Annotated in this window: 54 protein-coding genes (1 of these 54 running past the window's edge); 30 read left to right on the top strand and 24 right to left on the bottom strand. The window is 64.0% G+C overall.

Going from position 1 to position 56,450, the window contains the following annotated elements:
* A protein-coding gene (locus CR103_RS04325) for a GNAT family N-acetyltransferase (RefSeq protein WP_099914785.1) crosses the window boundary here: on the top strand, nt 1–882 show its 3' portion. Its footprint begins 258 nt before the window's first position; the window shows 882 of its 1,140 coding nt (coding positions 259–1,140); its start codon lies off the left edge, out of view; it ends in the stop codon at nt 880–882.
* 42 nt (nt 883–924) lie between these two features.
* Here CR103_RS04325 and CR103_RS23810 read toward each other — a convergent pair whose 3' ends face one another.
* Nucleotides 925–1,056, bottom strand: a complete 132-nt coding sequence (locus CR103_RS23810) for a hypothetical protein (RefSeq protein WP_267873968.1) — start codon at nt 1,054–1,056, stop codon at nt 925–927.
* Between the two features lie 602 nt (nt 1,057–1,658).
* On the opposite strand from CR103_RS23810, the gene CR103_RS04320 reads away from it, so the two are divergent.
* Nucleotides 1,659–3,839: a TonB-dependent receptor gene (locus CR103_RS04320; protein ID WP_180279268.1), complete on the top strand. Its 2,181-nt coding sequence runs from the start codon at nt 1,659–1,661 to the stop codon at nt 3,837–3,839.
* A gap of 92 nt (nt 3,840–3,931) precedes the next feature.
* Here the strand turns inward: CR103_RS04320 and CR103_RS04315 are convergent, their stop codons facing one another.
* Entirely contained in the window at nt 3,932–4,876 is a 945-nt protein-coding gene (locus CR103_RS04315) for a LysR family transcriptional regulator (RefSeq protein WP_099914783.1), read from the bottom strand.
* Between the two features lie 201 nt (nt 4,877–5,077).
* Here CR103_RS04315 and CR103_RS04310 point away from each other — a divergent pair, with 201 nt between their 5' ends.
* Genes CR103_RS04310 through CR103_RS04280 form a run of 7 tightly spaced genes read left to right on the top strand, consistent with a single transcriptional unit; the run spans nt 5,078 to nt 11,634 of the window.
* The gene (locus CR103_RS04310) at nt 5,078–5,962 is read left to right on the top strand and encodes an alpha/beta fold hydrolase (RefSeq protein ID WP_229442762.1); all 885 of its coding nucleotides are present in this window, start codon (nt 5,078–5,080) and stop codon (nt 5,960–5,962) included.
* A complete protein-coding gene (fabG, locus tag CR103_RS04305; protein ID WP_307719672.1) occupies nt 5,959–6,723 on the top strand; it encodes a 3-oxoacyl-ACP reductase FabG in 765 nt (254 codons plus the stop codon). The genes CR103_RS04310 and fabG overlap by 4 nt, the downstream gene beginning before the upstream one ends.
* Nucleotides 6,724–6,736: 13 nt before the next feature.
* A complete protein-coding gene (locus CR103_RS04300) occupies nt 6,737–7,924 on the top strand; it encodes a substrate-binding domain-containing protein (protein WP_099914780.1) in 1,188 nt (395 codons plus the stop codon).
* A gap of 31 nt (nt 7,925–7,955) precedes the next feature.
* A complete protein-coding gene (locus CR103_RS04295; RefSeq protein ID WP_099914879.1) occupies nt 7,956–8,732 on the top strand; it encodes an ABC transporter ATP-binding protein in 777 nt (258 codons plus the stop codon).
* Nucleotides 8,725–9,480, top strand: coding sequence for an ABC transporter ATP-binding protein (locus CR103_RS04290; RefSeq protein WP_099914779.1), 756 nt, complete (start codon nt 8,725–8,727; stop codon nt 9,478–9,480). The genes CR103_RS04295 and CR103_RS04290 overlap by 8 nt, the downstream gene beginning before the upstream one ends.
* 33 nt (nt 9,481–9,513) lie before the next feature.
* Entirely contained in the window at nt 9,514–10,545 is a 1,032-nt protein-coding gene (locus CR103_RS04285) for a branched-chain amino acid ABC transporter permease (RefSeq protein ID WP_099914778.1), read from the top strand.
* A 9-nt stretch (nt 10,546–10,554) separates the two neighbouring features.
* Nucleotides 10,555–11,634: a branched-chain amino acid ABC transporter permease gene (locus CR103_RS04280; RefSeq protein WP_099914777.1), complete on the top strand. Its 1,080-nt coding sequence runs from the start codon at nt 10,555–10,557 to the stop codon at nt 11,632–11,634.
* A 304-nt stretch (nt 11,635–11,938) separates the two neighbouring features.
* Here CR103_RS04280 and CR103_RS23805 read toward each other — a convergent pair whose 3' ends face one another.
* Nucleotides 11,939–12,469: a contractile injection system protein, VgrG/Pvc8 family gene (locus tag CR103_RS23805; protein WP_099914776.1), complete on the bottom strand. Its 531-nt coding sequence runs from the start codon at nt 12,467–12,469 to the stop codon at nt 11,939–11,941.
* Between the two features lie 205 nt (nt 12,470–12,674).
* Here CR103_RS23805 and CR103_RS04270 point away from each other — a divergent pair, with 205 nt between their 5' ends.
* The 3 genes from CR103_RS04270 to CR103_RS04260 are packed head-to-tail and all read left to right on the top strand — an operon-like array spanning nt 12,675 to nt 15,188.
* Nucleotides 12,675–13,334 (top strand): choice-of-anchor J family PEP-CTERM protein, encoded by a 660-nt coding sequence (locus CR103_RS04270; RefSeq protein WP_099914775.1) that lies wholly within the window; start codon nt 12,675–12,677, stop codon nt 13,332–13,334.
* Between the two features lie 26 nt (nt 13,335–13,360).
* On the top strand, nt 13,361–13,765 hold the full coding sequence (locus CR103_RS04265) for a post-PEP-CTERM-1 domain-containing protein (RefSeq protein ID WP_099914774.1): 405 nt from the start codon (nt 13,361–13,363) through the stop codon (nt 13,763–13,765).
* Nucleotides 13,752–15,188: a PA domain-containing protein gene (locus tag CR103_RS04260; protein WP_099914773.1), complete on the top strand. Its 1,437-nt coding sequence runs from the start codon at nt 13,752–13,754 to the stop codon at nt 15,186–15,188. Before CR103_RS04265 ends, CR103_RS04260 begins: the two co-directional genes overlap by 14 nt.
* A 109-nt stretch (nt 15,189–15,297) precedes the next feature.
* Here the strand turns inward: CR103_RS04260 and ppa are convergent, their stop codons facing one another.
* From ppa to hemC, 5 genes are all read right to left on the bottom strand, one after another.
* The gene (ppa, locus tag CR103_RS04255) at nt 15,298–15,834 is read right to left on the bottom strand and encodes an inorganic diphosphatase (protein WP_099914772.1); all 537 of its coding nucleotides are present in this window, start codon (nt 15,832–15,834) and stop codon (nt 15,298–15,300) included.
* 131 nt (nt 15,835–15,965) lie between these two features.
* Nucleotides 15,966–17,162: a heme biosynthesis protein HemY gene (locus CR103_RS04250; RefSeq protein ID WP_099914771.1), complete on the bottom strand. Its 1,197-nt coding sequence runs from the start codon at nt 17,160–17,162 to the stop codon at nt 15,966–15,968.
* A gap of 3 nt (nt 17,163–17,165) precedes the next feature.
* A complete protein-coding gene (locus CR103_RS04245; protein WP_099914770.1) occupies nt 17,166–18,311 on the bottom strand; it encodes a uroporphyrinogen-III C-methyltransferase in 1,146 nt (381 codons plus the stop codon).
* 2 nt (nt 18,312–18,313) lie between these two features.
* Complete coding sequence (locus tag CR103_RS04240) at nt 18,314–19,117, bottom strand: uroporphyrinogen-III synthase (protein ID WP_099914878.1); 804 nt, start codon at nt 19,115–19,117, stop codon at nt 18,314–18,316.
* Nucleotides 19,110–20,114, bottom strand: coding sequence for a hydroxymethylbilane synthase (gene hemC, locus CR103_RS04235; protein WP_267873967.1), 1,005 nt, complete (start codon nt 20,112–20,114; stop codon nt 19,110–19,112). Before hemC ends, CR103_RS04240 begins: the two co-directional genes overlap by 8 nt.
* Nucleotides 20,115–20,192: 78 nt before the next feature.
* On the opposite strand from hemC, the gene ppc reads away from it, so the two are divergent.
* From ppc to CR103_RS04215, 4 genes are all read left to right on the top strand, one after another.
* Nucleotides 20,193–23,066, top strand: coding sequence for a phosphoenolpyruvate carboxylase (ppc, locus tag CR103_RS04230; RefSeq protein ID WP_370659418.1), 2,874 nt, complete (start codon nt 20,193–20,195; stop codon nt 23,064–23,066).
* A gap of 170 nt (nt 23,067–23,236) precedes the next feature.
* Entirely contained in the window at nt 23,237–23,653 is a 417-nt protein-coding gene (locus CR103_RS04225) for a DUF2382 domain-containing protein (protein ID WP_099914768.1), read from the top strand.
* Nucleotides 23,654–23,683: 30 nt separating this feature from the next.
* Complete coding sequence (locus CR103_RS04220) at nt 23,684–24,937, top strand: YsnF/AvaK domain-containing protein (protein WP_099914767.1); 1,254 nt, start codon at nt 23,684–23,686, stop codon at nt 24,935–24,937.
* Between the two features lie 206 nt (nt 24,938–25,143).
* A complete protein-coding gene (locus tag CR103_RS04215) occupies nt 25,144–25,992 on the top strand; it encodes a DMT family transporter (RefSeq protein WP_099914766.1) in 849 nt (282 codons plus the stop codon).
* Here the strand turns inward: CR103_RS04215 and CR103_RS04210 are convergent.
* Nucleotides 25,961–26,146: a DUF2164 domain-containing protein gene (locus tag CR103_RS04210; RefSeq protein ID WP_099914765.1), complete on the bottom strand. Its 186-nt coding sequence runs from the start codon at nt 26,144–26,146 to the stop codon at nt 25,961–25,963. The genes CR103_RS04215 and CR103_RS04210 overlap by 32 nt on opposite strands.
* Nucleotides 26,147–26,256: 110 nt before the next feature.
* Nucleotides 26,257–28,824 carry an RNA polymerase sigma factor RpoD gene (rpoD, locus tag CR103_RS04205; protein ID WP_099914764.1) on the bottom strand — a complete coding sequence of 856 codons (2,568 nt, stop codon included), beginning with the start codon at nt 28,822–28,824 and terminating at the stop codon, nt 26,257–26,259.
* 572 nt (nt 28,825–29,396) lie between these two features.
* On the opposite strand from rpoD, the gene CR103_RS04200 reads away from it, so the two are divergent.
* The 4 genes from CR103_RS04200 to CR103_RS04185 all read left to right on the top strand — a co-directional run bounded on the left by CR103_RS04200 (nt 29,397) and on the right by CR103_RS04185 (nt 32,833).
* Nucleotides 29,397–29,984 (top strand): ProQ/FINO family protein, encoded by a 588-nt coding sequence (locus CR103_RS04200; RefSeq protein WP_099914763.1) that lies wholly within the window; start codon nt 29,397–29,399, stop codon nt 29,982–29,984.
* An 8-nt stretch (nt 29,985–29,992) separates the two neighbouring features.
* A complete protein-coding gene (locus CR103_RS04195; RefSeq protein WP_099914762.1) occupies nt 29,993–30,577 on the top strand; it encodes a 3'-5' exonuclease in 585 nt (194 codons plus the stop codon).
* A gap of 259 nt (nt 30,578–30,836) precedes the next feature.
* Entirely contained in the window at nt 30,837–31,562 is a 726-nt protein-coding gene (locus CR103_RS04190; RefSeq protein ID WP_099914761.1) for a c-type cytochrome, read from the top strand.
* Entirely contained in the window at nt 31,559–32,833 is a 1,275-nt protein-coding gene (locus CR103_RS04185; protein ID WP_099914760.1) for a cytochrome c, read from the top strand. Before CR103_RS04190 ends, CR103_RS04185 begins: the two co-directional genes overlap by 4 nt.
* A 138-nt stretch (nt 32,834–32,971) precedes the next feature.
* Here the strand turns inward: CR103_RS04185 and CR103_RS04180 are convergent, their stop codons facing one another.
* From CR103_RS04180 to purU, 8 genes are all read right to left on the bottom strand, one after another.
* Nucleotides 32,972–34,093 (bottom strand): type IV pilus twitching motility protein PilT, encoded by a 1,122-nt coding sequence (locus tag CR103_RS04180; protein ID WP_099914759.1) that lies wholly within the window; start codon nt 34,091–34,093, stop codon nt 32,972–32,974.
* A 102-nt stretch (nt 34,094–34,195) separates the two neighbouring features.
* Entirely contained in the window at nt 34,196–34,834 is a 639-nt protein-coding gene (locus tag CR103_RS04175) for a class I SAM-dependent rRNA methyltransferase (protein WP_099914758.1), read from the bottom strand.
* Between the two features lie 373 nt (nt 34,835–35,207).
* Nucleotides 35,208–37,523: a TonB-dependent receptor gene (locus tag CR103_RS04170; protein ID WP_370659417.1), complete on the bottom strand. Its 2,316-nt coding sequence runs from the start codon at nt 37,521–37,523 to the stop codon at nt 35,208–35,210.
* Between the two features lie 100 nt (nt 37,524–37,623).
* The gene (locus tag CR103_RS04165) at nt 37,624–38,136 is read right to left on the bottom strand and encodes a YcnI family copper-binding membrane protein (RefSeq protein WP_099914757.1); all 513 of its coding nucleotides are present in this window, start codon (nt 38,134–38,136) and stop codon (nt 37,624–37,626) included.
* A 12-nt stretch (nt 38,137–38,148) separates the two neighbouring features.
* Nucleotides 38,149–38,619, bottom strand: coding sequence for a copper chaperone PCu(A)C (locus CR103_RS04160; RefSeq protein WP_099914756.1), 471 nt, complete (start codon nt 38,617–38,619; stop codon nt 38,149–38,151).
* Between the two features lie 103 nt (nt 38,620–38,722).
* On the bottom strand, nt 38,723–39,154 hold the full coding sequence (locus CR103_RS04155) for a DUF2946 domain-containing protein (protein ID WP_099914755.1): 432 nt from the start codon (nt 39,152–39,154) through the stop codon (nt 38,723–38,725).
* Between the two features lie 116 nt (nt 39,155–39,270).
* Nucleotides 39,271–39,813 carry a YaeQ family protein gene (locus tag CR103_RS04150; RefSeq protein ID WP_099914754.1) on the bottom strand — a complete coding sequence of 181 codons (543 nt, stop codon included), beginning with the start codon at nt 39,811–39,813 and terminating at the stop codon, nt 39,271–39,273.
* A gap of 45 nt (nt 39,814–39,858) precedes the next feature.
* Nucleotides 39,859–40,728, bottom strand: a complete 870-nt coding sequence (gene purU, locus CR103_RS04145) for a formyltetrahydrofolate deformylase (protein ID WP_099914753.1) — start codon at nt 40,726–40,728, stop codon at nt 39,859–39,861.
* Nucleotides 40,729–40,879: 151 nt separating this feature from the next.
* Here purU and CR103_RS04140 point away from each other — a divergent pair, with 151 nt between their 5' ends.
* The 8 genes from CR103_RS04140 to CR103_RS04105 all read left to right on the top strand — a co-directional run bounded on the left by CR103_RS04140 (nt 40,880) and on the right by CR103_RS04105 (nt 49,186).
* On the top strand, nt 40,880–41,911 hold the full coding sequence (locus CR103_RS04140) for an NADP-dependent oxidoreductase (protein WP_099914752.1): 1,032 nt from the start codon (nt 40,880–40,882) through the stop codon (nt 41,909–41,911).
* A 226-nt stretch (nt 41,912–42,137) separates the two neighbouring features.
* Nucleotides 42,138–42,569 carry a hypothetical protein gene (locus CR103_RS04135; RefSeq protein ID WP_143752512.1) on the top strand — a complete coding sequence of 144 codons (432 nt, stop codon included), beginning with the start codon at nt 42,138–42,140 and terminating at the stop codon, nt 42,567–42,569.
* A gap of 29 nt (nt 42,570–42,598) precedes the next feature.
* A complete protein-coding gene (locus CR103_RS04130) occupies nt 42,599–43,150 on the top strand; it encodes a hemerythrin domain-containing protein (RefSeq protein WP_099914750.1) in 552 nt (183 codons plus the stop codon).
* A gap of 112 nt (nt 43,151–43,262) precedes the next feature.
* Nucleotides 43,263–43,673 (top strand): KGG domain-containing protein, encoded by a 411-nt coding sequence (locus CR103_RS23000; RefSeq protein ID WP_099914749.1) that lies wholly within the window; start codon nt 43,263–43,265, stop codon nt 43,671–43,673.
* 218 nt (nt 43,674–43,891) lie between these two features.
* Nucleotides 43,892–44,401 (top strand): YgjP-like metallopeptidase domain-containing protein, encoded by a 510-nt coding sequence (locus CR103_RS04120; protein ID WP_099914748.1) that lies wholly within the window; start codon nt 43,892–43,894, stop codon nt 44,399–44,401.
* Between the two features lie 263 nt (nt 44,402–44,664).
* Complete coding sequence (locus CR103_RS04115) at nt 44,665–45,969, top strand: hypothetical protein (RefSeq protein ID WP_143752511.1); 1,305 nt, start codon at nt 44,665–44,667, stop codon at nt 45,967–45,969.
* Between the two features lie 88 nt (nt 45,970–46,057).
* Entirely contained in the window at nt 46,058–46,435 is a 378-nt protein-coding gene (locus CR103_RS04110) for a type 2 periplasmic-binding domain-containing protein (protein ID WP_099914746.1), read from the top strand.
* A gap of 9 nt (nt 46,436–46,444) precedes the next feature.
* Entirely contained in the window at nt 46,445–49,186 is a 2,742-nt protein-coding gene (locus CR103_RS04105; protein WP_099914745.1) for a bifunctional diguanylate cyclase/phosphodiesterase, read from the top strand.
* A 43-nt stretch (nt 49,187–49,229) separates the two neighbouring features.
* On the opposite strand, the gene CR103_RS04100 is transcribed toward CR103_RS04105, so the two are convergent.
* The 6 genes from CR103_RS04100 to CR103_RS04070 form a co-directional block, all read right to left on the bottom strand.
* Complete coding sequence (locus tag CR103_RS04100) at nt 49,230–49,781, bottom strand: LOG family protein (protein ID WP_099914744.1); 552 nt, start codon at nt 49,779–49,781, stop codon at nt 49,230–49,232.
* A complete protein-coding gene (locus tag CR103_RS04095; RefSeq protein ID WP_099914743.1) occupies nt 49,778–50,569 on the bottom strand; it encodes a tetratricopeptide repeat protein in 792 nt (263 codons plus the stop codon). The genes CR103_RS04100 and CR103_RS04095 overlap by 4 nt, the downstream gene beginning before the upstream one ends.
* Before the next feature lie 12 nt (nt 50,570–50,581).
* On the bottom strand, nt 50,582–51,247 hold the full coding sequence (locus CR103_RS04090; RefSeq protein WP_099914742.1) for a TetR/AcrR family transcriptional regulator: 666 nt from the start codon (nt 51,245–51,247) through the stop codon (nt 50,582–50,584).
* Nucleotides 51,248–51,327: 80 nt separating this feature from the next.
* Complete coding sequence (locus CR103_RS04085; protein ID WP_099914741.1) at nt 51,328–51,846, bottom strand: phasin family protein; 519 nt, start codon at nt 51,844–51,846, stop codon at nt 51,328–51,330.
* Nucleotides 51,847–52,120: 274 nt separating this feature from the next.
* A complete protein-coding gene (locus CR103_RS04075) occupies nt 52,121–53,086 on the bottom strand; it encodes an alpha/beta fold hydrolase (protein WP_099914740.1) in 966 nt (321 codons plus the stop codon).
* 76 nt (nt 53,087–53,162) lie between these two features.
* Complete coding sequence (locus CR103_RS04070; RefSeq protein WP_099914739.1) at nt 53,163–53,972, bottom strand: RNA methyltransferase; 810 nt, start codon at nt 53,970–53,972, stop codon at nt 53,163–53,165.
* A 209-nt stretch (nt 53,973–54,181) separates the two neighbouring features.
* Between CR103_RS04070 and CR103_RS04065 the strand changes: the two genes are divergently transcribed.
* Together CR103_RS04065 and CR103_RS04060 are read left to right on the top strand one after the other, a co-directional pair.
* The gene (locus CR103_RS04065) at nt 54,182–54,961 is read left to right on the top strand and encodes an inositol monophosphatase family protein (RefSeq protein ID WP_099914738.1); all 780 of its coding nucleotides are present in this window, start codon (nt 54,182–54,184) and stop codon (nt 54,959–54,961) included.
* A 205-nt stretch (nt 54,962–55,166) separates the two neighbouring features.
* On the top strand, nt 55,167–56,450 hold a 1,284-nt coding region (locus CR103_RS04060; RefSeq protein ID WP_099914737.1), incomplete at its 3' end, for a DEAD/DEAH box helicase.

Here is a 56,450-nt window from a genome sequence, read left to right as displayed (position 1 = left end):
GCTTGGGCCGACGCCTACCAGCGCAACGGCCTCGACTACTACCCGAAGCTGCTGTCGGCGATCCCGTTCACCCCCGTCACCGGTCCGCGCCTGATGGCAGTCGACGCCAGGGCGCGCGCCGCGCTGATCGAAGTGGTGCGCGCCACCCAGCAGGCATCAAGGATGTCGTCGACCCACATCCTGTACCCGTCCGAGGAAGAGGCGCGTCAGCTGGCCGAGGCCGGATTCATGCTGCGCAGCGGCGTGCAATTTCATTGGCTCAACGCCGGCTACCTTGATTTCGAGGCGTTTCTGGCGACGCTCGAACCAAAGAAGCGCAAGAACATCCGCGCCGAGCGGCGCAAGGTGCGCGAGGCCGGCGTCACCATGCGGCGGGTGCGCGGTATCGACGCCACCGACGCGGACTGGCGGCTGTTCAACCGCTGCTACAAGCATACCTACGCGGCCCACCATTCGACGCCTTACCTGAACCTGGATTTTTTTCAGCGCATCGGCCGCACCATGCCGCAAAACATCCTGCTGGTGATCGCCGAGCGCAACGGCAAACCGGTGGCGTCGTCACTCGTCATCCACTCGCAGGACACGCTGTTCGGCCGCTACTGGGGCGAACTGGAGCACGTGCCCTGCCTGCACTTCGAAACAGCCTACTACCAGCCGCTGGAGTTCTGCATCGAGCAGAACATCGCCGTGTTCGAAGGCGGCGCGCAAGGCGAACACAAGATGGCGCGCGGCTTCCTGCCAACCAGGACCTGGTCGGCCCACTGGCTGGCCCACCCGGCGTTCGCCGACGCCATTGAACGTTTCCTCGAGCGCGAAGCCGGCGGCATCGACGACTATATTGACGAACTGAACGACCGCAACCCGTTCCGCGCGCGCGACTGATCTGCATGTAAACCCGCAGCGCGTCGGCCCTGGACCGTATGCTCAGCGTATTGCCATCGATTCGGCGAGGAAGTAAAAACCGATCTGGGCTACGCCGGCGCCGGCGGGAGCGCCCACGACGACGATCGAGTAAGCGGGCTCTTTCACCAAAGCGCGCAAACTTCGTCGTGCCATGGATAGTCGCTTTGAGTAGCTGGGGAAATAAAAAAAGTATTGCAACACCCATGCCATCGTTGATTCGGGGCGCTTTACCGGCACGGACAAGCCAATCCGTCCGGATGCGGACGATTTCGGTGTTCGCGAACACTGGTGCGCCCGGATCACCGTCGCGAGTTGCCCGATCCTCCTTATAGATTTGCGTAGAAACAACATGTTGCATCTTAACTACGCTACACCCTGATCAGGCGCAAGCCGGATATCCCTGCAAAAACAGCTATTGGAGCCTCGGCTCCCTCTGCGCGAACGCATACCAGACTCGGTCTTGTGCAAAATTGCACATTGGCCGTGCAAGCTGATGGCTTTCACTCAGCATACAAAGCGCGCACACTCCGTTGCATTGCGTATAACCCCTATCGATTAAAAAAGCATAACAACTGAAGGAGACTGAAATGCGTATGTCGAGCAAACAAAAAACGGTGTTGCGTCGTTCTGTCGCGGTCATCATGGCGATCCCCGCCGTGTCATAGACCACGGCATACGCACAAACGGCTGGCGCCACGGAAAACGCCACCGGAGCAATCGAAAAAGTCGTCGTCACCGCGCGCCGCCGGGCCGAGTTGATCCAGGACGTGCCGGGCGCGGTCAGTTCCATCTCCGGCGCCGAGCTGGAGAAGCAGGCGATGCCCGACATCACGGCCGTGGCTAACCTCGTTCCAAGCACCACGCTGAAAGTCTCGCGCGGCACCAACACGACGCTGACCGCCTTCATTCGCGGCATCGGCCAGCAGGATCCGGTCGCCGGCTACGAGCCGGGTGTCGGCATCTACCTCGACGACGTCTACATGGCCCGCCCGCAAGGCGCGCTGACCGACATCTACGACCTTGAGCGGGTCGAGATCTTGCGCGGCCCGCAAGGCACGCTGTACGGCAAGAACACCATCGGCGGCGCCGTCAAGTACGTCACCCGCAAACTGTCGCCGAAGACCACGTTCGGCGTCAAGGCAACGGTCGGCAACTACGGCGAAAAAGACCTGGTGCTCAACGCCACCGTGCCGCTGTCCGACATGCTGCGCATCGGCGGCTCGGTTGCCACCTTCAACCGCGACGGTTTCGGCCAGAACGTCGTCAACGGCAAGGATAACTACAACAAGGAAGCCGTGGCCGGGCGCATCAGCATCGAGCTGACCCCGAGCAGCAACCTGTTCATCCGCTTGTCGAGCGACCGCACGGTCGACGATTCGCAGGCCAAACAAGGCTACCGTCTCACGCCCGGCCCGGCGCCCGCCAGCCTGGCGCCGCTCGAGAACAAGTACGACACCCGCGCCAACCTGTACGCGGTCAACGGCCACGCCCAGCAGGTGATCACCCAGGGCACCGCGCTGCTGGCTGAGTACCAGGTCAATCCGGAACTGTCGTTCAAGTCCGTCACTGCCTACCGCAAATCAAAAAGCTTCGCGCCGATCGACTTCGATTCGCTGGGCACGCCGCTGTTCGAAGCGCCGACGATCTACGCCGACAATCAGAAGAGCCAGGAATTTCAGCTGACCTACACCGGCGCCAAGATCCAGGGCGTGGCCGGGGTGTTCTACATGAAGGCCAATGCATTCAACGAATTCGACGTGCTGATAAACTTTCCGGCCCTCGGCGGCCTGGCAGCGTACACCATGGACGACATCAACAGCAGGACCAAGGCCGTGTTCGCCGATGTCAGCTACAGCGTCACCGATACGTTCAACGTCAACGTCGGCGGCCGTTACACCGACGACCAGCACGACGCGCGCATCTTCAAAAGGACCTACATCGGCCTGGCCGGTTCGCCGACGCTGGGCAATCCCGCCGCCGCCGGTTTAAGCCCCGCCAACACCGACCTCGGACCGGATGCCTTGAACCGTACCGACACCAAGTTCACGCCGAAACTCGGCTTTGGCTGGAAGTTCGCACCTCAACACAATATGTACGGCACCGCTTCGCAAGGCTTCAAGGGCGGCATGTTCGATCCGCGCATGGACCTGACCGGTACCGGCGGGCCGAACACGCTGGCCTCCCAGCTCAAGCGCAAGGGCGTCAATCCGGAAGAAGTCACCGCGTTCGAACTGGGCCTGAAGTCGAGCATGAATGGCGGACGCCTGCAGACCAATGCGGCAGTCTTTTTCACCAAGTACAAAAACGTCCAGATTCCTGGCTCGATCATTACCTACGACGCAGCCGGTAATGCGAACGGCTTCTCCGGTTCGCTCACCAACGCCGGCAAGGCCAAGATCAAGGGCCTGGAACTGGAAGCGATTTCGCAACTGACCAACTCGCTCAACGTCAGCGGCATGTACAGCTACATCGACGCCAAGTATGACGAGTGGCTGGTCGCCAACGGCCCGAACCTGATCAACCTGGCCAGGAATGCCGAGTTCCAGAATACGCCCAAGCACTCGGGCAACCTATCGGCAAGCTACGATTGGCCACTGGTGCTGAGCGGGCGTTCCGGCATGCTGTCGCTGATGAATGGCGTGTCGTACAAGAGCCGCGTGTACCAGACTGAAATCGTCCGCACCGGCAATACCCCTGGGCTTGACGCGTTGGTGCCTGGCAACCTGTTGCTGGCGCAAGATGCCTACACGTTGTGGGATGCGAGCCTGGTCTGGACCAGCGCCGACCGCAAGGTCCAGGTCGGCCTGCACGGTCGCAACCTGACCGACAAGCGCTACAAGGTCGCCGGCTACAATTTCTCCGCCTCCTCCAACACCGTCACTGCGTTCTACGGCGACCCGCGCACGGTGAAGGCGACCGTGAGCCTGAAGTTCTAGGCCAGGTTTGAAGGATTAAAAAATGCTGGATCGAAAAGGGCGCCCGCAAGGCGCCCTTTTTTGGCCGTTAGCTTGCCACCCGTCGTCCTGGCTCAAGCCCTGCGCGTTTTCGGCCGGGCGATACCCGCCGCGCCATCGGCATGCACAAACAAGTCCGGCTGCGCATCGGCATACTCGCGCAGCAGGTTCCACACCGCGCGCACCCGCGGCAGCCGATACAGGTCGACCGGCGCCACCATCCAGTAAGCCCGCTCGGCAAACACCTCGCCCTGCAGGATCGGCACCAGCCGGCCATCGTCGGCAATAACGTACGGCGGCGCCATCATCAGCCCCAGCCCCGCTGCTGCCGCTTCGGCCTGCGCCATCATGCCGGTGCAGCACAGGCGCCGGCGCGGCGTGAAGCCGAGCGCGTCGAGAAAATTGAGCTCGTTGCTGGCCAGCCGGTCCTGCACGTAATCGACGAAATCATGACCGGCCAGGTCGGACTGGCGCAGGATCGGCGGATGGCGTGCCAGGTAGTCGGGCGCGCCATACAGGTACAGGCGAAACGTCGCCAGCCGCGTTACCATGTAGCGGCCGGTGTTGGGCGCGTCCAGCGTCACGCCGAGGTCGGCCTCGCGGTTGGCCAAATTGGCAAAGCGCGGCTGCACCAGCAGGTCGATCGACAGGTCGGGATGCTCGGCCAGAAAGCGCGCCAGCAGCGGCGTGATGACGCGCACCCCCAGCACTTCCGGCACGCCGAGGCGCACCACGCCGCGCACTTCGACCTGGTTGCCGCTCAACTGGTCCTGGGCCGCCAGCGCCGCGCTTTCCATCACTTCGGCATGCGGCAGCAGCGCCAGCCCCATCTCGGTCAGCTCGTAACCCTCGCGCGAACGGTCGAACAAGGTCGAGCCGAGCTGCGCTTCGAGACGGTCGATGCGGCGCGCTACCGTCGTGTGTTCGACTTCCAGCCCGCGCGACGCGCCGGACAGCGTGCCGGTGCGGGCAAGCTCGAGGAAGTAGCGCAGATCGGTCCACTCAGGCAAAGTTTTCATACGGCCCATTGTGCATCAGTGCACAGCGGTATGGCAATTTTTTCATTGCCGCCCTTGCGGCGGTGCTACCGGGACGGGCCTAGGCCTGCGAAGTAGCATTGTGCATAAATGCACAAAGGGTGGGCGCTGCCCTGTCTTTCGAACAGCGCTATTTTGGCGCACACTGCAACGCAATCGACAACCCATCACCACGGCGCCCGCGTGTCCAATCATATGTCCAACTACACCGAGACAAGCTTTACCAGCACCGATGGCCTGCGGCTGTATGCGCGCGATTATGCGCCGTGCGGCGGGCCGGCGCGCCTGCCCGTCATCTGCATCCACGGCCTGACGCGCAACTCGGCCGACTTCGACGAACTGGCGCCATGGATCGCGGACCAGGGCCGGCGCGTGCTGGCCATCGACGTGCGCGGCCGCGGTCATTCGGCCTACGATCCCGACCCAAGCCACTATAACCTGATGGTGTACGCCGACGACGTCGTCAAACTGGCCCACGACCTGGGCATCGGGCGCGCCGTCTTCATCGGTACCTCGATGGGCGGCCTGATCACCATGACGCTGGCGATGCGGCACCTGAACCTGGTTGCCGCGGCGGTCCTCAACGACGTCGGCCCGGCGCTGTCGCCGCGCGGCCTGCAGCGCATCGCCAGCTACGCCGGCAAGGGCGAAGTGCTGGCGTCGTGGGGCGACGCCGCCGACTACGTGCGCGAGATTAACCAGAGCGCCTTCCCGGACAATACCGCAGAAGATTGGGCGCGCTGGGCGCGCCGCGCCTTCAGCGAAACGGCGCCCGGCCAGTTTGGCATGCGCTACGACCCGCGCATCGCCGATTCGATTCGCCCCGACAAACTGAAACCGTCGTCGGTGCTGGCGCGCTTTGCCTTTCGCCGCCTGGCGCGCAACCGCCCCACCCTGCTGGTGCGCGGCGCCCTGTCCGACCTGATCGAAAACGAACAGCTTGCGCTGATGCGCGCCGCGGCGCCCAAGATGGCGTACGCCGAAGTGCCGAACGTCGGCCACGCGCCGATGCTGACCGAGACGGCGGCCCAGGCCGCGCTGCGCGGTTTCCTCGGGCAGGTCGATTGAACGGCCACGCCACATCCATGAAGCTGGCCGGCAAGGTCATCGTCGTCACCGGCGGCGCACAAGGCATCGGCCTGGCGATTGCCGAACGCTGCGCCGAAAATGGCGCCAGCGTGGCGCTGTGGGACTACCAGGCTGACGCTATCGCCGGCGCGCTCGAACGCATCGGCGAGCGCTCACCGCGCGCCCAGGCGGCCGGCTTTATCGTCGACGTTTCGGACCTGGCGGCGGTGCAGGACGCCGTCAAGGCGACGCTGGCGCGGTTCGGGCGCATCGACGGCCTGGTCAACAACGCCGGCTTGGTGGCCGACGCCCAACTGAGCAAAATGAGCGAAGCGCAGTGGGACCGCGTCATCGACGTCAACCTGAAAGGCGTCTTCAACTGCACCCGCGCCGCCGTCGACGCCCTGCTCGCCAGCACCGGCGCGATCGTCAACATCTCGTCGATCGTCGGCCTGTCGGGTAATGTCGGCCAGACCAACTACGCCGCCGCCAAGGCCGGGGTGCTGGGCATGAGCAAGACCTGGGCGCGTGAGCTCGGACGCAAGGGCGTGCGCAGCAACGCGATCTGCCCGGGTTTTATCGAAACACCGATCCTTTCTAAAATGCCGGTGCGGCTGATCGCCGAGATGGTCGCGCAGATCCCGCAAAAGCGCATGGGCCAACCGCGCGAAGTCGCTGCCGCTGCAGTTTTTTTGCTATCGGCGGAAGCGAGCTACATTAACGGTGCCACGCTCGAAATCACGGGCGGACTGACACTTTGAAGGAGACAAGAAAATGACAAAACTAATTCCCACGCTGATACCGTTGCTGATTGCCGCCGCCTTGGCCCCGGCCCTGGCCCAGGGCCAAGATTTGAAAGTGGCCCTCATCGCCGGCAAGACCGGCGCCCTCGAGACCTATGCCAAGGAGACCGAGACCGGCTTCATGATGGGGCTCGAGTACCTCACCGGCGGCAAGATGGAAATCAACGGCCGCAAGCTCAAGGTGATCGTCAAGGACGACCAGAGCAAACCGGACCTCGGCCGCACCCTGCTGGCCGAAGCGTATGGCGACGACAAGGTCGACATCGCGGTCGGCACCAGCTCGTCCGGTTCGGCCATTGCGATGCTGCCGGTGGCGCTCGAATACAAGAAGGTGCTGATTATCGAGCCGGCGGTGGCCGATGCGATCACCGGCGACAAATGGAACCGCTACATTTTCCGCACCGCGCGCAGCTCGATGCAGGACGCACTGGCCGCGGCCATGGTCTCGCCGGCCGGCAGTTACGCCTTCCTGGCCCAGGATTACGCTTTTGGGCGCGACGCCGTCAAAGCCGCCAAGGAAGCGCTGATCGCCGCCGGCGGCAAGGCCAAGGTGGTGCATGAGGAATATGCGCCGGTCGCCACCACCGACTTCACCTCCTCGGCCCAGCGCATCTTCGACGCCTTGAAGGACAAGCCGCTGCCGCGCGTGCTGTCGATCGTCTGGGCCGGCCCGCACCCGATGAACAAGGTGGCCGACATGAAGCCTGAGCGCTACAGCATCACACTGGCGCCGAACGGCAACATCCTGCCGGTGATGAAGACCTGGAAGAGCTTCGCCGGTACCCAGGGCACCATCTATTATTACTATGCCTTCCCGAAAAACAAGATGAACGACTGGCTGGTGGCCGAACACACCAGGCGCTTCAAGACGCCGCCGGACGTATTTACCGCCGGCGGCTTCGCGGCGGCCAGCGCAGTGCACACGGCATTGTCGAAGGCCGGCTCGGGTGACAGCGAAAAGCTGATTAAAACGATGGAAGGCATGGAATTCGAGACACCGAAAGGAAAAATGAGCTTCCGCAAGGAAGACCACCAGGCGATCCAGCCGATGTACCACTTCCGCATCAAGAAGGAGCAGAAGAACGAGTGGGACCTGCTCGAACTGGTGCGCGAAATCCCGGCTGGCGAAATGCCGCTGCCGATCCGTAACAAGCGCTGACATGGTGGCCAGCAGCTTGTTGGAACAAGCAATGGGTCCAACGCCGGCGCCGGCGCCCTCCTTGTCGACCCGCGACCTGACGATCCGCTTCGGCGGGCATATCGCGGTAAACGCGGTCAGCGCCGATTTTTATCCCGGCACGCTGACCGTCATCGTCGGCCCCAACGGCGCCGGCAAGACCACCTACTTTAATTTAATGTCGGGCCAGCTGCCGGCTACGTCGGGTAGCGTACACCTGAACGGCGTCGACATCACCGGCACGGGCGCGGCGCGCCGCACCCAGCTCGGCATCGGCCGCGCGTTCCAGCTCACTAACCTGTTCCCCAACCTGACGGTGCTGGAAAACGTCAGGCTGGCGGTGCAAAGCCACCAGCGCGTCGGCATGAACATGTTCTCGGTCTGGTCCGGCCACAAGGAGCTGATCGAGCGCGCCGGCCATTACCTTGAACGGGTGGCGCTTCAAACTAAGCGCGATGCCCGCGTGGCGGCGCTGTCGCACGGCGACAAGCGCAAGCTCGAGGTGGCGATTTTGCTCGCGCTCGAGCCGGCCGTCATGATGTTCGACGAGCCGACCGCCGGCATGAGCGTCGACGAAGTGCCGGTGGTGCTCGACCTGATCCACCAGGTCAAGGCCGAGCGCAACAAGACCATCCTGCTGGTCGAGCACAAGATGGACGTGGTGCGCTCGCTGGCGGACCGCATCATCGTGCTGCACAACGGCGCGCTGGTCGCCGACGGCAATCCGGCCGCAGTGATGGCCTCGCAGATCGTACAGGAAGCCTATCTTGGAACACCCGAACATGTCTGAGCCCACCGCGCCTGCGCCGGCCGCTGCGGCCCCCCTGCTGACGCTGTCCGGCGTGCACACCCACATCGGCCAGTACCATATCCTGCAAGGCGTTGACCTGCAAGTGCCGCGCGGCGGTCTGGCGGTGCTGTTGGGCCGCAACGGCGCCGGCAAGACCACACTGCTGCGCACCATCATGGGACTGTGGCAGGCGAGCGCCGGCAGCGTGAAATTCGACGGCCGCGAAATCGGCAAACTGGCCACCCCCGACATCGCCCAGGCCGGCATCGCCTACGTGCCCGAATCGATGGCCGTGTTTTCCGAGCTGACTGTGCGCGAGAACATGCTGCTGGCGGCGCGCAACGGTCCGCTCGACGAGGCCCGGGTCGAATGGATCTTCGGCTTCTTTCCGGCCTTGAAAAAATTCTGGCACTACCCGGCCGGCAACCTGTCCGGCGGCCAGAAGCAGATGGTGGCGATCGCCCGCGCGATTGCCGAGCCGCGCAAGCTGCTGCTGGTCGACGAGCCGACCAAAGGACTCGCCCCGGCCATCATCCAGAGCCTGATCGCCGCCTTTCGCGAGCTGAAGGAAACCGACACCACGATTTTGCTGGTCGAGCAGAATTTCAGCTTCGTCAAGTCGCTCGGCGACACTGTCGCGGTGATGGACGACGGCCGCATCGTCCACGCCGGCGCCATGCGCGACCTGGTCGACAACCAGGACCTGCAACAGCGCCTGCTCGGCCTCTCGCTCGACTCCCACCAATAGGACCAGCATATGACTTCTCTCGTTCCGCCCCCGATGCCGCAAGCGCGGACGCCGGTGTCCGCGCTTGGCCCCGACACGGCGCTGCCGGCGGCCAAGCGCGACATCGCGCCGCTGCTGCTGGTGCCGGTGCTGATGCTGGCCATGCTGCCGTTCGTCGGCAGCTTCCCGACCTGGGTCACCCTCACCGTTGCGGGCCTGGCGATGGGCATGATGATTTTTATTATGTCGAGCGGCCTGACCCTGGTGTTCGGCTTGATGGACGTACTTAATTTCGGCCACGGCGCGTTTGTCGCGGTCGGCGCCTACGCCGCCACCATGGTGCTGCTGCCGATGCACGGCTGGCTCGAAGCCGACTCCCTGTTGATGAACCTGGCGGTGCTGGCACTGGCGATGCTGGTGGCGATGTTTGTCACCGGCCTGCTCGGCTGGGCGTTCGAGCGCATCATCATCATGCCGGTGTACGGCCAGCACCTGAAACAGATCCTGATCACGATGGGCGGCATGATCGTCGCCGAACAACTGATCATCGTGGTATGGGGCGCCGACCAGGTGCCGCTGCCACTGCCGACGAGCCTGCGCGGCGCCATCGTGCTGGGCGACGCGGCGATCGAAAAATACCGGTTAGTGGCCGTGGTGGTCGGGCTGCTGGTGTTCGCCGCCATGTTCCTGGTGCTGAACCGCACCAAGATCGGCTTGTTGATCCGCGCCGGCGTCGAGAACCGCGAAATGGTCGAGGCGCTCGGCTACCGCATCCGCCGCCTGTTCGTCGCGGTGTTCGCGGCCGGCTCGGCGCTGGCAGGCCTGGGCGGGGTGATGTGGGGGTTTTACAAGGAAACCCTTACCGCATCGATGGGCAGCGAGATCATGGTGATGATCTTCATCGTCATCATCATCGGCGGCCTGGGTTCGGTCGGCGGCTGCTTCATCGGCGCGCTGCTGATGGCGCTGGTGACCAATTACGTCGGCTTCCTGGAGCCGAAGGTGGCGCTGGTATCGAACATCCTCTTGATGATCGGGGTGCTGATGTGGCGCCCGGCCGGCCTGTTTTCCAACGCACGGCGCTAGGATAAGTTTATGAGCATTTCTGTAGTCAACCGACTTTTCTCCGGCGACCTGCCGCGCAGCCGTGCGCTCGGCGCCGCCCTGGTGCTGATCTTCCTTGGCCTGGCGCTGGCGCCCTTCCTCACTGCCGGCGCGCGCCCGCTCAACACCGCGGCCACCATTTGCATCTACATCGTGCTGGTCGCGTCCTACGACCTGCTGCTCGGCTACAGCGGCATCGTCTCGTTCGCTCACACGATGTTCTTCGGGATCGGCGCATACGGCATCGGCCTGGGCTTGTCGAGCGCCGGCCCGACCTGGTCCGGCGCGCTGGTGGGCCTGGTTCTCGCTTTGCTGCTGACGATCGTGCTGGCCCTTATCGTCGGCCTGTTCGCGCTGCGCGTGCGGGCCATCTTCTACGCCATGATTACCTTGGCGGTGGCGTCGTCGTTCGCGGTGCTGGCGTCGCAGCTGTCGGATTTTACCGGCGGCGAAGACGGCAAGACCTTCAGCGTGCCCGAACTGCTCTCGCCCGGTTTCCGGTTGATCGAAAACGACATCGCCGGGCGCGCCATCGACGGCAAGCTGGTGACCTATTACATCGTCTTTTTCGGCTGCCTGGCGCTATTCCTGTTCTTGCTGCGGCTGGTGAATTCGCCGTTCGGCCGGGTGCTGCAGGCGATCCGCGAAAACGAGTTCCGCGCCGAGGCGCTCGGCTACCGCACGGTGCTGTACCGCATCTGGGCCAACGTGCTGGCCGCGCTGGTGGCGGCGCTGGCCGGCGCGCTGATGGCGCTGTGGCTGCGCTACGTCGGCCCGAAAACCATGCTCGGCTTCGAGGTGATGACCGACATCCTGCTCATCGTCGTCATCGGCGGCATGGGCACCATGTACGGCGCGGTGATCGGCGCCACCTTGTTCATCCTGGCGCAGAACTACCTCAAGACGCTGATGGCCGACAGCGCCTCGGCTCTGACCGGCATCCCGTTCCTGGCCGAGGCCCTGCATCCCGACCGCTGGATGCTATGGCTTGGCGTGCTGTTCGTGCTGTCGATTTATTTTTTCCCGACCGGGATTGTCGGCAAGCTGCGCGGGAACCGGGCGCAGCACTAAAAGCGTTTTTTGCCCCATGCCCGGCCGTACCGGCGGTTGGTGAACGCCAGGTTCCAAACGTCGAGATAAAAAACTGGGTTTCGATATACACATAATCATCCGCGCTACGGATGCAGTTCGCCATGGCGGTGAGGATGTTGTCCTGGTGGACGCCGGACCATGACTTCAAGCACTCTTTCCAGACGTCCCGTTCGGGCTTGCCTTTGCTCGGCGGTCCACACGCAAGCGCCGTTGGCATCGCTGATACCGCTGGCGAGTACTTTGCACCAGTGCGTCGATTCGATCGCGTCCGTCGCCGACATCTTCAGCAAGACACCGCCTGCGCGTTCCTGCCGCCGATCGGAAATTTTGTCGGCACGCTCACCGTCACCGATCGCTTCGCCTTGTAGTCGTCACTGAGCACCGTCACGACGGCGACGCCGAGCGTGCGCGACGCCTCCAAATACTGGATGCTGTCGCTTTTTTCGACGGCGCTGGCGCCGTGATAGCGGATGGCGCCGCCCACCGCGCTGCTGGCGTCTTCAAGCGTGCTCGAACAACTGGTGTCGGCGAACAGCACCATCTGCTCGACGCCGTCACACTGCTCGAAACGCCAGGCCAGGCCTTCTTCGGTCGGCAGGCGCAGCACGAAATCGTCGTCCGACTCTTGGTATTGGCAGCAGCAGCAGCAGTAGCTGCACACGCGCGCACGCGCGCACCTTGCATGAAGCGGTCCACAGCAACGCTCCAGATCCACTGCGCATGCGGCCGGTAGTTGCAAAACACGGCGTCGACGATCTCGACTGGCGTAGTCGGACGGCGCGGTCGGCACCTGGCCAGTGAGCGGGGAAGTCATCAAGGCGCGCCGTTTGTTCTAGATCAATGTCCAGCTCGATCCGAGATCGCGTCGATCCCCTGCAACGGACTGCAGTTTTCGTTTTCTCTTAAACGAATATCAATGCTTGTTATCTTCCAGTCCATATTATAAAAAACGTAATCGTCTCGACGACTGCCAGCGCGAGCACCCGTTGATTCACCTGGCCACTGCATGAAAGCTACCTATGAAACCTTCGAAAACCTTACTTGCCACGGCCGCGTGCGCGCTGGCCGTGCTTGCTTTGCCCGCTGCCCAGGCCGCGGGCACCGTGATCTTGAACCAAAATTTCGACAACGTCGGCGCGCTCGGCAGTTGGGTCATGACGAATAACAGCGTGCCGGCCGGCCAGTCCTGGTTCCAGGGCAATGCCGGCATCTTCGGCGCCCAGGCCGGCGCGGCCGATGCCTACATCGGTGCCAATTACCTGAGCGCGGCCCAGGGCACCGGCACGATCGACAACTGGTTGATCACGCCTTTACTGACGTTTGGCGGCGCCACCCACCTGTCGTTCTACACCCGCAACCAGAGCCTGCCGGGATTTAACGACATGCTGGAGGTGCGCTTCAGCCCCGGCGCCGGCACCGATACCGCCGGCTTCACGACCTTGCTGGCGACCATCGGCGGGGCCTCGGCCTACCCCGGCAGCTGGCAGCTGTTCGGCGCCGACCTGACCTTGTCGGGCAGCGGCCGCTTCGCCTTCCGCTACCTCGGCGACGCCGTCGCGGCCAACTATATCGGCATCGACACTTTCACGGTCAGCGCGGTGCCGGAGCCGTCGGCCTGGCTCATGCTCGGCCTCGGCCTTGGCGTGCTGCCGCTGCTGCGTCGCCGGTCCGGCGTCTAGAACCCCTCACTGAAAAGGATCGAACCATGTCCAGCAAAACAAGGATCGCGATTGCCGTGCTGCTCGGCGCCAGCGCGTTGAGCGTGACACTGCCCTCCAGCGCGGAGCAGGCCGAAGGGATGGTGGTGGTGCGCGACGCCCGTACCGGCGAACTGCGCAACGCCACCCCGGCCGAGGTAAAGGCGCTGCGCACCCAGGCTGTCCAGCAAGGAATAGCCCGGCCGCAGCCGGCGGCGCCCGCCACGGTGCGCGCCAATGGCACCCGCCAGAAACTCATCGGCGAGCGCGGCCAGGTGTATTCGATCGTCTCGCGCGACGCCAGCGGCAAGCTGTGGGCCCAGGAAGCGATCGGCGAAGACGCCGCCAACGCCGCCTTGACGGCGCCCGCCCCAGTCAACCATCCACAGGAGCACAATCATGCGGACCGCTAAACAATTTGGCCTTGGCCAGCTGGCTGCGGCGTTGACGCTGGCGTGCGCCGCAATGGCTGGGGCGCAGGCGGCGGCGACCATCACCATCGTCAACCAGAACGCGGCCGGCGTCGGCTTCAACGATCCGACCGCCGTCGCTGCCGTCGGCGGCAACCCCGGCACCACGCTCGGCCAGCAGCGCCTAATCGCCTTCCAGCACGCCGCCGACATCTGGGGCGCGACCCTGACCAGCAACGTCACGATCCGGGTCGGCGCCTCGTTCGTGCCGCTGTCGTGCACCGCCTCCAGCGCGGTGCTTGGCTCGGCCGGGGCCTACGAAATCTTCTCCGACTTCCCCAGCGCGCCGAGGGCGACGACCTGGTACCCGAGTGCGCTGGCGTCCAAGCTGGCCGGCACCGACCAGAGCACCCCCGGCTACCCGCACATCATCGCGCGGTTCAACTCGCGCCTGGGGCGGTTCCCCGACTGCCTGCCTGGCAGCGGCTTCTATCTCGGCCTCGACAACCAGGCCGCAAGCCAGATCGACCTGGTCACGGTGCTGCTGCATGAAATGGCGCACGGCCTGGGCTTCCAGACCTTTACCGACGGCGAGACGGGCGAGCAAACCGAGGGCATCGCGTCGATCTGGGATTACTACCTGCTCGACAACCGCAGCAACAAGTCATGGGTGGAGATGGTCAATGCCGAGCGCGCCGCGTCGGCCGTCAGCGGTACCGGCCTGTCGTGGAACGGCCCCAACGTGACGGCCGCGGTGCCGCTGGCGCTGGCACCGACGTCGGTCTTGAGAATCAGCGGCCCGGCGGCGGGCAACGCCGCCGGCAATGTCGAGGTCGGCGATGCCTCGTTCGGCCCGCCGCTCAGCAGCACCGCGGTGAGCGGCCAGTTGATGCGGGTGATCGACCAGCCTACCGGACTCGGACTGGCCTGCACGCCCCTCAACAACGCCAACCGGATCGCGGTGCGTGGCAATATCGCGCTGGTCGACCGCGGCACCTGCACCTTCACCGAAAAAGCCAAAGTGGTGCAGAATGCGGGCGCGATCGGGATGGTGGTGGCGGACAACGCGCCTGGCGACCTGACGGGCCTGGGCGGTGCCGACGATACCGTCCTCATTCCGGCGGTGCGTATCACCCAGCAGGTCGGGGTGAGCCTGAAGGCGGCACTGATGCGCCGCTCGCGCACCACGTCGGGCGTCGTCGCCAGCCTGACGGTCAATCCGGCGCGCCTGGCCGGCACCGACGCGGCCAGGCGGATTCGCATGTACACGCCGACCGAGTTTTCACCGGGGTCGTCGGTATCGCACTATACGACCGACGCCAAGCCCAACCAGCTGATGGAGCCTTCCATCAATGGTGACCTGACGCACCAGGTCACGCCGCCGCAAGACCTGACGTATCCGCTGCTGAGGGATATCGGCTGGTAAGGGAAGCGAGAGCAAGGAAGGAAAAGGGGCCAGACGCGTTACGTCCGGCCCCTTGGCTTGTCGCCCTGCTCCTTGCGTGCAGCTCTTGGTTTACATTCGAACGACGATATTACGTCGCCAGTGCGTTAAACGCGGCAACGCCAGCAAGAATCTCCGCTTTCGCATCTTCCGGGCCGAACCAGCCTTCGATCTTGACCCACTTGCCCGGCTCGAGATCCTTGTAGTGCTCGAAGAAGTGCTGGATCTGGTGCAGGCGCAGGTCCTGCAGGTCTTCCGGCTTTTGCCAGTGGCTGTAGATCGGCAGGATTTTGTCGACCGGGACCGCGAGGATCTTGGCGTCGCCGCCGGCTTCGTCGGTCATCTTCAGCACGCCGATCGCGCGGCAGCGCACCACCACGCCCGGGAACAGGGGAAATGGCGTGATCACCAGCACGTCGCACGGATCGCCGTCGTCGGACATGGTGTTCGGCACGTAGCCGTAGTTGCACGGATAGTGCATCGCGGTACTCATGAAACGGTCGACGAAAATCGCGCCCGACTCCTTGTCCACTTCGTACTTGATCGGATCGGCGTTCATCGGGATTTCAATGATGACGTTGAAATCGTTCGGTACGTCGCGGCCGGAGGAGACTTTATTCAAACTCATGGGATTTCCTTGGTGGCTGATGTGGCTGATGTGGCTGATTGTCTGCTCGCCAATTATAGCGAAGATGGCCCGTCTTGTGCAGCGCAGCAGACGGCTGCCGGCGCCGCCCTTAAAAAGTCGTCAACCGCCGCTTACAGGATACTGGCCAGCGCGCACTGGCGGAAATGGGCTGCCGCCTCGTCGTGCTGACCCAGCGCTTCGTGCATCTGCGCCAGCTTCAGGTGCGATTCGCGCACCATGCGCGGTTCGCTGGCGTCGGACAAAGCTTGTTCGAGATAGCGCTGGGCCTTGCCCCACAGCTTTTGCTTCAGGCACAGCGATCCCAGCGTGAGCGCCAGTTCGGCGTCGTTCGGGCGCTGCTTGATCCACTGCTCGCAGTGTTCGATCTGGGCCAGCAAAGCCGGCGTGCCGGCCGGCGCGGCGGCGTCGCGGTAAGCGCGCACCACGCGGTCGTCCCATTCGGCCGCCAGCGCTTCCTCGACGGTGGCGCGGGCTTCATGGTGCAGCCCGCGCGCGTTGAGCGCCGCCGCAGCGTGGGCGGCGATGTACGGCTTGATGCGATCGCTTGATGGCACCGTCGCCCACACGCGCTGAATCGATTCGGCGTCGTGAGCGTTATCCGACAGCAGCGCGTCGTACGACAGTTCGCGCAGCCGCGCCGACAGCGCCGGGTGCAGCGCCTTGTGCTTGTCGAGCGAACGCACCAGGCGCAGCACTTCCGGCCAGTTCTTGGCCTGCTGGTGCGCCTTCATCGACCATTGCAGCGCGTGGATGTGGCGGGTGCCGGTGGCGGTCAGTTCAGCCACCGCCTCGAGCGCCGCTTCCGGCTGGTGGTCGTCGACCAGCAATTCCGTCACCGTCATCAGGCGCGCGACCTTGAGGCTGGTGTCGCTGACGGTGGTGGCCAGCCAGTTGTCGCGCCGTACCGGCTCGCGCATGCGGTGCGCGGCGCGTGCGCCGATCAGCGCGGCCAGGCCGGCGTTTTCGGGCAGGTCGGCCGCTTTCGCCGCGGCTTTCTCGGCGTGGCCGAAACGGCCTTCGAACAAGGCCTTGAGTGCATCGCGCAAGCCCTTGTTGCCGTCGCGTTCGCGCTTGCGGCGGCGGTAGGCGGCGACCCGCTGCGGCATGCTGACGGTGGCGTAAAAGGCGCGCACCAGCGCATACACCAGCATGAACAGCAGCACTTCGAGAACGACGAAGAAATTAAGCGACATGTCGATCCGGTGCGGCGGATAGAACAGCACCACGTTGCCGGGATTGAAACGCGCCGTGACGGCGACGCCGATCGCCGTGGCCATCAGCGCAACTAACCAGAGAAGAAGGCGCATGGCTTAAGGCTTCGCTTTATAGGTGCGCACGGCGTTCAGGCTGTCGGCCAGGGTCGGCATCTCGATCGCCAGGTTGTTCGACTGCACCTGGCGCAAGGTCGCCTGGGCGGCCTGGGTAGTGCGGGCGCGCGTGTCGAAATACTTCACCAACGTGTCCTGCGCGGCGATCAGGTCGCTGCGAAAAGCTGCTTCATTGCGCGACAGCAGGGCCAGGCGCGCGTTGAGCAGGCGCAGCTTCAGGTTCTCGCGGGTGAAAAACGATTCGCTCGGCGACAGCATCAGCGCTTCCGGCGTGTCGGCGCTGCGCACCCGGATCAGCTGGCGCACTTCGTCCCACATCTCGCCGGTCCAGCTGGTCCAGACTTGCTGCAGGCCGGTGGTGAACGCATTCGGCCCGGGCGCCCCCGGCTTGCCGCTTGCGGGAGCCGTCTTCCTGGCCAGTTCCGACGGCGCCACCGGCCTGTGGTCGGACAGCATCGGCAGCGTGTCGACCTGGGCGATGACGTTGTCGAGGCGCAGCGCGACGCCGGCCATGTCGATGCCGGGCAAGGCCTTCAGCTTGTCGGTGTCCTTGGCGATGGCGCGGCGGATCGTGATGAATTGCGGCTTGTCGGTGCGCGACAGCGAACGGTCGGCGTTGGCAAGCGCGATCAGGGCGCCCTGCACGTTGCCGGCCAGTTGCAGCTGCTGGCTGGCGGTCGACAGCACCTGGTCGATTTCGGCCAGCGCCCATTCGTCGCGGTTCTTCGACAAATCCTGGTACAGCTGTTCGAGAGCGAGTTGCTGGCTCTGCGCTTCGGCCTGGCGGCCCTCTAACGCGCCGACCTTCGCCTGCAGCTCCTTGGTCTGTTCCTGCACTTGGCGCGCCAGCGCAGAGGTTTCGTTGCTGGTGGCGTCGCCCTTCTGCAGGCTGCGCGCCACGTCGTAGCGCAGGTTGGTGATGCGGTTGTGGGTCGACCAGGCCAGTGCCGCGAACAGCAGCAGGAACCCGATCACTACCTTCGACAGCGGACGCTGCAACAGCTCGCCGAAGCTTTCCGCGGCGCTGGTGGCGGGTTGTCCCGGTTGCGCCGGTTGCGCCGGCACCGCGGGCGGGACCACATCGGGCGCCGCTGCATTTTGTTCAGGTATGGTAGGCAATTCGTTCATAGCTATGATTGTAACGCGGCAAGCAAGCTGGCGTCGCCCGATCCTGCGAGGGTGAGTCGGGTCACGCCCAGCGCGGCGGCTGTTTCGGCAATCCTTGTGTGCGGTACGATCACGCGCTGTTGTTGCATTTTTGCAACAGAGACGCCGTCATCGAGCTGGGCCAGCAGGCCGAACAGGCCGCGCAATGCCTCGGAGCTGGTGATGATCCAGTCGTTCTGGCGCGCCAGCAAGGCGTGCAAGGTGGCGCCCAGCTGCGGCGTCAGGGCCGGCACTTCGCGCCGGTAAGCCGCCACCGTTTCGACGATGGCGCCGGCCGCGCGCAAGCCGTCGGCCATCAGCTCGCGCCCGCTTTCGCCGCGCACGATCAGCACGCGCTTGCCGGCCAGCGCGCCCAGGTCGAGGGCGTCGAGCAGGTGTTCGGAATCGCTGCGGGCCGGGTCCAGCGGGCTGAAGATGGTGGCGTTGCCGGCGTCGATGCCGTATTTCGCCAGGCAGGCGCGGCTGGTCTCGCCCAGCACCGCCAGCGCGACGCCGGCCGGCCAGCAGCCGGGTCGATCAAGCTCACCAAGCTGGCGAAGTTGAGCGAACGCGGCGTCGATCGCGTTCGGCGAGACAAACGCCACCAGCGCGTAGCCGCCAAGGCCGGTCAGCAGGTCGGCCAGCACGCGTTGCAGCGGCGCCTGGTCGGCCAGCGGATAAATATCGAGCAGCGGCAGCAGCACCGCCTCGCGCCCGAGTGCCGCCACGCCCTGCGCCAGCGCGTGGCATTGCGCAAGCGGGCGGGTGATCACCACGGCATCAGGCATCGGCATCGGCGTCGGCTGCTTGGGCCTTGCACTCGGCCAGGATGGCGTGCGCATCCTGCAGTTGCAGCAAATCGACCACCTGGCGGCCGAGGCGCTCGGCGGCGTCGGCAGTGTCAACAACCCCGCGCGCCTCGGCCATGGCGACCCGTTTGCCGTCCGGCGTGGCGACCATTGCCCGCAACGTCATCTGGCCGTTGTCGATGGTGGCGAACGCCGCCAGCGGAATCTGGCAGCTGCCGCCAAACGCTTTCGACACCGTGCGCTCGGCAGTGACGGCATGAAAGCTGGCGAGGTGGTTGAGCGGCGCCAGCACCGCGCGCAAGTCGACATCGAGGCGGCCGGCAAGGATTTCGATCGCCATTGCGCCCTGGCCGGCGGCCGGCAGGCTGGTGTCAGGGTCGAGCAGCGCGCGGATGCGCCCGAGCAGGCCGAGCCGCTTGAGGCCGGCAGCGGCGAGGATGATGGCGGCGTAATCGCCCCGATCGAGCTTGCCGAGCCGGGTGTCGAGATTGCCGCGCAGCGGCTTGATCACCAGCTGCGGATAACGCGCCGCGATCAGCGACTGGCGGCGCAGGCTGCTGGTGCCGACCACCGCGCCGGCCGGCAAGTCGGCAAGGCTGGCGTAATCGTTCGAGACAAAGGCGTCGCGCGGGTCTTCGCGCTCGAGCACGGCCGCCAGTTCAAAACCTTCCGGCAAATCCATCGGCACGTCCTTGAGCGAATGGACCGCCAGGTCGGCGCGCCCTTCGGCCATCGCCACTTCGAGTTCCTTGACGAACAACCCCTTGCCGCCGATCTTGGACAGGGCGCGGTCGAGGATCTGGTCGCCGCGCGTGGTCATGCCGAGAATTTCGATCCTGCACTGCGGATATAATAAAGATAATTCGGCGCGCACGTGTTCGGCCTGCCACATGGCCAGCCGGCTCTCACGCGAGGCGATGATCAGGGTCGCGGGCGGCTGCTGTTGCGGCGCATCGGTCAATTCAGTTGCTTTCAAAACAAATTCTTTCACTGTCGTTAGCCTCAACCGGCGCATGCCAGTCAACGGCCGAAGCATAAAATCACAAATTTTATCATGCGGCCTCTTTGCAGAACCTGGCCAGAAGCCTTTGCACCCACTTTTCTCCCTATGGTCGACATGGAAAATTCAGCTGCTGCTTCAGAAACATCGCAAGGCGCCGACAAGGACGCGCCCCTCAAGGAAGACATCCGCCTGCTCGGGCGCCTGCTCGGCGACGTGCTGCGCGACCAGGAAGGCGAATCGGTGTTCGGCGTCGTCGAGATGATCCGCCAGACCGCCGTGCGCTTTCGCCGCGAAGACGATGCCGAGGCCGGCAAGGAACTGACAACCTTGCTGAGGAAACTGACGCGCGACCAGGCCATCTCGGTAGTGCGCGCGTTCTCGTATTTCTCGCACCTGGCCAACATCGCCGAAGACCAGCACCATATCCGCCGCCGCCGCGCCCACCTGCTGGCCGGCTCGAAGCCGCAGCAAGGCAGCGTCGGCTTCGCGCTCGACAAGCTGAAATCTGCCGGTGTCGCCGGCGACACCGTCCGAACCTTCTTCCGCGACGCCCTCATCGTGCCGGTGCTGACGGCCCACCCGACCGAAGTGCAGCGCAAGAGCACGCTCGACGCCGAGCACGACATCGCCCGCCTGCTGGCCGAACGCGACCTGCCGCTCACGCCCAAGGAACGCAAGGCCAACCTGCAACTGCTGCAGGCGCGCATCGCCACCTTGTGGCAGACGCGCATGCTGCGCTATTCGAAGCTGACAGTGGCCGACGAAATCGACAATGCGCTGTCGTATTACCGCATCACCTTCCTGCGCGAGCTGCCGGGCCTGTACGACGACATCGAGGAAGAACTGGCAAGCCACTACGACGTCGAGCCGGCCGCGCTGGAAGCGGCCTCGTACGTCCAGATGGGCAGCTGGATCGGCGGCGACCGCGACGGCAACCCGAACGTCAACGCCGGCACCATGCAGCACGCGCTGACCCGCCACGCCACCGTCATCCTCGACTTCTATCTCGAAGAAACCCATGCCCTCGGCGCCGAACTGTCGATCTCGACGCTGATGGTCGGCGTCAGCCCGGCCCTGCAGGCACTGGCCGACGCCTCGCCGGACGCTTCGCCCCACCGCAGCGACGAGCCGTACCGGCGCGCCCTGATCGGCATCTACGCGCGCCTGGCGGCCACCGCCCGCGCGCTTGGCGCCACCAACATCCTGCGCAAGGAAGTCGGCCCGGCCGCGCCCTACATCGACGCCGCCGGGTTCTGCGCCGACCTGCGGGTGCTGATCGATTCGCTGGCCACCCACCACGGCGCCATCATGGCCTGCCCGCGCCTGAAGCGCCTGACGCGCGCCGCCGCCATCTTCGGCTTTCACCTGGCCTCGCTCGACATGCGCCAGACCTCCGACGTCCACCAGCGCGTGCTGGCCGAACTGTTCGCCGGCGCCGGCGTCGAGCCGGCCTACGGCGCGTTACCTGAAGAACGCAAGGTGGCGCTGCTGCTGGCCGAACTTGGCCAGCCGCGCCTGCTGTTTTCGCCGTACTCGACCTATACCGAAGAGACCAACGGCGAACTGGCGATCCTGCGCGCGGCGCGCGACATTCGCGCGCGCTACGGCGTGCGGGCGATCCGCAACTACATCATCTCGCACACCGAAACCGTGTCCGACCTGCTCGAGGTGCTGCTGCTGCAAAAGGAAACCGGCCTGCTGCGCCCGGCCGAAGGCGAACTCGAGGCGATGGTGATCCCGCTGTTCGAGACCATTCCCGACCTGCAGCGCGCCGCCGCCATCATGCACGAATGGATGGCGCTGCCGCTGGTGTCGCAACTGATCGCGCGCCAAGGCCAGCTGCAGGAAGTCATGCTCGGTTACTCCGACTCGAACAAGGACGGCGGCTTCCTCACTTCCAACTGGGAGCTGTACAAGGCCGAGATCGACCTGGTCGAGGTGTTCGCCGACGCCAAGGTAAAACTGCGCCTGTTCCATGGCCGCGGCGGCACCGTCGGGCGCGGCGGCGGGCCGAGCTACGAGGCGATCCTGGCGCAGCCGCCAGGCACCGTCAACGGCCAGATCCGCCTGACCGAGCAGGGCGAAATCATCGCCTCCAAGTTTTCCAACGCAGAAATCGGCCGGCGCAACCTCGAACTGCTGGTGGCCGCCACGCTGGAAGCGAGCCTGATGCCGCACCTGGAGGCCGGCGCGCAGCGCGAGCGGCTGGCCGGCTTCGAAGCGGTCATGGCCGAGCTGTCCGGGCGCGCCTACCGCGCCTACCGCAACCTGGTCTACGAGACGCCGGGCTTCACCGACTACTTCTTCGCCGCCACGCCGATTGCCGAGATCGCCGAACTGAACCTCGGCTCGCGCCCGGCCTCGCGCAAATCGACCCGCCGCATCGAAGACCTGCGCGCGATTCCGTGGGGCTTCTCGTGGGGCCAATGCCGGCTGCTGCTGCCGGGCTGGTACGGCTTCGGCTCGGCCGTCAAAGGCTGGATCGCCGACGGCGCGCGTGAGGAACGCATCGCCACCTTGCAGGCGATGGTCAAGGAATGGCCGTTTTTTGCCACCCTGCTGTCGAACATGGACATGGTGCTGGCCAAGACCGACCTGCCGATCGCCTCGCGCTATGCCGAGCTGGTGGCCGACGCCGCACTGCGCGAACGCATCTTCAAGCGCATCTCCACCGAGCACGGCAACACCTTGCGCTGCCTCGAGGCGATTACCGGCGCGCACGAACGGCTGGCCGGCAATCCGCTGCTGGCGCGCTCGATCCAGAACCGCTTCGCCTACCTCGATCCGCTGAACCACCTGCAGGTCGAAATGATCCAGCGCCACCGTTCGCAGGCGCTGCATGCGGGCGAACCGGACAACCGGGTGCGCCGCGGCATCCACCTATCGATCAATGGCGTCGCGGCCGGCTTGCGCAACACCGGCTAGTCGATTACCGGGCAAATGCGGGCGCCGACCCGCATTCCGGGCACCTCAATTCTTCCCCCTCCGAAACTCTTTGGCGCCCCTGATTGAACGCTTTCAACAGTGCGCGGGTCAAGCCCGCTTTGCGCTAGTCTTGACATTGGTTCCGCAGCTTTTCCGAGAGGATCACTTGAATGGCCAATAACGCAGAGCTGCCCACTGGCGAAGCCGCCGTGACGATCCCTGTCATCCAGGAATCGCTCCAGATCGGCACGCGAACGGTCGACACCGGCCGCGGTGTCAGGATCAGTAAAACGGTGGCCGAGCTGCCGTTCGAAGTGCGCGAAATCCTGCATCACGACGAGATCAGCGTTCTTCACGTCCCGATCGACCGGATCGTCGCCGTTGGCGAGGCGCCCGCATCGCGTTACGAGGGCGACACGCTGATCATTCCCATCGTCGAGGAAGTGGTGGTGGTGGAACGCCGTTTGCGCATCAAGGAAGAGCTTCACGTCACCACGACCCGGCGCGAAGAACAGTATGCCGAAACGGTGATGCTGAAATCGGAACAGGTCCGCGTTGAACGTTTTGACAAAGCCTCGGACAATTGAGTACGTTTCCTAACCTTAGGAGGATTCACCATGCAACACACACTCGTAGCCGTTTTCGATAACCGAGCCGATGCGCAGTCAGCGATGGAAGAATTGTTGGCGTCCGGTTTCTCCAGCCAGGAAGTGCGCATGAGCCAGGAGACCGGCGACACCACCGGCGCCATGAGCCCGACCAGCTCCATGGGCACCACCAGCACCACCGGCATCACCGGCACTACTGGCACTACTGGCGCCACCGACGAAGGCTTCGGCTCCGGCATCAAGAACTTCTTTTCCGACCTGTTCGGCAGCGATCATGACGAACCGACGCGCAAATATTCAGAAGCGGTCACCCGCGGCAGCCACGTGCTGACGGTCAGCACCGCCACCCTGCCGGAAGTCGAGCGCGCAGCCGACCTGATCGAACGCTTCGGCCCGATCGACATCGACGAGAAAACGTCGCAATGGGGCGGCGGCGCCACAACCGGTGCCATGGCCGGCGGCGCCATGGCTGGCGGTGCAATGAGTTCAAGCACCGGCTCGCAGCAGCAGGCGGCACTGCTGTCGCAGCAAAGCGGGCAAGGTTCGATGTCGAGTCAGCAGGGTTCGGCGACGGGCGGTTCGCAGCAACTCGCTCCCGGCGAAAGCACCGCGATCCCGGTCATCCAGGAACAGCTGCAGGTCGGCAAGCGCGAAGTCCAGCGAGGCGGCGTGCGGGTATTCCAGCGCATGGTCGAAACCCCGGTCAGCGAAACGGTCAACCTGCGCGAGGAGCACGTCAGCATCGAGCGGCACCCGGTCGACCAGCCGGCCACCCCTGCCGACCTGGCCGCGTTCCAGGAAAAAACGATCGAACTGCACGAAACGGCCGAAGAAGTTGTCATTCAAAAGACCGCCCGCGTGGTCGAGGAAGTCGTCGTCGGCAAGGATGTCACCCAGATCGAGCAGCAAGTCTCGGACACCGTGCGCCACACCGAAGTGGAAATCGAACAGCTCGACGCCGGCACCGGCACCGGCACGAGCACGGGCTCAGCCATGGGCACGGGCATGACCGGGGACGACACCTACTATCGCAACCACTTCAACAGCAACTACGCCAGCGCCGGCGGCCGCTATGAGGATTACGCGCCTGCCTACGGCTACGGCTCGACCATGGCCGGCAACGACCAGTATCGCGGCCGCGCATGGAACGACGTCGAACCGTCACTGCGCAGCGATTGGGAAACCCGCAATCCCGGTTCGACCTCGACTTGGGAGAAAATGAAGGGCTCGGTGCGTCACGGCTGGGAAAAAATGACTTCCTGATTTTGTGACGTCCGCCGTACGACAGGGCGACAAAACCAGTCTGATGGCAGCCCGCTGTTCCCCGGAAGCAGCGGGTTTTTTTACGCCTAAAAACAAGAATGCTTACCATTGGCGGCACGGCCAGTGTATCTTTGCTGTAATTTTTTCAGGAAACCGGTTCGGTCCCGTAGCCGGGGTAAAAAACCGGTGAACACAGAGGATGCACAATGCCGCAGAAACAGATTGCCTTGCTCACAGCGCTGGCCATGATCGCATTCGCCGGCAATTCCCTGCTGTGCCGTGTGGCGCTCGTGCATACCGGCATTGACGCCGCCACCTTCACGTCGATCCGGCTGCTTGCCGGCGCCCTTGTGCTGTGGCTGATCGTCAGCGTCAAACGCGACCGCGCCGGCCCCGCCGGCAGCTGGACCTCCGCCTTCGCCTTGTTCGCGTACGCGGCCTGTTTCTCGTTCGCCTATGTCAGCCTGTCGGCCGCGACCGGCGCGCTGCTGTTGTTCGGCGCCGTGCAGACGACCATGATCGGCTTCGGTTTGTGGAAGGGCGAACGGTTGCGCGGGCAACAGCTGGCAGGCTTGATGCTGGCCGTGGCCGGCCTCCTCGGCCTGTTGCTGCCCGGTCTGTCGGCGCCGCCGCCGGCCGCCGCCGCCTTGATGCTGAGCGCCGGCGTTGCGTGGGGAGTGTACTCGCTGCGCGCCAAGGGTGCCGCCGATCCGACGCGCATTACAGCAGGCAACTTCGTGCGGGCGGTGCCGTTTGCCATTGCGCTCAGCGCCGTCATGGTTGCCCGCCACTCTGGCGACGCGGCGGGAATCGGCCTGGCGATCGCCTCCGGCGCCCTCGCATCGGGAGTCGGCTACGCCGTCTGGTACACCGCCTTGCGCGGCTTGAATGCCACCACCGCGGCAACAGTCCAGCTCAGCGTGCCGGTCCTCGCCGCTTTCGGCGGCATCATCTTCCTGGGCGAAGCGATCACGCTGCGGCTGCTGCTGACCTCGATTGCGATCCTGGGCGGCATCGCGCTGATCACGCTGGCCCCGCGTTCGGCCAAAGCATAAGCCCGGCGGCGCGCACCAGGCGTACCGCCTGGTTGTAGATCGACGGGCCGATTTCGCGCAGGCAAAAATCAAGCAGCATGCGCGCCTTCAGGCTGCCGACGTCCTCGTCCAGGTTCTGCGCGCAGTACCGTTGCAGCGAGCCTGCCAGGCGCACTACCCGATCGGCTGGCGGCGCGGCGGCGACGCAAATAAAAAAACCGCGTCCACCTTTCGGCGAACGCGGTTTCGGTTCAAGCTTGCCGGCGACGCGCGCCGCCTCCTCGATTAATGGTTGTGCAAGAAGCTCTTCAGCTTGTCCGAACGCGACGGCTGGCGCAGTTTGCTCATCGCTTTCGCTTCGATCTGGCGAATCCGCTCGCGCGTGACGTCGAACTGCTTGCCGACCTCTTCGAGCGTGTGGTCGTTCGACATCTCGACGCCGTAACGCATGCGCAGCACCTTCGCTTCGCGCGGGGTCAGCGAATCGAGCACTTCCTTGATGACGTTGCGCATCGAAGCGTGCAGCGCGGCGTCGAGCGGCGCCAAGGTGGCGTTGTCCTCGATGAAGTCGCCCAGCTGCGAATCGCCATCCTCGCCCATCGGCGTTTCCATCGAGATCGGCTCCTTGGCGATCTTCATGATTTCACGTACTTTGTTTTCCGGCATTTCCATCTTCAGCGCCAGGGTCGCCAGGTCCGGCTCGCTGCCGGTTTCCTGCATGATCTGGCGCGAGATGCGATTCATCTTGTTGATCGTTTCGATCATGTGCACCGGCACGCGGATGGTGCGCGCCATGTCGGCGATCGAACGCGTGATGGCCTGGCGAATCCACCAGGTCGCGTAGGTCGAAAACTTGTAGCCGCGGCGGTACTCGAACTTGTCGACTGCCTTCAGCAGGCCGATATTGCCTTCCTGGATCAGGTCGAGAAATTGCAGGCCGCGGTTGATGTACTTCTTGGCGATCGAAATCACCAGGCGCAAGTTGGCAACCGTCATTTCGCGCTTGGCATGGCGCGCGCGTTTTTCGCCGGCCGCCATCTGCTTGTTAATCTTGCGCAGGTCCGCCAGCGGCAGCGCCACCCGTGCCTGCAGCGCGATCATGCGCTTCTGGTGCTCCTTGATGGCCGGCACGTTACGACCCAGCACGGCGCTGTACGGATAGGCACAGTCGACTTCGCGGTCGACCCACTCAAGGTCCGTCTCGCAACCCGGGAACACCTTGATGAAGTGGGCGCGCGGCATGCCGCAGCGGTCGACGCAGATCGCCAGCACCGCTTTTTCGATGTGGCGCACTTCGTCCATCTGGCCGCGCAAGGTGTCGCACAGCTTCTCGACCACTTTCGCGGTGAAACGAATGCCGAGCAGCTCATTGGAGATCACTTCCTGCGCCTTGACGTAGTTCTTGGAGCCGTAGCCGTCTTTTTCGAACGCCTTGGCCATCTTTTCGAACTGCGCCTCGATCAGGTGGAATTTTTCCAGCGCGCCGCGCTTGAGCTGGGTCAGCTGCTCGGCCGAGAAACCGGCTGCGCCGCCATTGGCGTCGCCGTCTTCTTCCTCGGCTTCTTCTTCTTCCTCGTCATCGTCGTCGCCAGCCGCCACGTGCGGGGCGGGCGTTTGTGGCGCCGACGGTTCGTTCAGGTCGACGAATCCATCGACCACTTCATCGACCTTGATCTCGTCGCGCTCGATCTTGTGGGCCAGCGCGATGATTTCCGCGATCGTCGTCGGGCATGCGGAAATGGCTTGCACCATGTCTTTCAGGCCGCCTTCGATGCGCTTGGCGATTTCGATCTCGCCTTCGCGCGTCAGCAGCGCGACAGCGCCCATTTCGCGCATGTACATGCGCACCGGGTCGGTGGTGCGGCCGAAGTCGGAGTCGACCGTCGACAGCGCCGTCGCGGCGGCCGCTTCGACTTCATCGTCGCTGGTCGCGGTCGGCACATTGTCGGTCAGCAGCAGCGTATCGGCATCGGGCGCGCGCTCGTACACCGCGATGCCCATGTCGTTAAACGTGGCGATGATGCCTTCAATCGCTTCCGGATCGATGATGTTCTCGGGCAGCTGGTCGTTGATCTCGGCATGGGTCAGGTAACCGCGGTCCTTGCCCATGTTGATCAGGTTCTTGATCTGGTTGCGGCGACGCTCCAGGTCGGCTTCCGAGGTCTTCGGATCGCCCACCAGCGCGCCGGCCAAGCCGACCTTGGCCTTGCGCTCGCGCGCCTTCGACACTGCTTTCAGTTCGGCGCGCTCGACCGCGTTGATGCCGGCCACTTCGTCGTTTTCAGGCGTAAATTCGCTCGGTTTGCGCCCACGGCGGCCAGGCACCTTGATCGACGGCAGCAGGTAGCCGGACGTATCGATCGCCGCCAGCGTGGCCGCATCGGTGGTCTGGCTGACCGACTGCCCGGCCGTCTGGATCACGGTCGGCTCGACGTCGATCTTGCGCACCACGCGCGGCTTGAGCACTTTTGCCACGGCCGGCTCGGCCGCCACGGCGCTCTGCAGCACTTCGCTGGCCGCTGCCGCATTCGACACGGCCGCATTGACCCCGGCCAGCTTCGAGACGCGCTTGCGCACCACCGTCGGCGCCACGCCGGTCGGCGCGGACGGCGCGACCTGTTCTGCTTCGCTGCCGGCTTTTGCCACTGCTGTGGCGACCGAGGCAACGTCGGCCTGCGACGCCGGCCCTACTGCCGCCAGGCGCGAACGGGTTTTGACGACCGTCACCTTGGACGCTGCCTCTCCCTCGAGGATGTACGACGTCGCCGTTTTCGGCACGGCCAAAGGCGCGGCGGCTTTGCGCGGCGCCTTGGCGATGGTCAAGGTCAAGGTCTTGGCGGTGCTCTTCGTCATAAAACTCTCCAGTCGCGGCGGTGCGCGCCAGCGAAGTCAATAATCATCGTGGCCCGGAGAAGCGGGCCGATGGAAGGTGGTGTTCAGGGTTGCCCCTCAACTGCGGGCGGGGCGACCATAATTCAAGCACGACGCAATGCGTCGAAGGCCGGGTCAGGCTGGCGAAATCAGGTATGCTGTGATCAATATGGCGCTGTGCATGGCAGAAAGAAAAAAAGCCCGCTCAATGAACCGGGCTTAAATCTATTATCCGAAGAAAATAGAAAGAGACACGTACAATTATGCCTTACTGAAAGGTGCTGCGATAATTGACATATCCAATGTCGGATATAACGAAATCGCATACTCTCCGGCAATACTCATTTCCTCCAAACCTCGCCGGCACATCTGCGCCACCGCAAGCCGTGCGCAGAGCAAGGGGCGGATCATACACGATTTCGCACGTTGCCGCTGTTTGGCAACGCGAAATGGCGCTGCGTCAACCGTGGCAAAACAACACGTCCGCGAATTGCCGCAGCACATACGAAATAACCCATGCTATCCTTCCGGCTCCAGCGCTTACTATGAAGTCAATGAATCCAATTAGCCCAGTCGTCGTCGAAACCGTCGACACCCATTCCATCGAAGTCGCCGACACCCTTGTCGCCGAAGAAGTTGTTGCCACCCCTGCCACCGACGTTCTCGACACCCCGGCTGGCGACAGCCGTGTTGCCGCCGCGGCCGGCGCGCCGGTTGCGCCCGCCCTGAGTGCGCGTTCGTTGCTCAAGCAACTGCAACACCAGTTCACGGCCTTCCGCAACTGCCTGCCGCTCGCCATCGGCATCGACAAGCAGCTGCTCGCGCGCCTGCCCGAGCTCGACCGCAAGACCATGCGCGCAGCGCTCGGCATCCACACCGGTTCGCTGCGCTACCTGCGCGCAATGGAAAAAGCCACCGTGCGTTACGACCTCGACGGCGCCGCCGGTGCCGAAGTGGCCGACACCCATCGCCAGCACGCCAAGGAAGTCTTGCAGCAGCGCTTCAAGAAAGAAGCCGACCGCAAAAAGCTTGAACGTGAAGCGAGCCAAGCCGAGCGCGAGGCAGAGCAAGCCGAGGAAGCGAACCGCCTGCGCCAGGAAAAACTGCTGCAACTGGCTTCCAAGTTTTCCCGCAACGCCTAAGCCGTTCCATGCTGCCCGAGCAGGAAGAACTGCTGCCGCCGTACGATGGCATCAAGCTGACCGACGTTCGCATCGTCAAGTCCGACAAAGATGCAGCCGAGGCAATGACCGCCCTGATGGCGGCCGACGTGCTCGGCTTCGATACCGAATCGAAGCCGACGTTCCTGAAAGGCGAACTGTCGACCGGCCCGCACCTGGTGCAGCTGGCAACCGACGATTGCGCCTACCTGTTCCAGATCGGCGCCATGCCGGCGGTGGCGGTCTTGAAAGCCGTGCTCGAGTCCACTGCGGTCCTGAAGGTCGGCTTCGGTCTGTCGGACGACGTCAAGCGGCTGCGTGCCAAGCTCGGCATCGAGACCGGCAACGTGCTCGACCTGTCCACCGCGCTGCGCAAGAACGAGCGCAACACGCTGGGCGCGAAGACGGCAGTGGCGCGCTTCTTCGGCAAGAAGCTGCAAAAGTCGAAGAAAATCACCACCACCAACTGGGCCTTGCCGCGGCTGTCGGAAAAGCAGATCCTGTATGCGGCCGACGATGCGCATGTGGCGCTGAAAATTTACCGACGCTGGCGCCTGGACCAGGCCGCCGAATAGTCCGCCCGACGTGCCAGGGCCGACAAGTCGGCCTGGTCGCCAGGCACGCCAGCTTACTTAACTTTCATCGCCAGCCCCGGCACACACTGCGCGCCATACGATCTGCGCCGACGCGACCGCCTGTGCGATCAAAGCGGCCGTGTTGCGCTCGCGCGAATCGCTGCTTGCTGCACGCCCGTGTAGCCCGACCTGATCTTGCCAAACACGCTATGCTGACATCTGCGCGCCCTCCCGCCGCGATTTTCCAATGAATACGCCAATGTCCTTGCCTGCACCCCTGCCCTGCCTGGCCGCGCTGGTCTTCAGTTGCGCTGCCGCCCTGCCAGCCTTGGCCGCCGACCGCCCGGCGGTACTGCCCGATACGATGGCGCAGCGCGTCATCGCCTGCACGTCGTGCCACGCGAAAAACCAGGGAACCGACGCCTTCTTTCCCCGCATCTCCGGCAAACCGGCCGGCTACCTGTACAACCAACTGGTCAACTTTCGCGATGGCCGTCGCCAATATCCCTTGATGACCTACATGGTCGAGAACCTGCCCGACGCTTACCTGCGCGAGATCGCCGACTACTTTTCGAACCAGCACCTGCTAGCGCCGCCGGTGCAGCCGACAACGGTGTCGCAGGCGGTGCTCGAGCGCGGCAGAATGCTGGTGACCCAGGGTGACAAGGCCATCAAGGTGCCAGCCTGCATCGCCTGCCACGGCGAGCGCCTGACCGGCGTCGCGCCCGCGATCCCCGGCCTCGCCGGACTGCCGCGCGACTATGTCAACGCCCAGTTCGGCGCGTGGAAGAACAACACGCGCCGCGCCCGCGCGCCCGACTGCATGGCCGACATCGCCAACCGCCTGAGCCTGGACGACGTCGCCGCCATCTCGCACTGGATCGGCGCGCGGGCGCTGCCGGCCGATCCGGCGCCAGCAGCGGCCGCCGCCATCAAGCGCCCGCTGCCGCTGGCGTGCGGCAGTTCCCCGGACCACGCGCCATGAAAAAGACATTTTTCACCGTCTTTGCCGCACTGCTCGCCGTCGCCCTGATCGCCGTCATCATTGCCTGGCCACGCGAACAGTTCGTGGCGTCCGCATCAAACGAAGCGACCGCGCCAACACCCGGCAACATCGCGCGCGGCGCCTACCTGGCGCGCGCCGGCAACTGCATGGCCTGCCACACCGCGCGCGGCGGGCCGGCCTATGCCGGCGGGCGCGCGATGGGCACGCCATTCGGCGCGCTGTACGTCCCCAACATCACGCCCGACCGCGACACCGGCATCGGCGCCTGGAATGCGGATGATTTCTGGCGCGCCATGCATAACGGCAAGTCGCGCGATGGCCGATTACTGTATCCGGCCTTCCCGTACACCAACTACACGAAGGTCACGCGCGCCGATGCCGATGCCTTGTACGTCTTCCTGCGCAGCCTGCCCGCGGTAAAACAGGCCAACACGGCGCACGCGCTGCGCTTCCCGTACAACCAGCAGGCCGCACTGGCCGGCTGGCGGTTGCTGTATTTCAAGCCGGGCGTGTTCGAGCCGGTGCGCGCTCGATCCTTGGTGTGGAATCGCGGCGCCTACCTGGTCGAAGGACTGGGACACTGCAGCGCCTGCCACAGCAGCCGCAACGCCGCCGGCGCCGTCGCAGCGGGGCTCGGCGGCGGCCTGATTCCCACCCTTGGCTGGTACGCGCCGTCGCTCGAGTCCGACGCCGAAGCAGGCCTGGGCAGCTGGGAGGTGCCGCATATCGTGCAATTGTTAAAGACCGGCGTGTCGCCGCAAGCGAGCGTATTCGGCCCGATGGCCGAGGTGGTCGCGCGCAGCCTGCAGCACGTGTCGGAAGCGGACGTCACGGCGATGGCGACTTACCTGAAGTCGCTGCCCGCCACCAACACCGAAGCCCGCGAAAAAGCGACGGGTCCGCAGGTCGACCAGTTCGTTGCGCAAGGCAAGAAGCTGTATGAAACCCACTGCGTCGATTGCCACGGCGCCGACGGCCGTGGCCTGGCGCCGGCCTATCCTCCGCTCGCAGGCAACCGCGCGATCACGATGGACAACCCGGTCAACGCCGTGCGCATTGTGCTCAACGGCGGCTTCGCGCCCGGCACCGCCGCCAATCCCCGCCCCTACGGCATGCCGCCGTACAGTCACTTGATGAATGACGCGGAAGTGGCGGCGGTAGTCACCTACGTGCGGGCGTCTTGGGGCAACGACGCGCCGCCGGTGAACGCCGGCGAAGTCAACCGCTACCGCAGTACGCCGCTGGATTGAGTCGAAGAAAATTCGGATTAATTGGCGGAAAACCAAAACAAATAGGGGTCTGACCCCATTGATCTACGGTGTAGCCTTTGTTTTGCCGAACGAAAAACGGGTCTGACCCCTTACATCATGAAAAACGGGTCTGACCCCTTACACCATGTCGGCAAAACCGATACGGTCGGTGGTGACGTTGCGGGCGTCGTCAACGCTGATCTTGTGGCCTGACAGCAGCTGCTCGAGCGACGAGTTCATCGTGTGGCAGCCGACGTCAACGGTGTGGTTCATGTGCTCGCGGATGCCGGCAATGTTGCCGGTTTCGAGAATGCGCACCATGGCTGGCCCCGGCGTCAGGCATTCGGTGGCGAGGTAATAACGGTTGCCTTCGGACGAAGGCAACAACGCCTGGCACAGCACGCCGCGCAAGGCATGCGCCAGCGCTTGCGACTGCGCTTCCGAATTGCCCAGCAGCCGGAGCATTTTTTGCAATCCCAGTTCGGTCGAGCGCGCGTGCAGCGAAGCGAGCACCAGCGGGCCCGATTCGGCCAGCGCCAGCGCTTCCTGCGCCGTCTGGGCATCGCGGATTTCACCGATCACGATGACGTCCGGCCGCTCGCGCAGCGCGTCGAGGGCGCCCAGGTAATAGCTTTCGACGTCGCCGTCAAGCCCGACTTCGCGCTGGGTGATGATGCATTTGCGCTGGGGGATCAGGGTCTCGACGGGATCTTCGATGGTGATGATGTGGCCCGAGCGCTGCTTGTTGATTTCGTCGAGCATCGAGGCGATCGTGGTCGACTTGCCCTGGCAGGTGTCGCCGATGATCAGCACCAGGCCGGACGTCAGACTGGCGAACGCCTGCTCGTCGCGGTGAAGGCCGAGCTCGGCAAGGGGAATTGGCTCCTTCGGGAAGCGCCGGATCACGCAGCCGAGCCGCTTCTTGCCTTGAAACGTAAAACAGTTGGCGCGGATGCGCGCGGTGTGCAGGTCGATCGAGCGGTCGAAGGCGCGGTCGGCGATTCGCTCGGCCCAGTTCGGCTCGATGACTTCGAAAAACTCTTCCAGCTCTTCCTTCGTGATGGGCGAATCGGTCACCGCCACCAGCCCTTTCGGCTGGCGCAGCATCAGCGGACTGTTCTGGTGGATGATGATGTCGCTGAAAATCAGGCGCGAATTGAGCAGGTGCAAAATCTGCTCGACGAGGGTGCCGAATACCGGATGGTCTTCGTTTTCGACGTAGGTCAGGGTGCGGATCTGCGAAGACTGGTGATTTTCCATCGGGCTGGGTTCTCAACTAATCGAAGGTGGGGAATGGCGCCAATTATAAGACCAGCAACAGCAAAGAATTGCATTGTCGAAAGATAAATCTCGTCCTCACAACTAGCGGAAGCGGTTGCGGTGGCCGCTCTTGAGGTCGAGCGAAAACTTCACCCCGCCCTCGCTGACGATCACTTCGTCGGGCGGCTCCTCGCCGGCCAGCGCGCCGGCCACCAGCGGCAGGCCTTCGCCCTTGCGCACCAGGTCGTCGCAACGTTCGTAGACGTTGTTGCAGCCGGTGCCGGCGATCAGCGCCTGCACGATCGCCACTTTCCAGGCGTCGACGCCGGCGGCCTGGAACTCGCAGACCAGGTAGCCGTGCTTGCCGCCGAAGCTCTCGACCACCAGGCCGGGCAAGCCATCCGCTTCAGCGTTCACCAGTTTTACGACCTGGTCCGGCTTCGCTTTTTTGGCCGCCGGTGCGCTTTTGACGAGCGCCGCCTGCACCCGGCCCTTGATCAGCGCATGGTCGACCGGCTGCGCTTCGTCGAACGTCCACACGCGTGCGCGGATTTGCGACTTCGAATTGTAGGCGGCGCGCGCCAGGAATTTGGTCGACGACGACTGCACGATGGCAGTGGCGCCGCCCTTCATTTTTTCGTTCGGCTTGCCGTCGACTTTGTCGATCGCCGACGCGTAGATCCAGGGTTCGCCGGCCAGCAGGCTCTTTTCCTTGCCCTGTTTGATGGTAATAATAAGCATGAGATTCCAGTGAATTGACAAGCCGGGTGCGCGTTTGTCACACCGGCGGCCCGCCATGATACTGCCTCGCGGCCTTACATTTGCATTCTGTGGCCGCTGGGGCGCAATCTGTCGCAAACGCCAGCCGGACCGGAGGCGGTTTTTTTACTAGATGGTCAGCAGATTGTCCTCATTCACCCAAAGGAAACCAGCATGACTTCGCCGCGCCCCGCCAACACCCGCTTCCGTGGCGTGACGATCGTGTTGTGCGCCCTCGGCGGCGGCATCCCCCTGACGCTGGCGCAGGCCGGGGACTGGCGTTCGGAGAAGGTGCCAGGCAGCGGCCGCATCGAGACCGAAACGAACGGCGTTTTCAGGACAACCGAACAGTCGCCTACAGGTCGAACTTCAGCTCGGCTACCACGGTGCGCTGGGGATACGGGTGGAATGCCCAGTACTTGTAATTATTCAGGTTATCGATCCCGAGCGCCGCGCTCCAATGCTTGTCGAGCTTGAAGCGCACGCGCGCGTCGACGACAAAGAATTTACTGAAGCCCATGTAGCTGAAGCCATTGCTATCGCTGTTGTCCAGTTGCCCGTATTGCACGCCGCTGTAACGCGCCGCCACGGTGTACGTCAGGCGGTCGCTCTGCTTGTAGCTCGCTACCGTGGTCGCACGCCATTTTGGCACGCGCGGCTGCTGCTTGCCGACGCTGGCCGCGAAGTTCCTGTTGGCGGTGACGATCGAGTCGGTATAGGTTGCGCTGCTGTTCAGCTCGAGCTCTTTGATGCCGAGGTTGACCGCTTGCCATGACAGCTCCAGTCCGTTGGTTCGGATCGCATCGACGTTTTGCACCGTGGTCACGGTGTTTGTAAGCGCCTGCGAGTACAGGGCGTCGCGGGTGCGCTCGAAGAACAGCGTGGCGCGCAGCATGCCGTTGTAGGTGGTGTGCTCAGCACTCAGTTCGCTGGTCCATGATGTTTCGGGCTTTAAGTTCGGGTCGGTGTTGACGATGGTGTCGCCAATGATTGAACCCTGGTACAGCTCGCCCACCGTCGGCATCCGTACCGCGCGGCCGGTCGACGCCTTCAACACCCAATCCGGGTTGATCTGGTAGGCCAGTGCCATTTTTGGCGAGAAATACGCCTCGCTGTGCTCCTGGCCGAACGGGATTATCCTGGCCGCGTTGCCCAGTTCGCCGCCGTAGGCACGCCAGCGCTCGTAGCGCGCGCCCAGCGTGGTTGTCCAGTTGCGGGAGATGGCCCAGGTATCTTGCGCGAACAGGCTCTTGAGCGCGGTGTTGCCATTGAAGGCGGAAAATCGCTTGCCGGGGGCGCCGTTGATCCAGTCGCTGGTGTCGCTTACCAGCGTGCGTGAGCGGTAACCGTCCTGCTGGTAGCCAAAGTCGATCACGTGCGCGCCGACGCCCCTGTCGATGCCGGCCGGGCGCCATGTGCCGCGCAGATTGAGCGTGTGCCAGCCGGTGCCGTCCATGTCGGTGATGCGGCCGATGGCCACCTTGCCGGCGAACGCTGCCGGCAAATCGGCTGTTGGCGCACGCAGGATGTCCCGATGATAGTCGTAGCGGCTGGCCGCAAGCTCCCAATCGAACACGCCCTTGGTGTTGGTCTTGACGGACAGACCATGCATCGCGTGTTCGAGCGCGTTGAAATTGGGCGCGAATGCGAGGCTTGGCGAATTGAGGTTGTACTGGCGGGCGCCGATGATGACATTGCCGGCGTAGACCGGATTTCCGGCGCCATCGCGCAAGTAACTGCGCGCGCTGCCGTCGGTATCGTTCTTCCACCAGCCCAGCGTGTAACTGGCGCGCATCGTCGGCGTGATGTCATAGGCCAGCTTTAGTTTGGCATGATCTTGCACCGTATGGTAACTGGTCGTGGTGCCGAGCAGCCACCAGTCCTTCCCCCTGTTGTTCTGGCCCGCGACGGCGCCGGTGACGATCGGCCAGCCAGCCGTCGGCGTCCCGCCCTCGCTCAATTGCCGGTTGGCGAAGACCAGCGGTTGCCCGGTGCTGTCAAGGCGGTTGACGTTGAACCACCAGGCGAACTTGCCGCTGCGATTGCCGACCGAGGCGCTGGCCTGCTTGCCGGCGTCGCGCTCGCTCGTACTGTACAGGTCAAATTTCTGGGTCGCGTAGCCAAGCTTCACGTGGGCCTCGAGTTTCATCGGCATGCGCGTCACGTAGTCGACCACCGCCCCCACCGAATTGCCGGCGTAGGCTGCCGAGAACGGTCCATACAGTACGTCGACTCGTTCGATCTCTTCCGGCGTGACCATGCCCCAACGCGGCGTGAACCCGGCGCCATTGCCGAGGTAGTTCGACAGCAGGATGCCGTCGGCGTAGACCATCGAGCGCGCGCTGTTGCCGGTGCCCGACGCCCGGGTCGACAGCACCGCATGGTTGTAGTCGCCGATGTAGCGCTTGCGCACCAGCAGGCTCGGCAAATATTTCAACGCATCTTCGCTGTCGCTGGCGTTGATGGTTTGCTCGATCTGCCGCCCGCTGATGCCCTCGATGGTAGTGGGAATTTGCGTCGGCAGCGACGTCGGCCGGCCACCGGCGATGATGACCGTGCCCATCGTCCTGGCCGGCGCGTCTGCCCCATCTTGCGCAAATGCGCCCGAGCACATGTTAGCCATTGACGTGGCAGCGATCGTGGCAGCGATCGGGGTGAGAAAAAATCTCATGGTGATTGCCTTTTGCAGCATGCGTTTTGTTGTTTCTTGAACGGACAGGGCCGCACTGGATCACAATAACTGCCGGGCGGGACTGGTTATTTTCTGCTCATCAATGCTGGTGCGCGTGGCTGGCCGCTGGCGTCACTTCCAGCACCGGCGCCGGAAATTTCAGCTTCGTATTGGGCACGGCGGGCAGTTCGCTCCACTCCGCGCGGCCCTTGTCACAGCCCTGGATCACCTTGAAATAAAGCGTGCCGGCGGTGTCGGGCAGCTTCACCTGCATGGCGAATTCGTCGTAGTGGGCGTCAAGCAGCGTGCCGCCCTTCCAGCTCACTTCGCGCACCGCTCTGGTGACCGCCACCCCGTGCGACATGACGGCCGCGGCCAGCTTGCCGTCGACGGTGGCGATGCTCCAGCCGGCTTTCGGCATCGGCTTGGCGTCGGCAATGGCTTCGGGTAGCAGCACGGTGATGCCGGTGGTGGCGCTGCCTTCGCAACCATGGCCGACCCGGAACGTCAGTTTTTGATAAGCGCCGGCGGTGGCGGTGGCCGGTTCGAGCTTGATATGGGCAAGCGCCATCGGCGCGACCAGCATCACGGCAAGGAACATACTGGTTTTCATGGTGACTTTCGTTTAATGATGGATGGGTTGCGCGGCTGTTCCCGATACTCCCGCGTACGTGAGCGGCTTGACCGGCGCAATGACGACGATGCTCTCAAGCCTGCCTTTTTTGCGCTCGACGACCAGCGACAGCGGCACCACGTCGCCTTCCTTGAGCTGGCGCTTGAGGCCCGACAGCATCACGTGGTAGCCGCCGGAAGCGAGGTTCACCGTTGCGCCGGCCGGCAGCTCGATAGCGTCGACTTCGCGCATTGTCATACGCTGGCCGTTCATTTCCATCTTGTGCAGTTGAACGGAAGCGGCTAGCGGAGAGTTCACCGCGACCAGGCGGGCATTATTCTCCGAGCGCACTTGCAAATAGGCGCCGCTGGCGGTTTGCTGGAGCACCGTGGCGCGTATCCACGGATTGGTGACGGTGATTTGCGCGGCTGCGGTCGAGGCGAACGCGGTCGACACGATCAGCGTGAAAAACTGCTTTTTCATGGTGGATCCTGAACGGAAAAATATGCCGGTAACGAAGCGCCGTTCACGCGTGGCGGAACGACGGTTTCCCCGGGGCCGGAAGGCCAATCAGGGAGTCAAAGGGTCAGGCGAGGGCGGGAGGTCCGCGCGCAGGAGCGGCCGACAGCGCCAGCAGGGGCTGGGGCGCGCGGTAAAATAGGAAAGGACGCAGGGCGTCGCTTTTCATCAGGCCAAGGCCGGTGATGGTCGATGGCGTCAAGGCGACACTGCCGCCGTGCGGCAGGCAGTAGCCGCAATCGGCCATCAGGATAGTGCTTTTTTCGGTGCTTTTTTCGCTGATTTTTTTGGCCAGCGAGCCGACCGCTACCAGCTCGCCCTGGCCCGGCACGGCCGCCGCTACCGCAGCTCTGCCGTCGGTGCGGCAGATTTCCCACGTGGTGGGAACTCCGGTCAAAGCAGCCATGGCGTGCGAAATCGGCGGCGCGAGCGCGTTTATCAGGACCGCGAAACACGCGATCCAGATCGTCCGCCGCCAATTCGTCGACTTGCTTTGCATGGTATGTATTATAACCTCACCGGCTTGACCGGATCACCGGCGGCATCGCGTCGCGCGCAAGTAATGTGCCTATGCGGCGCCGGACCGGCCTGGTCATTCTGGCGCTCGCCGCCCGGTCAGCGCTCTTCCTTGAACGGCTCGCGCTCGACCAGCACCGTGTCGACGCTGTCGGTCAGCCAGATCTGGCCGTCCTGGATCGTGCACTGCAATTGCATGTTGCGGTTGGCCATTTTCTGCAGCTGGACCGCGGCTTCCGATGGAATGTTAATCACCGACAGGTTCTTCGCCCGCTCGAGCTTGTTGGCGATCCCCTTGAACCAGATGTGGCTGGTGGCGCCGTAGCTGTACACCACCACTTTGGCCGAGCGCCCACAGGCTTTCATCAGGCGCTTCTCGTCCGGCTGGCCGACTTCGAGCCACAACAAGATGGCGCCGGTCAGGTCCTTCTGCCACAGGTCCGGTTCGTCGGTATCGAACAGGCCCTTGGTAAACGCCAGCGATTCGCTGGCGTGAATGGCGAACGCCAGCAGCCGGATCATCATCCGCTCGTCGGTCTCCGACGGATGGCGGGCAAGGGTCAGCAGGTGCTGCTGGTAGTAATTGCGGTCCATGTCCGCGATCTGCAGTTCCGCCTTGTAGATAGTCGCTTTGAGAGCCATTGATGCGTATGCCTGAAGTGAGGTTGTTTGAAGATGTTATGTAAATCAATTGAAGACGACTGTCTTGTCGCCGTTTTGCAAGATGCGGTGTTCGATGAACCACTTGACCGCGCGCGCCAGCACCACGCACTCGACATCGCGGCCGATTGCCGCCAGCGCCTCGGCGTCCATTGCATGGTCGACCCGTTCGACGTCCTGCTCGATGATCGGGCCTTCGTCGAGGTCGCCCGTGACGAAGTGGGCGGTGGCGCCGATCAGCTTGACGCCGCGGTGATGAGCCTGCGCGTACGGCCTGGCGCCCTTGAAGCTGGGCAGGAAGGAATGGTGGATATTGATGGCGCGCCCGGCCATTGCCTCGCACAGGCCGGGCGACAGGATCTGCATGTAGCGCGCCAGCACCACCAGGTCGATCCGGTGGGCCGCCATCAGTTCGAGCACCTTCGCTTCCTGCGCCAGCTTCGCGCCTTCGTCCGCCCCGGCTGCCAGCGGCAGGTGGTGGAACGGAATGTTGTAGCTGGCAGCGAGCTGGTAAAAATCCATGTGGTTCGACACGATTGCCGGAATCTCGATCGCCAGCAAGCCGCTCTTGTAGCGAAACAGCAGGTCGTTGAGGCAATGGCCGATTTTCGACACCATCAGCATCACGCGCGGTTTGGCGCGGGCGTCGTGCAGTTCCCAGCGCATTTGCATCGGCGCGCACAAGGCGTCGATGCCGCTGCGCAGGTCGCTGTCGCTGACTTCGCACTGTTCCAGCGCGAAATGCACGCGCATGAAAAACAGTGTCGAGGCGGCATCGCCGAACTGGGCCGAATCGATGATGTTGCAGCCGTGCTCGGCCAGGAAGCCGGAAACGCGATGCACGATGCCGCGCTGGTCGAGGCAAGACAGGGTCAGGATGTATTCGGGCGTTGTCATGAAAGCCGGGCGGGATAGGTGAACACAGGTGGTCTCGGGTGAGCCCGCTATTGTCTCATGCGCCGGGCAAACCACCAGCATCGACAAAATAGAACGACCGTGCAATTTACGGTATAGTTGGCGCTCCGTTCACTCCGACCAAGGAAGCGCCATGTCCGCCACCACCCTGCTCAACCATCAGTTCCGCCTCGCCGCGCGGCCAAGCGGCCTGCCGAAAAAGACCGATTGGGACCAAACCAGCGAGCCGGTACGCGACATCTTTGAAGGCGAAATCGTCGTCAAGGCGCTGTACCTGTCGATCGACCCGGCCATGCGCGGCTGGATGAACGAAAACAAATCGTACATCCGCCCGGTCGGCATCGGCGAAGTGATGCGCGCCGGCGGCGTTGGCGTGGTGGTGGCGTCGAAGTCACCCCGGTTCACGGTCGGCGATGTCGTCTCCGGCGGCATTGGCGTACAGAATTACTGGGTTGGTGCGGCCGACGACAAGTTTGGCGGCTTCTTCAAGATCGACCCGCGCATGGCGCCGCTGACGACCTGGCTCAACACGCTGGGCATGCCTGGCATGACCGGCTACTTCGGCCTGCTGGAGGTAGGCCAGCCGAAAGCCGGCGAAACGGTGGTGGTGTCGGGCGCGGCCGGGGCGGTCGGCCAGACCGTCGGCCAGGTCGCGAAACACCTGGGCTGCCGCGTGGTCGGCATTGCCGGCGGCGAGGACAAATGCAATTTCGTCGTGGGCGAACTGGGCTTTGACGCCTGCATCGACTACAAAGGCGGCGACGTGCGCGCGGGACTCAAGCAGCACTGCCCGGACGGGGTCGACGTCTACTTCGACAACGTCGGCGGCGACATCCTCGACACCGTGCTCACCCGCATTAACATGAAAGCGCGGATTGTCATCTGCGGCGCCATTTCGCAATACAACAACACCACACCGGTCAAGGGACCGGCCAACTACCTGTCGCTGCTGGTGAACCGCGCGCGGATGGAAGGCATCGTCGTGTTCGATTACGCGCCGCGCTATCCCGAAGGCGTGGCGGCGCTGGCGAAATGGCTCAAGGACGGCAGCTTCAAGAGCCGCGAAGATGTCGTCGACGGCCTCGAACACTTTCCCGACGCGCTGCTGATGCTGTTCGAAGGAAAAAACTTCGGCAAACTGGTATTGAAGATAGCCGACGCCTGACCGCTCAGTTCGAGCATCCCGACTCCTTGCCAATGCGTTTCGCCGATTGGCAGGGAGCACCTCTCCCTGCCCCTCCCCCTGCACATCGCCGGCGCTTGACCGATCCCATCGGCGCTGCAAATTGGCTGAACTCGGCCCCTTAAAAGACGTCTATCTGAAGCCCATTCCTGGGCATTTCCCACCGTTTCAAGGTGGGGTCATGTCGAACCGTTCAGCCGAGGACACCATGCATCTGTTTAGCGACAACACTGCCCTGCGCCCGCATGTCGAATCACAGGTCAACCTTACGCACGCGTTTTACCAACAAGCTGTCGACAGGCTGCGCCTGGTCAGTGAAATGAACCTGAAGCTGGCGCGTCAGGAAATCGAAGGCACGCTCGACGCCAGCCGCGACATCATGGCCTGCAGCGACCCGACACAGATGGCGCAGGCGGCGATGCGCCTGATCCCGCAGGCTGCCGTGCGCCTGCGCACCTACCAGCAATATTTGCTGTCCTTGCTGTCGGCGCTGTCGGCGCCGTCGGGCGACCAGGTTTCGCCGAGTGGCGCCACCAAAGAGCGCTCGCCCGCGGCAAGCGAGGTGGCCGACGAAGTGCTGCAGCATGCGGCCGGCGCAGGCAACGGCAGCGCCAGCGCAGCCGGCGAAACCCATCACTGACAACCGACCGCACAGCCAGGGAGACTTCCATGAAGACGGGCAAACAAAAAAACGGCGCCAGCGCCGATGCACTCGGCCTGCTCAAGGCCGACCACGACAAGGTCAAGGCGCTGTTTCGCGACTTCGCCACCATCAAGGGCGAGGATAGCGAGGACAGCCGCAAGGCCGAACTGGTCGATCAGATCTGCTACGAGCTTACGCTTCACAGCCTGCTCGAAGAAGAAATCTTCTACCCGGCTTTGCGCCGTTCGATCGACGACGACGAGCTGCTCGACGAGGCCGATATCGAGCACGCCGGCGCGCGCGAGCTGATCGGCCAGCTTGAAATCATGACGCCGGGCGACGACCATTACGACGCCACCGTCACCGTACTCGGCGAAGAAGTTGAGCACCACATCGAGAAAGAAGAAGTCGAGCTGTTCGAAGCCGCGCGCAGCGCCGGCATCGATCTCGACGACCTCGGCGAGCAGCTCGCCGCGCGCAGGGACGAACTCGAGGAAGACCTGTCGTCGCCGCCGTCGAGCACCGATGCGATGGAACCGCACGACGGCGCGCGCCGTGCGCCGCGTCCACCGAACTAAGGCGGAACTATTGGCGGCTCCTTGTCTCTAAACTCACGAGCGCATCAATGCGCCACTTGGCGCGGGACCTTCCGTCCCGGCTTCCAGAACCTGAACCCACAAGGAGAACGACATGGCGACAAGCAAGGACAGTGGCGGCAACAAGAGCGCCAGCTCGGGCGGCAACAAAGCCTCTACCGCGGCCGGCACCAAGAACGCTACCTCGGGTGGCAACGCCCAGAAAAGCGGCGCAGCTGCCCCGGCCAAGCGCGGCTTTGCCGCAATGGACCAGAACCAGCAGCGTGAAATTGCCAGCAAGGGAGGCCAAGCCGCCCACCAGAAAGGCACTGCCCACGAGTTCGATTCCGAAGAGGCGAGGCGCGCGGGACAAAAAGGCGGCGAGGCGGTCAGCCGCGACCGCGAACACATGGCCGAGATCGGCCGCAAGGGTGGCGAGAGCCGGCAGTCGGCCAACCGCGCTGCAGCGGCCGGAACGGCTGCGGCCGCCAAGGGTGGCAGCCGTCAGGGCGGCAAGGAAGAGTAAAAGCCTACGGGATAGGTTCGACGCCGGGGCCGTATCGATGTTTACCGTTGCCATTACGGTGACGGCCACGGTTGCGGTTAAGGTTAGCGGCGCCATGCTGTGCGTTGCGCCCACTTGTGTTGCGCCGGGCTGGGAACAACGTTTCCGGCCCGGCTTTTTTTCGCCGGAGCGCCGGTCGCCCATGCGCCGGCCGACTGATGTGATACATTCGCGGGCCTATGATGCCCCTAAAATATCTCAGTGCCTATTCCGACCAGACCCGTGCCCAGGTGGCGCAACTGATCGAGCAGGACAAGCTCGCCGCCTTGCTGCGGCAAAAATATCCGGCCGCCCACGCCATTCGCACCGACAAGGCGCTATACGACTACGTCCAGCAATTAAAAACCGAATTCCTGCGCAACGCCGAGCCGATCAGTAAAATCATCTTCGACAACAAGATCCAGGTCATCCAGCACGCGCTCGGCCTGCACACGTATATCTCGCGCGTCCAGGGCGGCAAGCTCAAGGCCAAGCACGAGATCCGCATCGCTACGGTGTTCAAGAACGTGCCGCTCGAGCTGCTGCGCATGATCACCGTCCACGAACTGGCGCATGTGAAAGAAAAACAGCACGACAAGGCTTTCTACAAGTTGTGCTGCCATATGGAGCCGCAATATCACCAATACGAATTCGACCTGCGCCTGGTGCTGACCCATTCCGACATGTCAGGCGAACGCCTGTGGGGCTAACGCCTTGCTTGTAGCCTTTTCGCAACAATATTTAATTGATAGTAAGCTGCGCGGCGCGAAGCATATCGACAATAAGTTCCACTACGGTTACAGTTCATGGCATTATGCAATCATTGCACCGCACTCCTGTTGAAGCATCCCGAGAAAATAGAACCGCCTTCCACATTTCCTGCTGCGTTAGTGCGCGCTGGCCAGACGCGTCGCCTCCGGCTTGCCTGATGAGAAAGAATTACATGTTTTTCCAGCAATCGGCAAATTGCCCCGTGACAACCACCGTCGCCGTCATTGACGCTAGCGCCATCGCCAGTGCAACCAGTGCCTCCAAGGCCGCCGGCTTGCGCTTGAGCGTCCTCCTGATCGGCCTGGCATGCGCGGCGTTCGCCCACGCCGACGACGGCATGTCGAAACAGGGCTGGTCGTTGCAAGGCTTCGGCAGCGCCGGCGCGGCGTATTCGAACAATACCGATGCCGACTACGTCACGTCGGCGCTCAAGCCCGAAGGCGTCGGCGCCAGCGGCCGCTGGAGCACCGACCTCGACACCCGGCTCGGGGCGCAACTCAATTTTACCGCAAATAACAAATGGTCTGCCGTGCTGCAGGTCGTCAGCGAACAGCACCTCGATCGCGGCTACCGGCCGGCCGTCGAATGGGCCAACATCAAATACCAGGTGAGCCCGGACCTGGCGCTGCGGGTCGGCCGCATCGCGCTGCCGATGTTCCTGGCGGCCGATTACCGCAAGGTCGGCTACGCTTTCCCGTGGGCGCGCACGCCGGTAGAGTTGTATGGAGGCATCCCGCTTACCAGCAGCGATGGCATCGACGCCACCTACCGCTTTAATCGCGGCGCCCTCAAAAACGTCACCCAAGGATTTTACGGCCGCACTCACCAAGCGCTGCCGGAAGGCAGCGGCCTCGAGGCCGAGCGCCTGGCCGGCTTTACCAATACCACCGAATACGGCGCGGCTAGCGTGCGCCTGAGCATGCTCAGCGCCGACGTGTCGATCGACGTCAACGTCCTGCGCAGTTTTTTTGGCCGCTTGCGCCAGTTCGGTCCGCAAGGCGCCGTACTGGCCGACCGCTACGATCTCAATCACAAACGGGTCACTGCGGTGAGCATCGGCGCCAGCTACGATCCGGGCCGCTGGTTCGTCATGGGCGAACTCGGACGCAAGCAGACCCACTCCCTGCTCGGCGACACCACCGCCTTCTACGCCACCGCCGGCTACCGCCTGGGCAACTTCACGCCCTACCTGACCTATGCCCGCGTCAGGGCCGACAGCGCCACTACCGAACCAGGCCTGAACCTGGCGGGCTTTCCGCCCGCCGCGGCCGGTGCCGGCGCCGTCATGAACGGCTACCTCAACGCACTGCTGAAGACTGTGCGGGCGCAACGCACGATCAGCCTTGGCGCGCGCTGGGATTGCATGACCAACATCGCGCTCAAGCTTCAACTCGACCACGTGACCCCGCAGGACGGCTCGCAGGGCAGCTTCGCCCACTTGCGGCCGGGCTTTCGCTCAGGGCGCTCCGTCAACGTCGCGAGCGCAGTGCTCGACTTTGTTTTCTGATGAGGCGAAAATGAATTTTTCCCACCTTCGCCAATTGTTTACGTCATCACTTGCTCTATCACTTGCCCCACTTCTGCTTGCGCTACCGATGCCGGCCGCCGCCGCCGATCTGGTCGTCATCGTCTCTTCCAAAAACCCGGTCGCCGCGCTGCGCACCGAGCAGGTGGCCGATATCTTCCTCGGCCAGGTCGGCCATTTCCCCGACGGCGGCAACGCCATTGCGCTCGACCAGGCCGTCGGCTCGGCGCAGCGCGACGAGTTCTACGTCAAAGTGACGGCCAAGTCGCCGGCGCTGGTCAAGGCGTATTGGAGCAAGATGATTTTCACCGGCCGCGGCCAGCCGCCGCGCGAAGCGCCGAGCAGCACCGCGATCCGCAAGCTGGTGGCCGACAACCCGGCGCTGATCGGCTACATCGACAGGTCGGCGCTCGACTCGTCGGTCAAGCCGGTGCTGATGTTGCACTGACCGGCGCGCATGCAAGCCCAGGCCAAACTGGAGAAAGCGCGGGCCGACGTGCCCGCGCACAGCCGCGCGTCCACTTACGCCATGCTTCGGCGCTGGCTTGGCCGCGGGCGCGAGACGCATATTTCGCTGCCGCTGTTCGCGCTGCTGCTGCTGGCGGCGCTCTGGACGGCTACCAGCCACTTCGTGCGCGTCGAACAAGCCGCCGCCCAAAGCGCCGCGCGCGATTCGGTGCGCGAACTGATCGATACCTATGAAGCGCAACTGGCGCGCAACCTGGGCGGCATCGACCAGACCCTCAAGCTGCTCAAGTACGTGGTCGAACAGAAGAGCGCCGCGGCCGCCCTGCCCGCCCTGAACGAAAAAGGCTTGCTGCCTTCGAGCCTGGTGTTCGTCGTCGCCATCACCGACGATTCCGGCATGGTCGTCGCCAGCAACCCGCCGGCGCCGCCCGCCGATCTTTCCGGCGATAGCTATTTCAAGTTCCACCGCAACAGCAGCAGCGACACTGTGTTTGTCAGCGAAACCCTGCGCGACCCTGGCAAGTCCGAGGCGAACATGCATTTCACGCGCCGCCTCAACGACGCCAAAGGCCGCTTCGCCGGCATCGTCATCGTCGAAGCCGACCCGGCTTACTTTACCAGCGGTTACGAGCGCTCGCGCCAGGGCGAGCGCGGCGTGCTTGGCATGGTCGGCCTGGACGGCGTCGCACGCGCGATGCGCGTTGGCGACAAGGTCAGCTGGGGCCATTCGATCCGGCTGGCGCCGGTCGAGAGCACCGCCGCGCCAAGCGCCAGCCCGTGGGACGGCGTGGCGCGCTTTACCAGCGTGCGCCCGCTGCACGGCTTCCCCCTGAGCGCGCTGGTCGCGCTGGACCGCGACGAGCAAAGCGCCCCATTCGCCAAGCGCCGCCGCACCTACCTGTGGGGCGCGGCCATCGCCAGCGTTTTGCTGCTGCTGATCGTGACGCTGGTATGCGTCTGGTCGTGGCGGCTCGAGCGCACCCAGCGCCGCAGCCGGCGTGCACAAGAGACGTTTGCCGCCGCTTCCGAAGCGAGCCTCGATGCATTTTTCGTCATGCGCAGCGTGCACGACGGCGGCGGCGCGATTGTCGACTTCATCATCGAGGCCACCAACGGCCGCGCCCAGCGCCTGACCGGCCGCAGCCGCCGTGAACTGATCGGCGCCACCGTCCTGACCATGATGCCCAGCTACCGCGACAACGGCATTTTCGACGACATGGTCGAGGTGACTCAGTCCGGCGGCATGCGCGAAACCGAATGGCGCGGCGAGACCGCTCTTACCCGCAACTTGTGGATGCACCGGCAAGTGGTGGCGGTGGAAGGCGGCGTGGTGGCGATCGTGCGCGACATCAGCGAGCGCAAACTGGCCGAGCAGCGCATACGCCACATGGCCCACCACGACGAACTGACCGGCCTGCCCAACCGCAGCCTGATCCGCGACCGCCTCGACCAGGCCATCCTGCACGCGCAGCGCAAGGGCCGCTGCGTGGCGGTCGCCTTCATCGATCTCGACAGCTTCAAGCTGGTCAACGACGGCCTTGGCCACAACGCCGGCGACGAATTACTGAAGGTAGTCGGCGCGCGCATGCAAGACTGCGTGCGCGGCGACGACACGGTCGGCCGTTTCGGCGGCGACGAGTTCGTCATCGTGCTCACCGACCTTGGCGAAGACGCGCTGGCCATCGCGCCGGTGCTCGAGAAGATCTGCCAGACGGTAACCCGGCCGGTGCTGCTCGGAGGCCAGGAAGTGCGGGTATCGTGCAGCATGGGCGTGGTGATGTACCCGCGCGACGGCGAAGACCCGAACACCTTGATGATGAACGCCGACGCCGCCATGTACCGCGCCAAGGACATGGGCAGCAACAACTTCCAGTTCTACACGCGCGAAATGAACGAGAGCGTGGAAGAAAAACTGGTGTTGCTCGAAGGACTGCGCAACGCCGTCGACGAACAGCAATTCCGCCTGCTGTACCAGCCGAAGGTCGACCTGCGCAGCGGACTGATTTTCGGCGTCGAGGCACTGATCCGCTGGCACCACCCGGAGCACGGCATGATCTCGCCGCTGCGTTTCATCGGTCTGGCCGAGGAAAGCGGCCTGATCGTCCCGATCGGCGAATGGGTGCTGCGCACCGCCTGCCGCCAGAACATGGCCTGGCGCGCCGCCGGATTGCCCCCGATCAGCATGTCGGTCAACGTCTCGCCGCGCCAGTTCCAGGAAATGCGCCTGGTCGAACGGGTCGCCCAGGCGTTGGCGGACAGCGCGCTGCCGGCCGGCGCGCTGGAACTGGAAGTGACGGAGAGCCTGATCATGCGCGACCTGGCCCAGTCGGTGGGCAAGATGCGCGAATTGAAGGCGATGGGCGTCTCGCTGTCGATTGACGATTTCGGCACCGGTTATTCGAGCCTGTCGGCGCTCAAGTCCTTCCCGATCAGCACCCTGAAGATCGACAAATCGTTTGTCAGCGAACTGGCCGACAATCCCGACGACCAGGCCATCGCGATGGCGGTCATCTCGCTCGCCCACAAGCTGAACCTGCGCGTCATCGCCGAAGGCGTCGAGACCGAGCAGCAGTGCCGCTTCCTGCGCGAGAACGACTGCGACGAGATGCAGGGCTACCTGTTTAGCCGCCCGCTGCCCCCAGGCGAAGTGGAAGCTTTGCTGCTGGCCCAGGACGCGCGTTGCCATCTTGCCGCTGGCGACACCGAAAAGTTCCATGTCGCTCCGCTCTGAACTCGGGCGCCTGTTCATCGGTTAAGACCGGCAGTTGATGGAGTCAAGCCGTCATGACAGGGTTCTGCAAACGCCGCATTAGGGCTTCGGCGGTCGACTCGACCATCATCAGGCCGGCGTGCTCGGCGCGCACGAAACCTTCGGCGTGCAGGTGGGCCAGGAAGCCGACCAGGCCGTCGTAGAAGCCGCCGACGTTGAGCACGCCCACCGGCTTGGCATGAATGCCGAGCTGGGACCAGGTCAGCATCTCGAACAGTTCTTCCAGCGTGCCCATCCCGCCCGGCATGGCGATGAATCCGTCCGACAGCTCGGCCATCATGGCTTTGCGCTCGTGCATGTCCTTGACGACGAACATGCGCGTCAGGCCCGTGTGGCCGACTTCGCGCTCGACCAGCGCACGCGGAATCACGCCGGTCGCTTCGCCGCCAAGGCGCAGCACCTCGTCGGCGATAACCCCCATCAGGCCGACGTTGCCGCCGCCGTAGACCAGGCCGATGTTGTGCCCCACCAGCACCTGGGCCAGCGCGCGCGCCGCATCGGCGTATGTCGGATCGGCGCCGAACGAGGCACCGCAATAGACGGCGATCGATTTCATTGGCCGCCCTGGCTGGTCCGGCTAGCTTCGCGCGCAGCGGCGTCGATGTCGAGCCATCCGGTGGCGTCCTGCGGCTTGAACGAGCCCGCCTGGCGGTACAGCAGCAGCGCCTCGTCGCTCCTCTTTTTTCCTTCCAGGCCCAGCATCGCATGGGCGTATTCGATGCGCCCGATCGCCGACTCCGGATCGAGGGCGAGTCCTTTCTGGAACGCCGCGTAGCAATCGTTCTTGCGCGCGCCATAAGTGAGGCCGGCGATCAGCGCGCCGACCGTGGCGATGATCTCGGCCTGGTAGGCGCCGAGGGCGATGTAAGCGTCGGCATGCGCCGGCGCCAGCCGGATTGCCTTGTCGAGGCCGGCGCGCACTTTCGGCGCGATCCCTTGCGCCAGCGCCTTGACGATCGAGATGCCTTGCGCGTAGCGGCCCAGCGCGTACGCCTGCCAGTAGTAGCCGGCCGGATTGTCGGGCTGTTCGAGCTGGTGGCGGTCGCAGCGCTCGGCCACTTCATCGAACAGCGCGAATTTCTTCCTCTCGTTCGGCTCGAGGTAATTGGCGTAGATGCAGGTTGCCTTGTGGGCCACCGAATAACCTTCCACGCCGACGTCGAGGCCGAGCCGCGCGGCCCTGGCGAAATGGCCGGCATGGAAGGCGATCCAGGCGTCGACCAGCGCCGGCTTTTTGGGGAAGGGCTCGCAATCGCCAAGGTGCAGCTGCGGCCAGGCCAGTTTCAGTTCTGCCGCGCCGTAGACCCAGGCATCATCGGGTTGGGGGAATGCAGTCCATGCCATGCCGGACTCCTTTCAATTGAGTTTTTTCAGGTATTCCTGCGACAGCTTCTCGAACAGCAGGTGGGTGTCGCCGCGCAGGTAGGGCCCGAGCATCGACAGCACCTGGTAACAGCCGCGCGCAAGCGCATCGGCCATCGCTTTCTGCTCGGTGTAGTTGCGCGGATTGCGCACGTATTCGTACGACAGCCAGTAGGTCGCGACCACCACCATGTTGGTTGCCATCGCGTCGATCTGCGCGTCCGACGCCTCGAGCGACTGCTCACTGCGCAGGTCCAGGCACAACTGCCGCGCAACCTTGATCTTGTGCGCCAGGATCAGCTTGAAGTGCAGTTCGAGCTTGCGGTTGCGCGACAGCAGGTCGCTCAGGTCGCGGTAGAAAAAACGGTAACGCCAGATCAGTTCGAACATCAGGTGGAGGTACAGCCAGACGTCCTCGATGTTGGAGCGGCGCGTGTCGGGCACTGTCAGGATGCGCTCGATCTCGGCTTCGAATATGACGAAAATCGAGTTGACGATGTCGTCCTTGTTGCGGAAATGATAGTACAGGTTGCCGGGCGAAATATTCATTTCGTCGGCGATCACGGTGGTCGTAATGTTGGGCTCGCCAAACTCGTTAAACAGCCGCAAAGACAATTCAAGGATGCGTTCGCGGGTGCGGCGTGGAGCTTTCTGGAGCATGGCTAACGATTCGTATTTTCTCTACCACAAGCATACCACCGAATTCCGCCCAAACGCCGCGCCGAACGGCGAGCGCGGACTCACGGGCTAGTTGCCGGCCCCTGCCGCGGCGCCGCCGTTTTTGCCGTGGTCCTTGCCGATTTTTTTAATGCTTTGCCAGGCGACTCGCGCAGGGCCTGCCCACCGCCGAGCTGCTCGACCATCCGCGCGAGCTGCTCGACCTGCCGGGCCAGCGCCTCGACGTCGCCGCGGCTGGGTACGCCGATGGCGCCGAGCGCGCGCCCTACGCGTTCTTCGAACACCTGCTCGAGCTTGTCCCACGAACCGGCCGCTCCATCGCTGACGCCGTCGGCCACTCTGGTCACGGTGTCGGTCATGCCGGCAACGCGCTCGTCGGACGCCGCGCCGCCGCGCTGCTGCATCTGGGTGCCTTCCTGCACCAGTGCGTGAAAGGCGCGCCCGCCCCCGCCCTCGCCTTCTTTTTGTGCCTTGGCGAACGCGCCGAGGCCGGCCTGCCAGATCTGCTGGGCCGAGATGCGCACCGCGTCGGCGAACCGCCTGTCCTCGTCCTTCGCCTTGGCCTTCAGTTTCTTGACCATGCCGTTCTCCTGTCAATGATCGTGGTGTGCCGAGCCTGCTATTTTAGATGGCAAAACTAGAGATCGGATTCTAATGCGCGGGTTGTAAACCGCCGTCGAACGCCATCAAGGGGTGTGACCGAAGGCGCTCAGCAGGTAGGCCATCAACTCCATGCTGGCGCGGTTGTCTTCGATAATGAGGATGCGTGCCATTACGTCGATGCCTGCGGCTAAAGTGAAGCATCAAGTTTACCTCGACGCTGACGCCATGGTCGACGCCGGACTTAACGCCAACTCAACCCGGTCCGCCCGCCGCCGCAATCTCCTGCATCACGCGCGCCAGCACGCGCCGGTTGCGCCCGAGCGCGACGTGGCCGACGCCGCCGAAGGCGATGTTGCGGGCGCCTTCCAGGAAGCTTGAGGTTTGCGGCGAGACGATGTTGTCGTGGTGGCTGTAGATGGAAGTGATCAGCGCGCGCGTATGACCGTTTTCGCCGGCCGCCAGCTCGCCCAGCCAGGAGTTTTCAAGGCCGTCGCCAGCCCGCATGCGGCGCATTTGAACGGCGTTGCGGCCGACGCCGAAACCGGCGAGGCAGGTGCCGTGGTGCGGCGTGCCGAGCGTGATCACGCGCGCCACCCGCTCCACGCCGTGCGCGCGCAGCCAGGCGCGTGCCACCAGTCCGCCCATGCTGTGGGCCACGATGGTCAGTTTCGGCGCGGCGGCGGCGGCGCACAGCGTTTCGCAGGCGCGCTGCACCGCCGGCACGTAGCCGTCGATGTCACCGGTGACCGGCGCCAGGTCGAGCGTGGCATGGCTGATGCGGGCCGCGTCGAGCAGCGGCGTCAGCGCCGCCCAATAGCCGCAATTGCAGCCATAGCCGTGCAGCAGAAGCACCGGCGGCACCGGCAATGCCGCCGGTGCCGAGGCATACGCCGAGCCAGGATAAATCACCTGGCGCGGCACGGCACGCGGCATGCTCCACGACGACTGCAGCATCGAGGCTGCGAACTCCTCGCCGAACAGGCGCAGGCCGGCGCCGGCGTTGATGCGAAATTCGGCCGGCGTGGCGCTGGCCGAGCGGCTGCTGAGAAAAAAATTATTTGCATTGATCAGCAGGCGCACCAGCAGGACGATACCGGCGCCGAGCACTACCGCGACGGGCGCCGAAAACCCGAACCAGCGCCACGCGCAAGCGGCAATCGCCAGCGCCGCCCCCGCCTGCGCCAGCAACAGCAGGCGCAGCATCCGGCGCGCACTCATGGGCCACCCGTTGGGTGACGGCTTCGGCGGTATGGGCTCCTGACCGCCGGCGCGCGCCGATTGCGCAGATCGCCCACTAGCGCCGGGCGCGCTTCAAGATATGACTGGCGATGCCGCGCAAAATATTCACTTCCTCGGTCTCCAAAGCGGTGCGGGCGAACAGGCGCTTGAGGCGCGGCATCAGTTTTTTCGGATTGTCGGCGTCGAGGAAGTCGATCGCCACCAGCGCCTCTTCGAGGTGGGCGTACATGCCGTCGATTTGCGCCAGGCTGGCCGCGTCGCCATGGAAGCCGATGGTGCTCGGCGCCGCGGCCGTATCGGCCCCGGCCGCGGGATCAAGCGCCACCCGGCATTCGTAAGCCAGCACCTGGGCCGCCTGTGCCAGGTTGAGGGACGAATAAGCCGGATTGGCCGGGATGTTGATGAGCACGTTGCATTGTTCGACGATCTGGTTCGGCAAGCCGAAGCGCTCGTTGCCAAAAATCAGGGCGGTGGTCAGCACGCGCTCGTTGTCGACCCGTCCGTCGAGATGGCCGGGGCCATGACCGGCAATATGGGAAGCAAAAGCGCGCGGCGTCCACACCGGCGGCGAAAATTCGCGCAGCCGGGCCGATACCGCGGCGGCAAAGTTGCAGCCTTCCAGCGCCTGCTTGATATCGGTGACAATGCGCGCGCCGTTAAGCACATCCTGGGCGCCGCTGGCGAAAGCGATTGCCTCGGGGTCTTCCACGGCGTCGGCAAAACGCGGGTTGACCAGCACCAGGTCGGAAAATCCCATCGTCTTGATGGCCCGCGCGACGGCGCCAATGTTGCCGGCGCGGCTAGTTTCGACTAGCACGAAGCGCAGCCGGTTAAAAACAGAAGTGTTGGTTTCGGGCTGGTTCATTTAAAATAGCGCTACCGCGCAGTGCGATCAGGTTGACAAGCGGGCCACAGGCAAGCTAAGTGCAGTCCATGCACAGGCTACCCGGCCCGCGAATTTTAACCATTTCGCCGCTGCCCCGCTCTTTAATTCACTCTTGGTTCTTATCGTTCACGGCGCATGGCAGCGTGGTGGCGTTAGCAATTTTACAACGGAAACTCATCATGCACCCAATGCTTAATACGGCCATCAAGGCTGCCCGCCGCGCCGCCACCGTGATCAACCGCGCCGCTTTCGACGTCGATCGCATTGCGATCACTGAAAAACAACACAACGATTTCGTCACCGACGTCGACCAGGCGGCCGAACAGGCGATCGTGGAAACGCTGCTGAAGGCCTATCCCGGCCATGCGATCCTGGCCGAAGAGTCCGGCGCTTCCGCCAACCTGAACGACGAGAGTGAATTCGCCTGGATCATCGACCCGATCGATGGCACCACCAATTTCATGCACGGCTACCCCAACTACTGCGTCTCGATCGCGCTGCAGCAACGCGGCATCATCACCCAGGCGGTCATCTACGATCCGGTGCGTAACGACCTGTACACCGCATCGAAGGGCGCCGGCGCCTTCCTGAACGAAAAACGCATCCGCGTGACCAAGCACGACCGCCTGACCAACACTTTGCTGGCATCCGGCCACGGCGCCGGCCCGCGCGCCCTCGACGAATACATGCGTATGTACCAGGTCACGTCGGAGCGCTGCCAGGCAGTGCGCAACGGCGGCTCGGCAGCGCTCGACCTGGCCAACGTGGCCGCCGGCCGCCTCGACGGCTTCTACGAAAAAGGCTTGAAGCCATGGGACATCGCCGCCGGTTCGCTGCTGGTGACGGAGGCGGGCGGCATCTGCGGCGAGTTCAGCGGCGAGTCGGCCTACCTGCACAAGGGCGACATCATTGCCGCCAGCCCGAAGGTGTTCGGCCAGATGGTGACGCTATTGGCCGCTTTCGCGTAAAATACGCGATCAGCTTAGTCGCGGGACGCATCCTACCGTCCCCGACTGACCCCGCGAGCGGCTGCGCAAGCCGCGCGGTATGTTTCATTGCAACATCGAGCGGCACCGTATCCAGTGTGTTTGCCGCCTCGATTTCCTAATCGGATTGCCTGCCACTGGCGCCTCAACATTGTGGCGACGGGCCGATCCTCACCATAAAGTTACCATGTCCTTTTCCCAACTCGGCTTGTCCGATGCCATCGTTCGTGCTGTTACCGAACACGGCTACACCATCCCGACACCGATCCAGACCCAGGCGATTCCCGCCGTGCTGGCCGGCGGCGACTTGCTGGCCGGCGCCCAGACCGGCACCGGCAAGACCGCCGGCTTCACTTTGCCGATCCTGAACCGCCTGTCGACCGACAAGATCGGCGTCACGCAGACGAACAAAACCTCAGTGCGCTCGGTGCGCGCCCTGATCCTGACCCCTACCCGCGAACTGGCAGCCCAGGTCGAGGAAAGCGTGCGCGTCTACGGCAAGTACACCAACCTGAACTCGACCGTCATTTTCGGCGGCGTCGGCATCAACCCGCAGATCAAGCAGCTCAAGCATGGCGTCGACATCCTGGTCGCCACGCCGGGTCGTTTGCTCGATCACATGGAACAGCGCACGGTCGACCTGTCGAAGGTCGAGATCCTGATCCTCGACGAAGCCGACCGCATGCTCGACATGGGTTTTATTCGCGACATCAAGAAAGTGCTGGCGGTGCTGCCGCCGAAGCGCCAGAACCTGCTGTTCTCGGCCACGTTCTCGGAAGAGATCAAGGCGCTTGCCGATGGCTTGCTGAACAAGCCGGCGATGATCGAGGTGGCGCGCCGCAATTCGACGGTCGAAGTGATCGCCCAGAAGATCCATCCGGTCGACCGCGACAAGAAGCACCCGATGCTGGCCCACTTGATCAAGACCAACAACTGGACCCAAGTGCTGGTGTTCATGCGTACCAAGCACGGCGCCAACAAGCTCGTCGAGCAGTTGAACGCCGACGGTATCGGCGCGATGGCAATCCACGGCAACAAGAGCCAGTCGGCGCGCACCAAGGCGCTGGCCGAGTTCAAGGACGGCGCACTGCAAGTGCTGGTCGCAACAGACATCGCCGCGCGCGGCATCGACATCGACCAGTTACCGCACGTCGTCAACTACGATTTGCCGAACATTCCGGAAGACTATGTGCACCGGATCGGCCGTACCGGCCGCGCCGGCGCCACCGGCGAAGCGGTGTCACTGGTCTGCGTGGACGAGCATGAGATGTTGAAAGACATCGAAAAGCTCATCAAGCAAACCTTGCCGCGCGAAGTCATTCCCGGTTTCGAGCCGGATCTGAATGCGCGCGCGCAAGCGATCCAGCTGCGCAGCGGCGCGCCAGGCCATGGCGGCCGCGGCGGACGCTCCGGCGGCCAGGTCGTCAAGGTCGGCGGTGGTGCTGGCCGCGCCACGGCCAAGCCGCGCAGC

Origin of the sequence: Massilia psychrophila (genome assembly GCF_002760665.1) — a bacterium.
In the GTDB taxonomy this organism is placed as follows: Bacteria; Pseudomonadota; Gammaproteobacteria; order Burkholderiales; family Burkholderiaceae_D; genus JAFCUW01.
The sequence above is the reverse complement of the archived record's forward strand: the minus strand, read 5'-3'. Positions and strand labels throughout refer to the sequence as shown.

Bases quoted from the DNA above. Each gene is read 5' to 3' on its own strand.
- CR103_RS04090 (WP_099914742.1), bottom strand. From the start codon at position 51,247: ATGCTCCAGAAAGCTCCACGCCGCACCCGCGAACGCATCCTTGAATTG.
- CR103_RS04225 (WP_099914768.1), top strand. From the start codon at position 23,237: ATGGCCAATAACGCAGAGCTGCCCACTGGCGAAGCCGCCGTGACGATC.
- CR103_RS04245 (WP_099914770.1), bottom strand. From the start codon at position 18,311: ATGAACGAATTGCCTACCATACCTGAACAAAATGCAGCGGCGCCCGAT.
- CR103_RS04165 (WP_099914757.1), bottom strand. From the start codon at position 38,136: ATGAAAACCAGTATGTTCCTTGCCGTGATGCTGGTCGCGCCGATGGCG.
- CR103_RS04140 (WP_099914752.1), top strand. From the start codon at position 40,880: ATGTCCGCCACCACCCTGCTCAACCATCAGTTCCGCCTCGCCGCGCGG.
- CR103_RS04290 (WP_099914779.1), top strand. From the start codon at position 8,725: ATGTCTGAGCCCACCGCGCCTGCGCCGGCCGCTGCGGCCCCCCTGCTG.
- CR103_RS04220 (WP_099914767.1), top strand. From the start codon at position 23,684: ATGCAACACACACTCGTAGCCGTTTTCGATAACCGAGCCGATGCGCAG.
- CR103_RS23805 (WP_099914776.1), bottom strand. From the start codon at position 12,469: ATGACTTCCCCGCTCACTGGCCAGGTGCCGACCGCGCCGTCCGACTAC.
- CR103_RS04265 (WP_099914774.1), top strand. From the start codon at position 13,361: ATGTCCAGCAAAACAAGGATCGCGATTGCCGTGCTGCTCGGCGCCAGC.
- CR103_RS04315 (WP_099914783.1), bottom strand. From the start codon at position 4,876: ATGAAAACTTTGCCTGAGTGGACCGATCTGCGCTACTTCCTCGAGCTT.
- CR103_RS04195 (WP_099914762.1), top strand. From the start codon at position 29,993: ATGCTGCCCGAGCAGGAAGAACTGCTGCCGCCGTACGATGGCATCAAG.
- CR103_RS04190 (WP_099914761.1), top strand. From the start codon at position 30,837: ATGTCCTTGCCTGCACCCCTGCCCTGCCTGGCCGCGCTGGTCTTCAGT.
- CR103_RS04180 (WP_099914759.1), bottom strand. From the start codon at position 34,093: ATGGAAAATCACCAGTCTTCGCAGATCCGCACCCTGACCTACGTCGAA.
- CR103_RS04300 (WP_099914780.1), top strand. From the start codon at position 6,737: ATGACAAAACTAATTCCCACGCTGATACCGTTGCTGATTGCCGCCGCC.
- CR103_RS04160 (WP_099914756.1), bottom strand. From the start codon at position 38,619: ATGAAAAAGCAGTTTTTCACGCTGATCGTGTCGACCGCGTTCGCCTCG.
- rpoD (WP_099914764.1), bottom strand. From the start codon at position 28,824: ATGACGAAGAGCACCGCCAAGACCTTGACCTTGACCATCGCCAAGGCG.
- CR103_RS04260 (WP_099914773.1), top strand. From the start codon at position 13,752: ATGCGGACCGCTAAACAATTTGGCCTTGGCCAGCTGGCTGCGGCGTTG.
- CR103_RS04085 (WP_099914741.1), bottom strand. From the start codon at position 51,846: ATGGTCAAGAAACTGAAGGCCAAGGCGAAGGACGAGGACAGGCGGTTC.
- CR103_RS04250 (WP_099914771.1), bottom strand. From the start codon at position 17,162: ATGCGCCTTCTTCTCTGGTTAGTTGCGCTGATGGCCACGGCGATCGGC.
- CR103_RS04215 (WP_099914766.1), top strand. From the start codon at position 25,144: ATGCCGCAGAAACAGATTGCCTTGCTCACAGCGCTGGCCATGATCGCA.
- purU (WP_099914753.1), bottom strand. From the start codon at position 40,728: ATGACAACGCCCGAATACATCCTGACCCTGTCTTGCCTCGACCAGCGC.
- CR103_RS04150 (WP_099914754.1), bottom strand. From the start codon at position 39,813: ATGGCTCTCAAAGCGACTATCTACAAGGCGGAACTGCAGATCGCGGAC.
- CR103_RS04110 (WP_099914746.1), top strand. From the start codon at position 46,058: ATGCCGGCCGCCGCCGCCGATCTGGTCGTCATCGTCTCTTCCAAAAAC.
- ppc (WP_370659418.1), top strand. From the start codon at position 20,193: ATGCGGCCTCTTTGCAGAACCTGGCCAGAAGCCTTTGCACCCACTTTT.
- CR103_RS04065 (WP_099914738.1), top strand. From the start codon at position 54,182: ATGCTTAATACGGCCATCAAGGCTGCCCGCCGCGCCGCCACCGTGATC.
- CR103_RS04155 (WP_099914755.1), bottom strand. From the start codon at position 39,154: ATGCAAAGCAAGTCGACGAATTGGCGGCGGACGATCTGGATCGCGTGT.
- CR103_RS04240 (WP_099914878.1), bottom strand. From the start codon at position 19,117: ATGCCTGATGCCGTGGTGATCACCCGCCCGCTTGCGCAATGCCACGCG.
- CR103_RS04285 (WP_099914778.1), top strand. From the start codon at position 9,514: ATGCCGCAAGCGCGGACGCCGGTGTCCGCGCTTGGCCCCGACACGGCG.
- CR103_RS04130 (WP_099914750.1), top strand. From the start codon at position 42,599: ATGAAGACGGGCAAACAAAAAAACGGCGCCAGCGCCGATGCACTCGGC.
- CR103_RS04135 (WP_143752512.1), top strand. From the start codon at position 42,138: ATGCATCTGTTTAGCGACAACACTGCCCTGCGCCCGCATGTCGAATCA.
- CR103_RS04120 (WP_099914748.1), top strand. From the start codon at position 43,892: ATGATGCCCCTAAAATATCTCAGTGCCTATTCCGACCAGACCCGTGCC.
- CR103_RS04070 (WP_099914739.1), bottom strand. From the start codon at position 53,972: ATGAACCAGCCCGAAACCAACACTTCTGTTTTTAACCGGCTGCGCTTC.
- CR103_RS04095 (WP_099914743.1), bottom strand. From the start codon at position 50,569: ATGGCATGGACTGCATTCCCCCAACCCGATGATGCCTGGGTCTACGGC.
- CR103_RS04270 (WP_099914775.1), top strand. From the start codon at position 12,675: ATGAAACCTTCGAAAACCTTACTTGCCACGGCCGCGTGCGCGCTGGCC.
- CR103_RS04175 (WP_099914758.1), bottom strand. From the start codon at position 34,834: ATGCTTATTATTACCATCAAACAGGGCAAGGAAAAGAGCCTGCTGGCC.
- CR103_RS23810 (WP_267873968.1), bottom strand. From the start codon at position 1,056: ATGGCACGACGAAGTTTGCGCGCTTTGGTGAAAGAGCCCGCTTACTCG.
- CR103_RS04170 (WP_370659417.1), bottom strand. From the start codon at position 37,523: ATGAGATTTTTTCTCACCCCGATCGCTGCCACGATCGCTGCCACGTCA.
- CR103_RS04200 (WP_099914763.1), top strand. From the start codon at position 29,397: ATGAATCCAATTAGCCCAGTCGTCGTCGAAACCGTCGACACCCATTCC.
- CR103_RS04295 (WP_099914879.1), top strand. From the start codon at position 7,956: ATGGGTCCAACGCCGGCGCCGGCGCCCTCCTTGTCGACCCGCGACCTG.
- CR103_RS04075 (WP_099914740.1), bottom strand. From the start codon at position 53,086: ATGAGTGCGCGCCGGATGCTGCGCCTGCTGTTGCTGGCGCAGGCGGGG.
- CR103_RS04280 (WP_099914777.1), top strand. From the start codon at position 10,555: ATGAGCATTTCTGTAGTCAACCGACTTTTCTCCGGCGACCTGCCGCGC.
- CR103_RS04100 (WP_099914744.1), bottom strand. From the start codon at position 49,781: ATGAAATCGATCGCCGTCTATTGCGGTGCCTCGTTCGGCGCCGATCCG.
- ppa (WP_099914772.1), bottom strand. From the start codon at position 15,834: ATGAGTTTGAATAAAGTCTCCTCCGGCCGCGACGTACCGAACGATTTC.
- CR103_RS23000 (WP_099914749.1), top strand. From the start codon at position 43,263: ATGGCGACAAGCAAGGACAGTGGCGGCAACAAGAGCGCCAGCTCGGGC.
- CR103_RS04185 (WP_099914760.1), top strand. From the start codon at position 31,559: ATGAAAAAGACATTTTTCACCGTCTTTGCCGCACTGCTCGCCGTCGCC.
- CR103_RS04105 (WP_099914745.1), top strand. From the start codon at position 46,445: ATGCAAGCCCAGGCCAAACTGGAGAAAGCGCGGGCCGACGTGCCCGCG.